Origin of the sequence: Photobacterium kishitanii (assembly GCF_003026355.1) — a bacterium.
Taxonomy (GTDB): Bacteria; Pseudomonadota; Gammaproteobacteria; order Enterobacterales; family Vibrionaceae; genus Photobacterium; species Photobacterium kishitanii.
On record NZ_PYON01000002.1, the window covers coordinates 403,700 to 461,370 of the forward strand.

Genomic DNA, 57,671 nt, shown 5'->3' on the forward strand with positions numbered 1-57,671 from the left:
GATGATTTGCCGCAAGTAGCGTTAGATATTTTGCATCAAATTCGTCAGTTTGGTAAAGCAGGTCTTGAGCTTAATAAAGTAAAAATTACGGGTGGTAAAAAGTGGTTACGACAATTAAGTCATCAGAAATATATTACCGCACTTGATGAAAATATCTATTTTGATATGGGGGTATATTTAGCGCTTGTTAAAGCCGTAATTGCTGATCATCAACCCCATGATCGTATTTCGATGACAGATATAAAAGATCGTACAGAACTAAGCCGTAAATATTCAATTCCTCTTGCCAATCGAATGGAAAAAGATGGTTGGGTTAAGCGTGATAATGATGAACGTATTATTTTAAAAGCATGGCAATAAATACGACGCAAGTGATGTTTGAGATTTATTGTTAAGCAATGATGCCCCTTACTTTAAGCAGTGATAAGTAAGGGGCATTTTTGTATATAACACCTGGTGATGTGATGAAAAAACGATTTTTGAAATATATGCTTCGACAGTTAATGTCGAAAGGTGTCGACATTGAGTGTCGATAGTAGAGGGTATGACACACGGAAGTCTGTATTTGTTATACAGGAAAGCATTTTTTAACCACTACATTTTATTAACTCATTGATATTAAAGGATCTATATAAATAATTCCTGTGTGGCATATTTCTTGCTTTAATAGGTTTTTTTGCGATTGACTAGGTAGACAATGAAAAGCTTTGTAATTGCAGATCCTGAGAAGTGTATTGGTTGTGGCACCTGCATGGCAGCATGTTCGACAGTACATAAACAACAAGGACTGCAAAGCCATCCCCGCCTGACCGTGGTTAAACTAGATGACGCTACCGCGCCTGTAATGTGTCGTCATTGTGAAGATGCACCTTGTGCCACTGTATGTCCAGTACAAGCGATCACTAAACAACAAGATCGTGTCATGCTTAATGAAACATTATGCGTAGGTTGTACTTTATGTGCTGTTGCTTGTCCTTTTGGTGCAATCGCTTTTGATGGTAGTCGACCTGTTGCGATGGCAAATAGTTATGATACCTATATCCCTTCAACCATTCGTTCAAGTAACCCTTCAACTTCAATTCCAAGCACATTTGGTCAAGATATTCTAGCTTGGGAACCTGGAGTAAAGAGCATTGCTGTTAAATGTGATTTGTGTGGTTTCCGTGAACAAGGACCAGCCTGTGCTGAAGTCTGTCCAACACAAGCGATCGTGATGATCGATGAAGCTAATATTGCTAAAGCGCGTGATATTAAACGTGAGTGTGCGGCAGATAGTTCAGCGTCAGCCAAAGGTGGAGCAGTAACACGATGAGCCCATTAGTTTTAGTTTGTTTTGCTGTAATCAGCTATGCCGTGGCTGCGATTTTATCGTACCAAGGACGTAAGCATGAACAAGAAAGTTTACGCCTTGCCGGTGTGATCAGTGCCTTTGGTGGCCTGTTTGGCATCATTGCAGGTATTAGCACTATAGTTACAGGTTACGATACTGCCGATGCGACAGCAGCAATGAGTCACTGGTTTACCATGGATATGTTATCAGCACTGATGGTGGTGGTTATTTCTGTGGTAACGATGGCAGCATCTGTTTATTCGATTAACTATCTTGAAGAATACTATGGCAAAGGTGGTTGGAAAGTTAATGTACTTTTCAATATTTTTGCAGCAGCGATGACAGCAATTGTGGTGTCAGCTAATGTAATGGTCTTTATTGTTTTTATGGAGATCATTTCACTGGCTTCGTGGCTGATAGTCATTAGTGATGGCAGTGCTAAAAGTAAAAAAGCAGGTTTGCAGTATTTTATTGCTGATCATGCTGCAAGCCTATTAGTTGTCGTCGCATTTATGATTGTTGCCTCTCATGCCGATAGCTATCAATTCAGTGCAATTATGCAAAACCCTGTTACTGGCGCGCTGGCATCGTTAGTGTTCCTACTGGCATTGGTTGGTTTCGGAATTAAAGCTGCGGGTATTGGCTTGCATGGTTGGTTACCGAAAGCGTATCCAATTGCGCCGTCATATTGCTCAACCTTAATTTCTTGCGTAATGGTTAAGATCGGCATCTACGGTATTTTGAAGTTTGCGATTTTATTCCTTGGCGCAACCCAATTATGGTGGGGTTTCCTTGTGTTAATCTTTGGTGCCGTATCTTCTGTTCTTGGCGTAATGTACGCACTAGCAGAACACGATATCAAACGTTTATTAGCGTACCACACCATTGAAAATATCGGCATCATCCTAATCGGTGTTGGCGTTAGTATGATTGGTATTGCATCTCATCATCCAGTCTTGGCACTGCTAGGTCTATTAGGTGGCTTATACCACTTATTAAATCACGCAGTATTCAAAGGCCTATTATGTTTAGGTTCTGGTTCAATCGTATTCCGCATGCATACTAAAGAAATGGATGACATGGGCGGCTTGGCAAAAACAATGCCTAAGACTGCTGCTGCGTTCTTAATTGGTACTTTAGCAATTTGTGCATTACCACCATTAAATGGTTTTGTTTCTGAGTGGTTTATTTACCAATCACTATTTAGCATGGGTAAAGTAGGCACAGTTGCGAACTTACTATTTGGTCCATTCGGGATGGTAATGCTGGCCTTTACTGGTGCATTAGCTTGTATGTGTTTTGTGAAAGTGTACGGTATTTGTTTTACTGGCGCGCCAAAAACAGAACGTGCTGCGAATACTCGCGAAGTGGGTCCTGCGATGATCACTGCGACGACATCACTGGCTGTATTGTGTGTTGTACTTGGTGTATGTGCTCCGTGGATTGCACCTTATTTCTCATCAATTGCATCTTCAATGTTGAACATGGCGCCAATAACGGTTGCACATGGTTTAACTGTTTACCCAGCCGTGGCTGATCAAGCAATTCTTTCTACCCCAGTGATTGCGATTGTACTAATGCTCTTAACCCTAGTGCCAGCAGCATTACTTTACGCATTCCGTCAACGTCGTCTTGCTCGCCGTCACCAAGGTGATCCTTGGGCATGTGGCTATCAATATGAACAAAAAATGACAGTTTCTGCTGCGAGTATTACTCGTCCGATGCGTCATATGTTTGGGTTTATTTATAACAATCGTCAAACGTCATTTACGGAGCGATTTGTACTGCCTTATTTAAGTAATGGTAGTGAAACACCAACATTAGATAGCCGTAAAGTATGTCGATTCTGCATTATTGCCGTGGTAGTTGTGTTGTTGTTTGTTCCTCTCATTTCAGGAGTTAGTCTCTAATGTCCCCACTTGAAATGCCAACAGCGGGTTGGATTGTATTAGCGATTGTCCAAGCCATATTAATGTTGATGTTAGCACCACTCGCTACCGGTTTCTCTCGCGTTATTCGTGCCAAAATCCATTCGCGCCAAGGGCCGGGTGTTTTGCAAGACTATCGTGATATTGCCAAATTATTACGTCGTCAATCTGTTGCTCCTGCTAATTCCGGCTTTATTTTTTGGATCATGCCATGGGTACTTGTGGTCACGATGCTATTAATTGGTATGGCATTACCGACCGTAACGCAAGTGTCACCGTTTCCAATTTCTGGTGACATTATTACTGACATTTACTTGTTAGCGATTTTCCGGTTCTTCTTCGCCCTATCAGGTATTGATTCAAACAGTATGTTTGCGGGTATGGGTAGTAGCCGTGAATTAACACTCGGTATTTTGGTTGAACCCATTTTAATCCTCTCAATTGTCGTGGTAGCACTGAGTGTAGGTACCACTGACTTAGGCTATATCAGCCATGCGTTAGCAAATAATGAGTGGCATCATCCATTGACGATTATTCTTGCGGGTGTTGTGTGTGCTTTCGCGCTATTTATCGAGATGGGCAAAGTACCGTTTGATAGCGCAGAAGCAGAACAAGAGCTTCAAGAGGGTCCTGCTACAGAATATTCAGGTTCTGCATTGGCAATGGTTAAATTAGGTTTAGGCCTAAAACAACTTGTAGTTGCACAGCTATTTCTTGCGATTTTCATTCCGTGGGGGAAAGCAAGCAGCTTGAGTTTCGGTGGCTTATTTTCAGCAACTCTTATTTTGTTGATTAAATTGTTTGTGGTGTTCTTGATTGCGGGTCTAGTTGAAAACACTATGGCGCGAGTGCGTTTTACTCAGGTTCATCGTGCGATTTTCCCTGCGTTTTTAGTGGCTGTATTGGCACTGATTTTTTTAATTTTTGGTTGGTAAGTAATAGATATGACAAACAATACATCTCAACAATTTCACTCGCAGCCACAAGCGGGTCGTATTGGTAAAAACTATGTCGATGGTGTGAATCATTTCTTTCCATCCGCGATTATTGATGAAGAATGGCAAACAGAAAACCAAGTTACTATCACCGTTAAAATGACCTCGTTGGTTGAGGTGATGAAATGGCTTTATTATGATCAAGGCGGCTGGTTAACAGTAACGTTTGGTAATGATGAGCGCAGCTTAAATGGTCACTTTGCGGTATATCACGCGCTTTCTATGGAAGGTGAAGTGAAAAGCTGGGTGACGGTTAAAGTTTTGGTCGATGCCAATAGCCAAGAATTTATTTCTATTACACCGACCATTCCAGCAGCAGTATGGGGCGAGCGTGAGATCCGTGATATGTACGGTTTGCGCCCTGTAGGTTTACCTGATGAGCGTCGTTTAGTGCTACCGGATGACTGGCCTGAGAATCTGCACCCATTACGTAAAGATGCGATGGATTACCGTCAGCGTCCACAACCTACTACAGAAACTGAAACTTATCAGTTTGATAACCAGTTAGGTGATGATAGCAACCGTATCGTACCTGTTGGTCCATTACATATTACTTCTGATGAACCGGGTCACTTCCGTTTGTTTGTTGATGGCGAAGACATTGTCGATGCCGATTACCGTATGTTCTATGTCCACCGCGGTATGGAAAAACTAGCTGAAACACGCATGGGTTACCATGAAGTCGCGCAGCTAACAGATCGTGTTTGTGGTATTTGTGGTTTTACTCACAGTGTCGGTTACAGCAACACCATTGAAAATGCGTTATCCGTTGATGTGCCATTCCGTGCCAAGATGATCCGTACGGTATTACTTGAAGTTGAACGTCTACATAGCCACTTATTAAACATCGGTTTATCAAGTCACTTTGTTGGTTTTGACTCTGGATTTATGCAGTTTTTCCGTGTTCGTGAAAAAACCATGGAACTCGCTGAATTGCTAACAGGCGCGCGTAAAACTTACGGTATGAATTTAATTGGTGGTGTACGTCGTGATTTCTTAAAGGATCAACGCGTTAAAGGCATCGCGATGGTTAAAGAAGTTCGTCAGAAGTTTTCTGAATTGGTTGATGTTTTACTTGCGACACCGAATATCGGTAGCCGTACTGAAGGCGTAGGTATTCTAACTAAGCAAATTGCACGCGATTACAGTCCAGTGGGGCCGCTAATTCGAGCAAGTGGCTTTAACCGTGATGTACGAACAGTTCATGGTCAATCATTAGAATCATACGGTAGCGTGCCAATTGATATTCAAGTTATGGAAAATGGTGACGTATTCTCACGAGTAATGGTACGTGTACGTGAAGTGTTTGAATCATTAAATGTGATTGAATACGGTCTTGATCATTTACCACCAGGTGCAATCTTAACGGAAGGTTTTGATTACAAACCTAACAAATTTGCGCTTGGCTTTACTGAAGCACCACGTGGTGAAAACGTACACTGGAGTATGACTGGCGATAACCAGAAATTGTTCCGCTGGCGTTGTCGTGCGGCGACATATGCTAACTGGCCAACACTACGTTACATGTTACGTGGTAACACTGTGGCTGATGCGCCGTTAATTATTGGTAGTTTAGATCCATGCTACTCATGTACTGACCGTGTAACGATTGTTGATACTAAAAAGCAGCGCAGTAAAACTGTTCCTTATAAAGCGATTGAGCAATACAGCATTGACCGCAAGAACTCGCCATTCAAGCTTTAGGAGGTCATGTGTTTAAGTTATTAAAAACAGTACTTAAAACAGGTAATGTCACCATTAAGTATCCTTTTGCTCCGATGGAAGTGAACGAGGATTTTCGTGGTAAGCCAGAATTAGATGCTGATCAGTGTTTATCTTGTGGTGCTTGTACCCGTGCTTGTCCTGCCAATGCCTTGATCATGGAAACCGATACCAAGGCGGGAACCCGTCGTTGGGAGCTTTCAACTGCGCGCTGTATTTTCTGTGGCCGTTGTGAAGAAGTGTGCCCAACTCATGCGATTAAACTGACTCAAAATTTTGAGTTAGCCGTAACGAATAAAGCTGATCTTTATGATGAAGCGGTCTTTAGCTTAGCAAACTGTCGTCAATGTGATCGTCCATTCGTTGCTCGCAAGCTACTTGAATATGTGATGGATACTTTAGCGCACAGTGGTGTAACCGGTGAGCAACTGCAAGAACGCCGTAAACAACTTGAAACTTGCCCTGAATGTCGCCGTAGCAACAATATGTTAGATAGCGAAAATGTCAGTCACCTACGTTACCTTGAGGAGCAAAAGTGAAAGGTATTAAACAATTAGTTGGCACAGCCCATACTCAAACTGTACCGGTTGAATTGCCACCGAATAGTCAAAAACTAAAAGATGCACTGATCAAAGAAATTCGTCGTTCAGCGTATGTATACCGTGTTGACTGCGGTGGTTGTAATGCGTGTGAGATTGAGATTTTTGCAGCGACTACGCCAATTTTTGATACTGAGCGTTTTGGTATCAAAATTGTTGCCTCACCGCGTCATGCAGATATTTTGCTTTATACCGGTTCGGTAACCCGTGCAATGCGTGCGCCAGCATTACGTGCTTATGAAGCTGCCCCTGATCCTAAAATTGTAATTTCATACGGTGCATGTGGTTGTGATGGTGGTATTTTCCACGATCTTTATTGTGTCTGGGGGGGGACTGATAAGATTGTACCTGTCGATGTGTATATTCCTGGTTGCCCTCCAACACCAGCGGCAACTATTTTTGGGTTTGCGGTTGCGTTGGGTTTACTTGATCAAAAACTGAAAGCGAAAGTACACCAACCGGAAGAACAAAAGGCGAGTTTAAAACACACCGAAATTCCATTGGATATTAAGGTGATGATTGAACGCCAAGCGCGTTTACTTGCTGGTTATGTACAGGGACAACGTATTGCTGATGATGTATTGACCGTGCTTGCAACCTGTAGCGCAGATAATGTAGATCAAAAAATCAGTGCGTATCTTGCGACCAAAAATGATCCACGTTTAACAGAAATTGTTAATATTTTACTGTCAAAAACCATGGCAGCATTAACGGGATCGGCAGCTTGCCCAAATGCGCAGCAAGAGCCAGCATCATGTGGGGGCTGTAACCATGAGTGATGTTTTAGCTGAATTAACACAATCTCGCCATTTTCAAGGCCGCGTTTACTTTTATAGTTTAGGGCGCAAGTTTGTAGATGAAAGCTATGATGTGCCAGAAGAAGCTAAACAGATCATGTACTACAGCTTAGCGATTGGTCATCACTTAGGGGTGGTTGATTGCCTTAAAGCAGTAATTGAATGTGAAGGGGATGAATACCTCACATGGATCAGTGGCCTGCCTGAAGATGGTGAAGCCTTTAATAAAATGAAAGGCTATTTTGTGTTTGGTGAAATCACTATTTATCCTGAGCATCTTAATATGCTGGCACTTGCTTTTGATCGGATTGATAGCACCACGCAAAATGCTCGCTCACAGCAATTAACCCGTGATTTTATTGCCGCCTTAGGGGATATTCACCGTGAACCGACGATGTATATGATGATTCGAGGAATACGCTAACCATGTTACAGGAAGTGAATTTGTCTACCGTTATGGGCGAAAGTGTCTCTAATGATGATGTTGATTTGTCTGTCAGCAATATCGTGCTTACTGTTGGTAATAGCATGATGGGTGATGATGGTGCCGGCCCATTATTAGCGAAAATGATCAAAGATAATCCAATTGCAGGCTGGAGTGTGCTTGAAGGCGGCTCGATGCCTGAAGATTGTTTGCACCTTATTCGTAAAGCTCAACCTCAGCGTGTGATTGTGGTCGATGCTGCAGATATCGGTGAACAAGCAGGAGAGGTAAGAATTATTGATCCAGAAACCATCGTTGATATGTATGTTGTTTCTACTCATAGTTTGCCATTAAATTTCTTAATTGATGATTTAAAAACCTTTGTCCCTGAGGTTATTTTTGTGGGTATTCAACCTGCGATTGTGGCATTTTCATTTCCGCTAACTGAGATGGTGCAAACGGCAGTTAAAACTATTTACCAGCGTTTGCCTGAATGGCAAGGGTCGGGTGGTTTTGAGCATTGCTAATACTTATTTGTCGATATTATTGCTATCGGGTGTCGAGGTGTGTCGATAGTCACTGACGATAAGTGTCGATATAATTGACGAAGTTGATGACTTTATCGACATTGATAGAAAAGGAAGTACAGCACTGCATGTACTTCCTTTTTTTTTCTTTTAATTTCATTTAGTTAAAAATAAATTAATGATTTTGTAATTTATGGCACAACTAATGCTTTATAGGTATAGCAGCATAAGACTATGTTGCGAGATATCGATATCAACAAGGTATAGACCATGAACCGGTTTGTTTTTGCAGATCCAAATCTGTGTATTGGGTGTCGAACCTGTGAAATTGCATGTGTCGTTTCTCATCAAGCAGATGGAAAACTAACGGGTGTTGCTCCAGCTGATTTTTCACCACGTTTAACCTTGGTGAAAAATGCGCATGTAACAACACCTGTAATGTGCCGTCAATGTGATGACGCACCATGTGCGCAGGTTTGTCCTAATAACGCTATCGTTTTAGAAGATGGCTATGTAAAAGTGATTCAGTCACGTTGTATCGGGTGTAAAACCTGTGTCATTGCTTGTCCCTACGGTGCAATGAATGTCGTGACTAAGATGGTTGAAGAATCAAAAGGTGCGTCGCTATTTAAGCGTATGGTGCCTAAGTCTCAAGCATTAAAATGTGACTTGTGTTCTCATCGTGAAGCAGGTCCTGCGTGTGTAGAAGTTTGTCCTACTAGCGCTATTCAGATTATTGAAGCTGAAACATTGATTGAAACAAACAAACAAAAACGTGAAGCAGCTGCGCTCAATGCTGCTGTAGCGATTGCTCGCTAGTGTTGAAAACTCTCGGTTTACAATACGCATTAATAACAATTACAGCCAAAAGGTTAGTATGAAAAAATCAATTGTTGTTTGTCCCTACTGCGGTACTGGGTGCAAACTAAAGTTGGTTGTCGAAAATAACAAAGTCGTGGCAGCAGAACCAGCAATGGGTCGCACCAATGAAGGCCAACTTTGTTTGAAAGGCTACTATGGTTGGGATTTTCTCAACGATACCAACTTATTAACACCACGCCTAAAGCAACCAATGATTCGCCGTACACGTGAATCAGCCTTAGAAGCCGTGTCTTGGGATGAAGCTATTCAATTTGCCGGCGATAAGCTAATGGCAATTAAAAAGCAATATGGTCCAGACGCGATAATGACAACAGGTTCAGCCCGCGGTCCGGGTAACGAAGCCAACTATGTGATGCAAAAACTCGCAAGGGCGGTGATCGGAACCAACAATGTTGACCACTGTGCTAGGGTGTGACACGCACCATCAGTCTCCGGTCTGGAGACAACAGTAGGTAATGGCGCAATGAGTAACGCTATTCCCGAAATTCAACTTACTAAATGCTTACTCATTTTCGGTTACAACGCGGCTGATTCTCATCCAGTTGTAGCAAGACATATTCTTAAAGCCCGTGCAAATGGCGCTAAGATTATTGTATGTGACCCACGTAAGATTGAATCTGCGCGTGTTGCTGATCAGTGGTTAGCGTTGAATAACGGCTCGAACATGGCACTCGTTAATGCGTTAGCGAATGTGATTATCGAAGAAAATTTATACGATAAGTCTTTCGTAGAAAATAATACTGAAGGTTTTGCAGAGTTCCGTGAAATTGTTTCACGCTATGCACCAGAAACAGTAGAAGAAGTAACCGGTCTTAAAGCAGCTGATATCCGTATGGCTGCACGTACTTATGCTGCAGCACCAGAAGCCATGATTTTATGGGGTATGGGTGTTACTCAGTACGGTCAAGCGGTTGATGTGGTTCGTGGTTTAGCTGGCCTTGCATTGCTAACCGGTAACTTTGGTCGTCCAGGTGTAGGTTGTGGTCCGGTTCGTGGTCAAAACAACGTTCAAGGTACCTGTGATATGGGTATGTTGCCGCACCAGTTCCCTGGTTATCAGGATGTAACGGTTGACGCAAACCGCGAAAAGTTTGAAAAAGCGTGGGGTGTTGAACTTTCAGGTAAGCCGGGTTACCGCTTAACTGAAGTTGGCCACAAAGCTGATGAGGGTATTTGTAAAGCGTTCTATATCTTCGGTGAAGATCCAGCACAAACTGAAGCTGATCTCGCTGCAATGCGTGCCACTATGCGCAAGATGGAATTGGTTATCGTACAAGATATCTTCATGACCCAAACCGCTGAATTTGCTGATGTGATTTTCCCTGCAACGAGTTGGGGCGAACATGAAGGTGTTTACAGTAGTGCGGACCGCGGTTTCCAACGCTTTTATAAAGCAGTGACTCCAACCGGTGATGTGAAGCCTGACTGGGAAATCTTTAGTTTGTTAGCAACGTACATGGGTTACCCGATGTCGTATAACAATACTCAAGAAATCTGGGATGAGTTACGCGAGTTATGCCCTCTTTATACGGGCGCTACTTACGAGAAAATGGCTGATCTAAAATCTGTGCAATGGCCTTGTCCGACTGAAGACCATCCTGGTACATCGTACCTATTTGAAGGTAATAAGTTTACAACACCTTCAGGTAAAGGGATGTTTATTGGTGCTGATTGGCGTCCGCCACTAGAGCAGCCTGATGCAGATTACCCGTTAGTGTTGTCAACGGTGCGCGAGGTAGGTCACTACTCTTGTCGTTCTATGACAGGTAACTGTTCTGCACTACAAACCTTGGCTGATGAACCAGGTTATGTGCAAATGTACCCAGATGATGCCAAAGCATTGGGGATCGATGATCAACAATTAGTTTGGGTATCTTCTCGTCGTGGTAAAGTTATCTCACGTGCTAACTATAATGATCGCGTTAACAAAGGTGTGGTTTACATGACATACCAGTGGTGGATTGGTGCATGTAACGAATTAACCATTGAACATGTTGATCCTATTTCAAGTACGCCTGAATTTAAATATTGTGCTGTTAAAGTAGAAAATATTGATGATCAGTCTTGGGCTGAAAATTATGTACAAACAGAGTACAGTAATTTGAAAGCACGCTTGAAGAACCATGTTGCTAATGCGTAATTATATTATTTAAATAAGACCTATTAAGGTTTGTATTTAATATATAGCTGCATAAATGAAAATAAGGTTTCCAAGATAAAATGTTGCTTATTTTTATCTTGGTGCCTTATGTTATTTATTATATAAATAACTATCTTAATTTATTTTTTAGCTCAAAAACTTGGTAATATTGTTACTTTTATTTTAGTGATGCTATTGTTAATAATTATTGATTGATATGGATCAATACTTAGTTATTAAAATACTTGAGAATTGTATAACAAATGCTTGAGTTATTATTCACGATTTTAGTCATATTATCAGCAAGAGTTAATGTCGTATGGAAAACTTTGAAAGCGATTTAATGATTTTTTCTAAGGCATTATTGTCTATCAATGATATATCGGGTGTAATAAATTTTCTAAATAATGAAAGTTTGTTATTTATCGATGCTGATCGTGTTAATATTATTTTAAAAGATGATATAAATGCTCAATCAATTCTATATTATCAAGATGCAGATAAAAACTTCCAACGCTATGATTATTCTGAAGATAATTTGAGTCTTCATCACGTAGTGTCGTGTGAATATAGTCATTATATTAATGGCGAAGAACTTTATCGAACATTTCCTCAATTATCTCTTCATCCGGCATACACTAATATTCAAACTTACTGTAAAATACCGCTGCTAATAGCGAATCAACAGTTGGGTGCGATTGAGTATATTAATCTTCGCTTACCAAGTTACGATGATGTAGAAAAACAATTTAAGTTGTTCAATAATATGGTTGCAGCAATGATCGAACATATTCTTGAGCATCAAATTGCCTCATCATTAACGCAACAATTAAGTAACGAACATAAAAACTACCAATTTTTAGTTGATATTACTAATGCTGTTATTAATCAGAGTTCAAAAAAAGAGCTAATTGGATCACTATTACACTTTTTATATCAACGTTTTGGGATGAATGAATTATCAATCATACAATCTCAAGATGGCCATTATAATCAATATTCTGGTGGTGATATTGAAGGTGAAATTGATTATCAATGTCATTTCTTTACCGATGACAGCATGATTAAAAATGCCGTTGAAAATAATAAAGCGGTTATTTTAACAGCGGCTGATATTTATAAATTAAGACGGGATGATAACAGTCCTTACTTTTCAGCATTGGCTAAAAGTGCCTGTGTTATGCCGATGATATTTCGTGGGGTAACTATTGGTTATATCTGCTATGTCAAAGCAGTAGAAACACAATTTGAGCCAAGTGAAATTGAATTATTTAAACAAATATCAGCACGTGTTGCATTAGCGATGCACAGTATCAAAGTACATCAATCAGCAACACCACACCGATCTCAAACTAAGTTTATCAGTGTTGAAGATAGCTATGATGAACATGCTATTTTCGATGACATTATTAGCCAAAGTGAAGTAATGAATAAAGTCCTAGAGCAAGTTGCATTAGTCGCAAGTTGTGATAGTACGGTATTGATTTTAGGTGAATCAGGTACGGGTAAAGAATTGATTGCACGTGCAATTCATAAAATGAGCCATCGCAGTAAAACTGAGATGGTAAAAATGAACTGTGCAGCAATACCTAGTGGTTTATTTGAAAGTGAATTATTTGGCCATGAACGTGGCGCATTTACTGGTGCGGTTACTCAACGTGTCGGTCGATTTGAACAAGCACATAAAGGCACTCTCTTTCTTGATGAAATTGGTGATATGCCGTTGGAATTACAACCTAAATTGTTACGTGCTTTGCAAGAAAATGAAATTGAGCGCGTAGGTAAAAATCAGCTAATCAGTGTTGATGTACGGATTGTGGTTGCTACCAATGTCAATTTATTGCAAATGGTACAGCAGAAACAATTTCGTAATGATTTGTATTACCGATTAAATGTATTTCCAATTGAAATTCCGCCGTTACGTGAACGAGCAGAAGATATTCCATTATTGGTTAAGCACTTTACGCGTGAATTAGCCAAGAAAATGGGAAAAACGATTACCTCTATTGCTGCGGAAGATATGGCAATTATGCAGCAATTTTCATGGCCAGGTAATGTACGTGAATTGCGTAATGTGATTGAACGTTCTGTCATTTTAACTCGCGGTCAGGTGCTAAATGTGCCAACCCAAGAGTTGGTGTCATTGCCACCAATATTAGCCAATACGCCAGCCGAGCAAGTTGAGCCTCAGGCGGTGCAATCAAGTAGCGTTAAGTCGGCACCGATTGTGATTGATCGACAGATGATCATAGATGCTTTAATAAGCTGTCATGGCGTTATTGCGGGGCCTAATGGTGTCGCCAATCAATTAGGACTAAAACGAACCACATTATTGTCTCGAATGCAAAAAATGGGTTTGAATAGCCAAGATTATCGCTAATTTAACTGAATGTTTAACCAACGCAGTGAATGTCGTAATAAATAAGTAAAGGAAAAAAATGTTGTCCACTTTAGAAGCGTTACCGGAATCGATATTTTGTAATGCAAGCGAGCGTTCTATTGTACGTTATCGCAAGGGCAAAAGTGATTGCTGTGAACTTGATTACATCATTGAAGAAACGCCGGTTGCGATTGCTTTTAATGGTGTTGCTTACACCGTAATGATGTGTACGCCAAATGACTTAGAACAGTTTGCGATTGGGTTTTCGTTATCGGAAGGGATCATCGATCACCATCGTGATATTCACGATATTGAAATGACGCCAACGTGTGATGGGATAAATATTGATGTCACGATAGCTAACCGTTGTGTTGCTCGTTTACAGCAAAAACGTCGTTCACTCGCAGGACTGACAGGTTGTGGTATCTGTGGTGAAGAAAAATTAGAAACGGTATGTCGAGCATTGGCGCCAGTACCTTCATCAGTGACGTTTGATCTAAGTTATCTTGATCCTGTATTGCAACAATTATTACGTAAACAGCAATTAAACCAGTTAACAGGATCTGCTCATGCGGCGATATACATTGATAATCAAGGTCAAGTTGCCGCAATTTTTGAAGATGTAGGTCGTCATATTGCATTAGATAAATTAGTGGGTTGTATTCATCAACGCCAGTTAAAAGGTGGCGCAGTATTAGTTACGAGTCGCGCTAGTTTTGAAATGGTTCAAAAAGCTGCAGCCGCTGGGGTTGAAGTGCTGCTTGCTATTTCATCAGCCACTAAAATGGCGGTTGATTTGGCTGAAAAACTTAATCTGACGTTATTAGGTCATTGTCGTAATGGTCGTGCAGATGCTTATGCGCATCCTGAACGCATTACAGGGATGATTTAATCACGCTTAGGTATTGAATTTAATATTAATAAGTAAGTCTCTCTTAATTACTTATTAGTAATAAATCACCCGTTAAGTCGGGTTTTCATTCTATTACACTAAGGATAAAAATAAATGAAATTTAAACATATTGTTGCCGGTGCGCTTACTCTTTTTTCACCTCTCGTTTTAGCACACCCAGGTCACATTGGTCCTCATACTTCTACTGGATTTATGACAGGTTTTGTACATCCATTTACTGGTCTTGATCACCTATCTGTAATGATCGGTGTTGGTCTATTGGCTGCCTTGATGGGCGGAAAAGCCGTATCACGCTTACCAATGGCATTTATTGGCATTATGGTTGTTGGCGGCGCCTTAGGTGTTGCTGGAATGGTACTGCCTGGCATTGAAATGGGTATTGCGTTATCAGTGATTGGTATGGGTGCAATGTTATTGGCTGGTGGTCGTATGTCTGAAAAATTGGCAACAGGTCTAGTTATGGCATTCGCCTTATTCCACGGTATGGCACATGGTATGGAAATGCCTCTTGACGCGCAAGCAATGGAATATTTTATCGGGTTTGTTCTAGCAACCGCAATCTTACACGTAGCAGGTATTGCTTTAGGTAAGTTAGTTATGACATCAGCAGTGAACCAACGTGTTATGCGTGTGGTTGGGATTGTTATGGCAGCCTTTGGTGGCATATTAATGCTGTCTTAATTTAGCTGGATAATTGCAGTGAACGACAACTTTGCACGACAATATATTCATATTACCGGCATTGTACAAGGGGTCGGTTTTCGCCCCTTTGTCTACCAACTAGCGCTGCAATATGCGTTAGTTGGCTGGGTAATTAATGATTCGGAAGGGGTGAAAATAGATGTTCAGGGTAATACTGATAACCTTGAGCAATTTATCATCGATCTTCAACAGCAAGCACCGCCTTTAAGCCGTATTGATCACATGACGGTCACAGTAGTATCGTTGTGGTTAGCTGCTGAAAAACCTGCTCTATTTACGATCGAGAAAAGTCAGCACTGTGATAGTACCACTGTATGTATTTCTCCCGATCAAGGGCTTTGTAATGCTTGTAAACAAGACATTGCCAATCCTACCTCGCGTTATTATCAATATCCTTTTACCAACTGTACCCATTGCGGTCCTCGTTATAGCATTACGCGTGCTTTGCCTTATGACAGAGCAACCACCAGTATGAACAGTTTCGCATTGTGTAGCGATTGCCAGCAAGCGTATCAGAATCCACTTGATCGTCGTTATCATGCTCAGCCAATAAGTTGTGCTATTTGTGGTCCGTGGACTCGGTTGATTGATTATAGTCATAATCATACATTTCTATCAGCGACGGTAAGTGATAAGACGGAGTTAACACAACAAGCGGCAATAATAGAATTAGCTAGACGTCTTCAAGCTGGCGCAGTGGTTGCTATTAAAGGGGTAGGCGGTTTTCATCTTGTTTGTGATGGCACTAACGCTAAAGCTGTCACACAATTACGGCATATTAAACATCGCCAACAAAAGCCATTAGCGGTGATGGTTGCTGATATTGAAACAGCGCAGCAATTAGTGATCGGTGAGTCGATTGAGTGGCAAGCTTTAGAGTCTCAAGCTCGACCGATTGTATTAATGCAGAAGTCACCCCCTGTGACAGAAAACCAGGTAAAGATTCCTCGTCTTGCAGTGAATGTTGCGCCAAATGTGCCTTATTTAGGAGTAATGCTGCCTTATACACCACTGCATTATTTATTGTTTACCGCATTAGCTGAAGTTAACGCAACCGCAGTGCTCGTTATGACCAGTGCTAACGTGTCGGGAATGCCGATAGCAACTGACGTTCAGCAAGTCGAACAGCAATTTTCAGGTTCGATTAATTGTGTGCTTGATCATAATCGTCCAATTGTTCATGCCTGTGATGACAGTGTCGTGCATTACGCTGGTGGTAAAATACGAACTTTACGTATGGCGCGTGGTTATGCACCTTATAGTCAATTTGGCTATCAAGCGAAAACGATCACTTTAGCATTAGGCGCGCAACAAAAATCAACGATAGCGTTAGCGTTACCTAAACAGTGGGTATTATCGCCTTATATTGGTGATCTTAATAACCTTGATACCGAACAACGTTATCAGCAAACAGTCGCTGATCTTCAAGCGCTATATCATGTTACAGCACCACAAATTGTCTGTGATAAACACGCTAATTACCATTCAACGGCCTTTGCAAAACAGCGGGTGATAGACTCTAAAAGGCCGTTAAATTTACTTCAAGTTCAGCATCATCATGCACATATCTTAGCTGTAATGGCGGAATTTAATCTTACTAAACCGGTACTTGGTTTTACCTTTGACGGCACAGGGTGGGGCGATGATGATACGGTGTGGGGCGGCGAGGTACTATTAGCATCCTGTGCTGATTATCAACGTATTGGTCATTTACGCCCTTTTCGCCTTATTGGGGGAGAACAAGCGATAAAAGAGCCTGCGCGGTTATTACTGGCAATGTTACTTGAGTGCTATGCGTTAGATGATATCAAAGCGATGCAGCTGAGTGCTTTTTCTGCTTGGAGTGAGGCACATTTTAATAACCTGTATCAGTTATGGCAAAGTGGCAGTCGTTCTCCGTATACATCCTCGATGGGACGGCTTATTGATGCTTGGGCTTGTTTATTAGGGCTGGTGGATAAGGTTAATTATGACGGTCAATGTGGGTTGTTATTAGAACAAGCCGCTGAACAGGATATCTATCATATCCCGTTATCGTTTCAGATGACTGCCGATGGGATTATTGATTGGCAGCCTCTGTTTGCACACGTATTGCCGCTTGTTGGTGAGATAAATGATGATAAACGTCAAACATGGATTAATAGTTTAGCTCACGGTGTTTTGATGGCAATTGCAAAAATGATTGTCACTATCGCTAAACAGCATCCTAATCATGCTGTTGTACTCGGTGGTGGTGTGTTTCAAAACCGCGTACTAGTCAATAAAATTTATCATCAATTTTCAGAATTGTCACAGTCACTTTATTGTGGTGAAAAATTGCCTTCAAACGATGGAGCTATTGCTGCTGGTCAGTTGTGGTATGCGCTGCACCACCATCATATCAATCCAACGATCAAATCTCAGGAACCGTAATAATGCATGAATTATCATTGAGTATAAATACGGTTGATACCGTGGTTGAACAAGCTAAAAAACAAGGCTTTAGTCGCGTGACAAGCGTGACATTAGCCATTGGTACACTGTCATGTATTGAACCTCAGGCATTGGCAACAGGGTTCGAATTTGCTAGCCGTGGCACCATTGCAGAAGATGCCCAACTGAAGATTGAATCTGTTGCGGCTCGTGTTTGGTGCTTAGACTGTCAGCAACATGTAGAAATTCCAGAGCGTGGTGTGAGTTGTCCACGTTGTCATGGTTATCAACTTAAAGTTGAAGCTGGAGACGAATTAATGATTAAACATATCGAGGTTGAATAATATGTGTAATGTATGCGGTTGCGGCGATAGCCGAATTGAAGGTCATTCTCATGGCCATCATGACCACGACCATGATGGCCACCATCATCATGAACATCCACACCAGCATAATGACCATCATCACCCTGCTGCAGAGAGGCCGCAATCGGTTGTGATCCATCATCATTATCACCACCAAGGTGATGTTCATCATCATGTTCATTATACTTTGCCAGCAGGCGCCTTGCCTCAGCAAGCAACGCATGGACATCATCATGAGCATGAAACCAATCATGCGCACGCACATTCACACGATCATGCTCACCATGGCGACAATCATCATGCGCAGCATCAACCAGAGCGTTTAGATACGGGTGATTTACATTATGGTAAAGGTGAGGCTGAAGTGCATGTTGCCGGTGTATCACAGCGCCAGTTATTAACATTAGAGATGGATATATTAGGTAACAATAACCATCTTGCAGCACATAATCGCGAGCACTTTATTGCAAATCGTCAGTTAGTGCTTAATTTAGTCTCAAGTCCTGGCTCGGGTAAAACAACCTTACTAACCGAAACGCTGATGAAATTAAAAGATCATTGTGCTTGCGCGGTGATCGAGGGTGATCAACAAACCAGTAATGACGCAGATCGTATTCGAGCAACAACGGTGCCTGCAATTCAAGTTAATACTGGTAAAGGTTGTCATCTTGACGCACAAATGATCCATGATGCTTATCATCAACTAGCGATTAATGAACCTGGATTTTTGTTTATTGAAAATGTGGGCAACTTAGTGTGTCCTGCTAGCTTTGATCTTGGTGAAGCTTCAAAAGTGGCAATTTTATCTGTGACTGAAGGTGAGGATAAACCGCTTAAGTACCCAAATATGTTTGCAGCGGCTGATCTAATGATCATTAATAAAGTTGATTTACTGCCTTATGTTGATGTTAATATAGAAGATTGCATCACTAATGCACGTAAAGTGAACCCTACAATCCAAGTGATTAAGCTGTCAGCTAAAACGGGTGAAGGCATGGATGCATGGATTAACTGGCTAAATGAAAATAGACAGCAACTGTAGTTAATTACTACATTTTGGTCGTTATTAATATGCCGTATATATTGTTTCTATATATACGGCATTTTTATTTTTTGTGTGTTAGCAATAATTATTGTTAATAAGTGATAGCATTCAAAAAATCGTTTAAATAGCAAAATTATTACTATCATTTTTTTTATTTATCTATAGAATCCCGCGCACATTAGCTAACAGAGCTTAAACGCGTACTTGCGTTATGTCTCTCATTAGCGACAATCTTGATGATAAACAACGTAAGTAGCCAATGAAAACACATACCTTTGTTGCAGCAGCCTTATTATTATCTGGCTGTGATGTCACCACTGAAACACGCCAACCACCAACAGCTAAAGATATTGAAATGTGCCAACAGCGTATTGCTGTTAAAACACATTATGCTGTTACTGCGATGTCAGATAATAGTTTGGATAATAAATCTAAAGATAACCGTGGTTGGGTATATGTTAATTATCAAAAAGATAATAACCGTGGTTATTTAAAGTTTCGATGTAATTCAACCTATGTTGAAGTCTGGGCGGCGGGTGCTGCGATGTGGACTGGCTTATAAGTCATTATTGAGATGCTCGTACTATGATTAGTGCGAGCATTTTTATTTGATTAACATTTTATTTAAATATGGGAGCTTGCAACTAGTGTAGGAAATAGATCTGTGTGTTTATAGTGGTAATGGATCATATATTCACCATTAGTTGAAATTTCTAAAAAATAGAGTAATTCATAGCAGTATTTTTTCTTAACAAAACATTCAATAGTTTTTAATGCTATTGCATTACTTAGTGTCATTGGAAGCGCACAATATGATGTGATAAATAAACGCGTATCATTTTCAATTTGAGCAACCACTTCAGTTATCTTTTTATTATTATCGACTAATTGTGGCATGCTGTTTTTTGTTAGTGGGTGCTTTATAACTCGCTGCATAATACGATAATGCTCATATTCAGCCCAACAGCATAATATATTGCCAAATAAGCTGATAGCTTGTTTTTCTATCTCAATGTAATACAGGTCAAGATTATCTAGAGCGACAATACCATTAATATTTTGTGCGTAATCGCTAGTAATACATTGGTATAGATTATCTGTTTGGTGTGGCATCAAGTAATTGATCGTCTCTATTCGAGCCGTAATTAATGTCGCAAAGAAATCAGCATCGCCATGTAAATGGATATGCTCATCAATAAATTTCAGAAAGTTTTGTTGTAATATCAATTGGTTATTTTTATATAAAGGGATAGCAGAGTTTTTTATTACATTAGTGTACATTTAATAACATGCTCAATAAAAAGGGACTAATGAATAGTAATTAATTCATTAATCAAATAATGCACTGGTGTGTATATACTGTGATTACCATCAAATAAAACTCTCAATTATCTTATTATTTGGGCAATTTGTTCCATTTTAGTATTTTTTGCTTATTTTCAATGTGTTAATGGTATTTGTTGCGTTTTTCTCGATTTGAGAATTAATTTTTATATAAAATATAGCTAGCCTATTTCGGCGATATATTGCTTCTTAACGAAAATTAAATCAAGTGTTCATGATGCTAGTCGCAAAAATAATGCAGTGTCAAATATAGTTTAAATTTTATTTGTGAACAGTACTTATTCGTTTTTATTTAAGATTCTCATTACTTAAATTGCCGTTATTATATTGCGAGTTTTTAAAGTAATGCCATAAGATTTAAGATTAGATTAAAACAATACCATAAAGGTATTGTTTATTTTATTGATGTTAAAGGAATAATATGAGTAATTTTTTTTGGCTTACTTGGGCTTGTGTCGCAATATTACCTGCCCATGTTAGTGCGTCTGAATGGAATTCTTCAGGGATTGATGGCCATTATGTTTTATCTTCATTGATTGATGAGCAACAGGATCAGAAAAAAGTATCTTTTTCGCTTTATAAGGCTAAATATAATAATAACGGTTTTGAACGATTTCTAAGTCAATGTAATAAGGATGGTTTTGATAAAACGGTATCAATGACTATTAATGGTCAAGAAGTGAAGATGGATAAGATTTGCCGTAGAACAGCCGACAGTAAAAATTACTGGGTGTATACGCCAACAACTCATCAGGGATTGGCTTTTTTAATTACACAATTTAAATACACTGAAATAGTTAAGATCCATAAGGTTTTTATCAATACCTATAATCAAAAAACAAATTTAAACTTTAGGGTTTCAGCCAAAGGCTTTACCCAGTCGTGGAAAAAGTCAAAAAGGGTGATTTAACGATATAGGTGCTACTTACTGAGTTGGTAAAAAAGCGATATCAATCGTTTGATATCGCTTTTTGCATTATTGAGTCAATGCTAGTTTTAAGTGTTCTAACGCTAGTTGTAATGTTTCTTGAGGGCAGCCTAAGTTTAGACGGATAAAACCACTACCATCTGATCCAAATGCAATTCCCATACTTGGTACAATGCCTGCGTTAATCAGTTTTTGTTCAAGTTCGTCATCACTTAAGTGTAACTTTCGACAGTCGACCCAAGCTAAATACCCAGCCTCTGGTGGCATGAATCGTAATAATGGTAGTTCAGTGTTAATAAACTTACTGAGTAAATTAATATTAGCTTGAAGATAAGATATTAAATCATCTAGCCATTGGGAGGATGTTGTATATGCAGCAGTAGCAGCACACATCGCTAAACTATTAAAGACATCCATACCATGTGCATCAAGACGACGGATAAAACGCTCACGTAATTCAGTATTGGGGATCATGATATTAGAGATCCGCAATGATGATAAGCCAAATGTTTTACTTGCTGCTGTAGCTACCATTGTATGCTGTAAAAGTGCTGGTGGTAGACTTAACAGCGAATGATAGGAGTGATTAGGCATTGCCAAGTCTCCCCATATTTCATCACTCAGTAGCCAAACATTATATTGTTGGCATAACGTAGCTAGTGCAATAATCTCGCTTGTTGTCCATGCTCGTCCAACAGGGTTGTGTGGGTTGCAAAAGATCATCACTTTCGCACCTTGCTGGAAACAGTGCTCAAGGTGAGTAAGATCCATGCAATAGTGACCATTGGTTTCAATTAATGGATTTTCAATAATGACACGATCATTTAACTCAGTGATTTTACGGAATGAACCGTAACCTGGTGTTTGAATAACAACGTTATCACCAATATTTGTTAGCATTTGAATAGCAACAGATAAGCCCGGTAAGACACCATGTACTGTTGTGATCCAGTCTTGATCTATGGTGAGTTGATGCCGACTCTGGTACCAATTAATGATGGCTTGGTAATAGTCATTATCACGCTCAGCGTAGCCGAAAATACCATGGTTAATACGTTGTTGCATGATATCAAGCACGGCTTCAGGTGCTTGGAAGTCATAATCAGAAACCCACATTGGTAACTTATTTGAACCATCAACCCCAAGCTTTTGTTGCATGAAATCCCATTTGAGTGAACCGGTATGACGTCGGTTAATAACGCGGTCAAAAGAGTTTGTCATGATTATCCCTTATTTGTTTCTGTATTTGTCGAAATAACTACATCGTTATTATTTACACTGGGTGTTAAAGGCGCTTTTGCAATACCAAAGCCTGTGAATCCATAGATGATGGCGAAAATAACACCGGTGTAGCATTGAACAGCCCATGGAAGGTAATCGAGAGTTGGAACATTGAGCGTATGTGCCATATAAATGCCAGCTGCAGTCCAGGGAACAAGTGGCTCGATGATAGTACCTGCATCTTCAAGGGTACGAGAAAGGTTCTTAGTATCTAGCCCCATTTTGCGGTATGCGTCTTGGAATAATTCACCAGGAATTAATAAGGCTAATTTACCGTCTGAAGTTGTACAGACGACAGTAATCGTTGCAATTACTGTTGATAGAATCAGTTGACCAGTGCTACGAATGAGATGTAAGAAACGGCCAAGTACAACATTAAGTGCACCCGTTAGGCTTAAAATACCAGCAAATGAGAATGCACAGAATACTAATAGAATAGTGCTCATCATCGAAAATAAACCGCCACGGTTAAGCAGTTTGGTGATATCAGGAATGATCGTGGTAAGTGACTGTCCATTGTCGCTAAACATTGTAATATTAAAGCCGTTAACAAAGGCATTGAATCCTTGTTGTAAGCTAAATCCTTGGAAAATCATCCCTAGCGCAAGTCCTAATGCTGAAGCTGCTAGCATTAGTGGTAATACTGGTTTTTTGCTAATAGCACCCCATAAAATCATCAGTGGGGGAATAATTAATATGATATTAAAGTGGTAGAGAGTATCGAGACCATTAATAATATCGACCACTTTCTGTGGTTCAGCGACCGTGGCAACATTGGTATTTTGGCCTGCGAAGTAGAATACAACTGCGGCAATGAAGAACCCAGGTAAGGTGGTATAAAGCATATGTTGAATATGTGCATATAAATTAGTACCAGCGACAATCGGAGCAAAATTAGTAGAATCTGATAATGGTGATAGCTTATCACCAAAATAAGCCCCAGATACTACTGCACCAGCTGCAGCTCCCATTGAGACATCTAACCCTGCTGCAACGCCCATTAAAGCGACACCGACAGTACCGGCAGATCCCCATGAAGTACCAGTACAGATAGAGACTAAGCTAGTAACAAAAAAAGCGGCAATAAGAATGTATTGGGGGCTAATAACTTTGAGGCCCCAATAGACCATATAAGGTATCGTGCCACTAATCATCCAACTTGCAATTAAGCCACCAACAGCGACTAAAATGAGAATCACCGGCATTGCTTTTGCTAATTTCTCAACAATAGCATCCATTATTTCATCCCAGCTATAACCCATTTTCATGGCGATAAAACCAGTAAATGTTGCTGATATGAGGAGTAAGGCTTCTATACGTAAGCCCATAATACCGTAACCCACAGCAAGTAAGATAAACATTACTGCAATAGGAGTTATGGCTAGTGCAAATGACGGTAGGGGTTTGTTGGTGGTCATTGTCTATCCTTATTATTTTTTATGTAGGGTGGAAACCAATGACATGATGGTAAGTGAGATAGATTTGCAAAAATGAGAACTATGTATTTATCTCATGTAAGCGCTTACATGAGATATGAAGTTCTGATCTCTATCACATTTTATTTGCTTTACATGCGTTTAAAGCGAGGACGAGTGGAGAGTCATCACTGACTGCCTTTCGACTAAAGTTGCGTAAAAACAATGATTTCTAGGTAGGATGTCAATTTTATTCTTAAGTTTTAGGGCGAGTTTTGCTGCAAAATTTGACATTTCATCAATGGGATTATGCATAGTGGTAAGGCGAGGGTATATATAACGAGCTAACAAGATATCATCAAACCCGATAATCGAAATATCTTTAGGGATTTGAATACCTTGCTCTTGTAGACTGGCCATTAATCCAGCAGCCATAACATCGTTAAAGGTTACAACCGCTGTTACTTCAGGACATTGGTTTAAAAGTGCTTTGCCTGCGAGTTCACCGCCTTCCTCACTAAAGTCCTGACTAATTATCCAAGTAGAGTTAATATCAAGGCCTGCATTTTTCATTGCATTACGATAGCCTTCTAATCGTTGGTTACGATCATCAAACGGTAGGTTACTGGTAATACATGCAATTTTTCGATGTCCATTCGCAATCAAGTAAGCAACTGAATCTGAAGATCCTTTACAGTTATCAATCCATACCGAACGGTTAGATATCTGAGCGATAGTGCGATTAAGTAGTACCATCGCTGGCAATTGAGCGCTATATCGAAGTAGGGTTGTATCATCAAGCATCTTTGCATGGACGACCATTGCTTCGCAGCCTTGGCTTATTAAAAAATCTAAACCTTCTTTTTCTCGTTGTGCGTTGTGGCCACCACTGACGACAACTAGCTGGCATCCTTGATGGCGAGCGACGGCTTCAACATGTTTAGCAATTAAGGCAAAAAAGGGATCGGCTAAATTTCCGGTTAGTAAACCTAAGGTATTATTTTTCTTACAAGCTAGTGCAGCGGCACGTGCATCTCGAAGATAATTTAACTGTTTAATTGCTTTCTCAACCCGTTCAATAGTCATTGGCTCAACATAAGCAGATCGATTTATCACACGTGAAACAGTCGCGGTTGAAACACCAGCGAGAATTGCGACATCTTTAATGGTTGTCATGAGTGTCAAGGTAGTTGCAAATAAAGTAGGAAGTGTAGCGTTATTTTTAAGAGGAATATGTGATGAAAATGCAAAAAAGAAAGATAAAGGATTGGAGCGGATAACGGGAATCGAACCCGTGTCATTAGCTTGGGAAGCTAAGGTAATACCATTATACGATATCCGCTTGATGAGATAACCATAAACATTTGAATGATATGGGTCAACATAATTATTTGTTAATACTACGATTAGTACATAAATATGAATAAATTGCGCTATTTTGAGTGGTTTTTGTTAGACATAATATCAATTTGTACATTGTATATTATTAATCAATGACATGCGTAATTACCATCTTGGTTATATAAATTTATTCAATTTTTATATATTTCATGGTGACTAGTTCAATTACCTTACAATTGTTAGCTGAATTTGTAACAAAGTGTGTATTTTAAACGGTATTTTATATTCATGATTTTGTAGATGATCTAGGATACATGCATATGAATGCCAGCATCTGCATGTGTAAATACGCATGCCGTAGTGTCATCTTACTTTTAATGCACCTGAAGTATTAATAATGAAGTTAAAAATAACCCCATCGAGTTTAGCGATAGTCATTGCCTTATTATTAACATTAGTGGCAATTGAATTGTTTTTTTTTAATGAAAAACAACAATTTGAACTACAAAGTAAGAAAAATAATTTAGCTTTAGAGCAATGTGTATCAAAGATTATAAATAATGAAATTAATAATATAGTAGTGAGTTTAAAAACGTTTAATTTATTGTTTAAATCATATGATTATAATCCATCAAAGTTTGAATCATTAGCAGAAAAATAATAGCAACAAATAAATCTATTTCAGAATTGCAATTTGCACCACAGGGGATTATTCAAATGACATATCCTCATTCAAAAACTAATTCTGCAATTGGACATGATTTAAATAGATTAAAGAAAAGGAAAAACGGTGTTTCTTTATCAATAAAAAATAAAAGTTTTACCTTTATTGGCCCAGTTAAATTGATTCAAAACAATCAGTTGGCTTTTATTTTAAGGTTGCCTATTTTTGATGAAAGTTTAGATTTTGTCGGTTTTATTATTGCTATCAGTGGTGTAGAAAATATTAGTAAAAAGTTACCGTTTAAGGATTATTTATATAAAGTTGATGGCTTTAATCCTGATGGTGATATGTTAACGATATTTGATAATCGTGTTGATAAATCTAGTGGTGTTGTAAATGTTTTTAATGTCGCAGTACCTAATGGACAATGGGTTTTCTCGATGAAAAAACCAACTTATAACGCTTATGAATATAATATTATTCGTGTTTTATTATATGTTATGGTTTTTGTTTGTTTATTTTATATTTATAAGCGGGAACGTGAGATAGCATTAAAAAATACATTAATTGTTGATGACAATAACATGTTAAGACAAGTCTCTTTCACTGATGAACTAACAAATATTCCTAATCGTCGATATATGAATGAGAAAATCAAACAAATATTTTCTACTCATATTACTTTAACGCACAGTATTGCTTTTCTTGATATTGATCACTTTAAAAGAGTTAATGATACTTATGGTCATGATGCTGGCGATAAAGTTTTAAAAGAATTTGCTGATATTTGTCTGAATAATGTGCGTTCGAGTGATGTCCTTGCACGTTGGGGCGGCGAAGAGTTTATTTTGTTTCTAGATAGAACGGGTAAAGATAACGCTGAAGAAGTTTGTGCACGTATTTTAAATACGGTTGAGCAGCATCAATTTTTATTTAAAGATCAAGTCATTCGTATTACTACCTCAATAGGATTAGCATCATTCTCACCACAAGATGATCAAATAGAAGTGGTACTTAAAGGTATTGATGAGGCACTTTATCGCTCTAAAGATAATGGAAGAAATCGTATTACCATAGTGTAACTATCTGATGTTATAAGTATTAACTACTGTTATGTAGTTAATACTTTCTATGGTTTATTACGTTTTCTATATGGAACGATGCATACAGACAGCACTGTCACCATAACTAGTTGGTGCTGATAAGCTGTTATCTATAATAAAGCCATACTTTTGCCAAAATTTGGCAGAATCTTGTACTGAAATTAACGATACCGATTGATAGTTCATGGTATTAAGTACGCTAAAAAGATGGTCTATCAATAACTTAGGAATCCCTTGTCCTTGCTCTGTCGGAATTATTGCTAAATCATGCAGATGTAGATGAATACTATCTATTACGGTACTTGTTTCATGTAATTTAGGCGTTGAGCCTTTATGGTAAGGATGGCTAATAAGGTAGCCTATGACATGTTGTTGATCATCGAGACAAACAAAACAGGTTTGTGGTGATGCTGCTATTTTACTTTTTAAAACGTCGATACTTTCTGGAAAATCATCACCATAAGCAGCGTGTTGGATGCGCTCAATTTGTTGCCAATGTGATGATGTTATGGGGCTTATTTTCATTTTATAACTCGTAGTAATGACCAGATTTACTTATACCTAGCACTCATAATTAATGCAACACGATCACTATGCTTACTGCAAAATCAATTGTAACCAAAGTTGTATTTGCTGGTATTGTTATGTTATAACATATCAATATTGTGGTGATAACTCTCATTATCGTCATTTTTTCTGTTGAATAATAAAAGAATATTGTGATGAACAGTCAGCAAAGTCCTCATTCTACGATCAATGAATGTAATGATATAACATACCAAAAGAAAGCTAAGTACCGCTATTCATTGTTACTAACTGGTGTCTTCCAGCGTAGTGCTGTTGGTTTGATTATGATTGCCCTCCTGTGGTGGGTATTAAGCGACTTAATTTAGGTTTTATTATGATCTCAGTAACGAACTTGACGGTTTATTACCGTAATAATATTGCACTTGATAATATCTCTTGCACTATTAAAGACGGCGATTTGGTCGCAATAGTTGGGCCTAATGGCGCCGGTAAATCGACATTGTTAAAAGTACTCATGAAGCAAATATCGCCGATGACAGGAAAAGTGTGTTTAGGGCAGTATTCAATGAAAAATATTGCCTACTTACCTCAAAGTACCCACATTGATCGTAATTTTCCGATTACAGTTGAAGAGTTTATTTCATCTGGTGCTTGGCGAAGAAGTTCATTTTGGCGGCGTTTTACGCAAGCTGAATACCAAAAAATTTCACAAGCTTTGGTGACTGTGCAGCTATCAGGCATGGAGAAACGTCAAATTAGTGAATTATCTGGTGGACAGTTTCAACGAATGCTCTTTGCGCGAATGCTTATTCAAGATGCTCAAATATTATTATTAGACGAGCCTTTTGCTGCTATTGATGCACAAACGACAGAAGATTTAATGGCTGTGATTAGAGATTGCCAGCAGCAAGGTAAAACAGTTGTTGCCGTAATGCATGATTTGTCGTTAGTCGCTCGTTATTTTCCAGAAGCAATCTTGGTTGCAACGGAATTGATCGCAAATGGCAATACTAAAACAGTACTTCAAAGTCACCATTTACAGCAGGCTGGATATCAGGCTTATTTAACCCCTTGTTTTGAGCAAATTAATGCCCTGTCGACACCCCAAAATGTTGCAATAAAACCGCAACAGGAGTGCCACCATGAGTGAAGCTATCCACTTTTTAATACAACCTTTTAGCGATTTTAATTTTATGCAGCGTGCCCTATGGGGATGCTTATTATTGAGTATTAGCGGCACACCAATCGGCGTCTTTTTAACTCTGCGGCGAATGAGTTTAACTGGGGATGCAATGTCACATGCCATTCTTCCAGGGGCGGCGATTGGTTTTTTGATTTCAGGAATATCTGTTACTGCCATGACGATTGGTGGAGTGATTGCTGGTTGTATTGTCGCTATTTTAGCTGGCGTTGCTGCTCGACACTCAAAAGCAGAAGAAGATGCAAGTATGGCAGCATTTTATTTATTGTCGTTGGCACTAGGCGTACTCATTATCTCTTCAAAAGGCAGCAATATGGATTTATTGCATGTCTTATTTGGTTCGACATTAGCACTTAATAATGCCGCCTTGATTTTGCTGACGTTAATTGCGTCGATAACAGTTATTACTTTAGCTGTGCTCTATCGTCCCTTAGTCATGGAATGTGTTGATCCTGCTTTTTTTAAGACGGTGAGTAAATTAAGTGGGGTTGCTCATTATGGTTTCTTGCTTTTACTGGTGCTTAATCTGGTCGCAGGTTTTCAGGCGCTCGGTACATTAATGGCCGTGGGATTAATGATTTTACCTGCAACCATTGCGCGCTTTTGGAGTGGACGATTAGGCGGCATGCTTATCATTGCTTTTATTGCCTCGATCAGTAGCTGTTATATCGGTTTAATTCTTTCATATTATTTAGGTTTTGCGACCAGCCCATCAATTGTATTGGTAATGGGAGGGTTGTATTTGTTGTCACTATTATTTGGTCGCCAAGGTGGCATTGTTTTTAAAAATTGGAGTAAAAATTAGGATGTCAACGAAGTATTTATGGGATAAAAAAAATATTGTTGCTGCTGTTGTATTAGGTTTAGGTATTAGTTCATCAGCGATGGCTGATACAAAAATTCCGGTGGTTGCGAGTTTCTCAATTTTAGGCGATTTAGTGTCTCAAGTTGGTGGTGAACATGTGACGGTAAAGGATTTAGTCGGCATTAATGGTGATGTTCATACTTATAGCCCTGCGCCAATGGATGCTGTGGCAGTGAAAGATGCCCGCTTAGTGGTAATTAATGGCCTGGGACTTGAAGGTTGGTTACCAAGATTAATGGAGTCAGCACATTTTAAAGGTGTAGAAGTTGTCGCTTCAAATGGGATTAATAAGCTAACGTTAGCGAAAGAACAATGTGATCACCATCATCATCCAGTAACGGAAGAAAAATGTGACTGCGATCACCATAATCATCATCACCATCATGGTGTGTATGATCCTCATGCATGGAATAGTGTGACTAACGTTAAGACATACGTTAAAAACATCGAGGCAGGTTTGGTGAAAGTAGATCCAGCTAACGCGAGTGATTATCAGCATAATGCACAAGTTTACCTACAAAAATTAGATAAACTTCAACTTGATATTCAGCAGCAGTTTGCCAATATACCAGCATCACAACGCGTTATTATTACTTCACACGATGCATTTCAGTATTTTTCACGTGATTATGATGTGACTTTTTTAGCACCGCAGGGAACGAGTACAGATGCTGAAGCAAGTGCTGCTGATGTAGCAAATATTATTAATCAAGTACGCGATGATCATGTGCGTGCTGTGTTTATTGAAAATATTACCGATAATCGTATGGTTGAACAGATTAGCCAGGAAACTGGAGCCAAGATTGGTGGAAAGTTATACTCAGATGCTCTGTCAGGTCCCAATGAACCTGCAAGCTCATATATTAAATTGATGGAACATAACACGGCAACTATTTCTAATGCATTAAAGTAATATTGAAACTATCGATAATAACCAAATTATTAAAAATAGATTAATTTAGTTTAATAGTGGCTAATAATCACCCATTTAGTCTTGGTGGGTGATTATATCATCTATTAAGTATAAGTGTTTTTTAATAATAAATGGTTTATCTATATTATATTTGATAGTTATTTATGGTTGTTTGCTTATTTTTGAAACTTGCGTAGTCGCTATTATAGTTGCGAGCATATTTTTAAGAATTTTGATTCCATTTTAAAGTATTAATCATTTTATAAAAGTTGTTAGAATGCGCGCCGACGATTAAGTTATATTATTTTTTGGATTAAAAATGGCTTCATTAGTAAGTTTTCTCTTATTACCGCATAAACAATTAAGGTATCGTTTAATTTTTGCACGATTTAAAATTAAAAGTACTGAAAGAACGATTCGTTATTGCGTGAGCCATGGACTAAATAACAATCTCCACTTTTTATTGCATCATTTAGATCGTTATTGCGCCGAATTTGAGGTGCTTTACGCGTTACTAATAAAAACTAAGTCATTATAAATCAATAAATAAAAACACCTTTTACTGGTTGATTACTAAATCTTTTGTTCGCTTGAGATCTCATGCGAAAAATCCAGTATCATACCAGCATGTTTATTTATAGTTACTAAGTATGAAAAATCCACAGGCCATTCCTTTAGTTGATGATGTTGATACATTAACTCGATTAAAAAAAGCATTTGTTGCGGGTATTTGGGCGACATTAGCCAGCATATCTATTGGTTTTTTGTTTAAAGTCTGGTTGGCACAGTGGGTTGCAAAAGATGATTTAGCCTTATTCAATAGTGTGATTGATATTGTGTCATTATCATTGATTTTAATGACAGGCTTCAGGTCTTCAATGGTTGTTACATACAGCCAGACCCATAATGATCATGACATTATAAATATATTTCGCTTTAGTTTAATTGTGATGGTGTTAATTACATGGGGATTAGTTTTACCTTATATAAAACACGAACTGCATATTAATGTTGGCTATTTTGAAATGGTCGGTGTTATTTTTGGTATGGGGCTAAAAATATACTTTACTAACTTAATTGCAATGTACCGTTTATATGAGGTTTCTAATAAAGTCACTTGGATTGAACCTACATCAAATGTCATCACATTTGTGTGTTGTTATTATATATTCCACTTTACGGCATTAGCTTCTCTTTTTTATAGTGTCATGGTCTCTTCCTTGATTGTTGCCCATTTCATGTATTGGAAGCGCAGAAAAGAAGTTGCTACGAAACCGTTCACAACTGTTCAGCTTGATCCTAATATGCGTAATTATGTGCGCAAAAGTTTCACTGCCTCTTTAGAAGCTGGGGCAAGCATTCTAATGATTTACGCTGCTGTATTGCTGACGATCACCCACTTTAGCTTAGATGAATTAGGTGATTTCCAAGTTGTAGTAAGACCAATATTTACCTACATGACAATGCTATTTGTGTTTCCTATCTATCGCTTTGTATTACCTGAATTGTCACAGAGTGTGCGTAAAGGAGAACATTTGCAAATACGTGCTATTCGTCGCTGGGTATATCGTTTAGCCATAATCGTGAGTGTGATCTTTTTCTTAGTCATGCTCATCGGGGGGAAAGACCTTATTGGTTTTATTTTCCCTGCGCAATATAAAGGCGCTGAAATTGTATTATTTCATTTCTCTATTTTCTTTATTTTTATGATGCTTAATGCCTATCAACTAGCCTATATAAAAGCTCATGGAAAATTTACCCTGAGTTTAATGATTCGGTTGAGTGGAATAGTAACACTGGTTGTTAGTTATTATTTGTTGGCATTATTTACCGCTAATGTGGTGGCGATTATTGTTGCGCTAGGCTTTGGTTATGTGATGATGTTTATTTTATCAACGATTGCTGAGCAGCAAATTTTACGTGAATATCGGCGCCAAGGTATCGCCGTTTGCTAAGTGTGACGCTTATAAATAAACCTAGTGTCATAATATAAAAAAAGGTTGAGTGTGCAGTTATTGCGACTCAACCTTTTTAGTTTAGAGGGCGGGTGGAAACAGACAATTGCTACAACACTGGCGACATACCATAGCTATGACCATTAAGTAGTAGTAAACCAAGTAAGACCAGTAATATTCCCCCGATCAGTTTTACAATAATACTGGTCATGGTGCGCTGACGTTGGTTAGTCGCTAAATAGCGACTGACAATCTTTTTACCTGATAAGGTTAGTAATGCTATACCTGAGGTCGTAAGTGCTGTGCCTACTGCCATCAAAATCGCACTAATAACGCCAAGCCAGTACAATCCAACCATATTAGCGAATAACAAGACTAAGATAGCGCCAGTGCAAGGGCGAATACCAATACTGAATACAATGACAATATATTCTTTCAAGCTGGTGGCATTATTGATTTCATCAGCGTTGGCGAAGTGTTTATGACCGCAACCACAGTCATTACCATGATCATGATGGTGTACTGTCTTTAATTGCCATGCTTGCTTTAAGCTACGGTAAATCACAATCACCCCAAGCAAAAGCATTGCCATAAAGCTATAGCTAATGAATTGATCGGCAGCATCGTTAACTTGGCGCATCGACGATTTAAAAAACACCAATAAAATACTAACTAAGGTGATGGCAACAATCGCTTGTACAAAAGCCGATACCACGGTCATTATCAGGCTGGCTTTTATCTTTGCAGGGTTAGTTGCAAGGTAAGTGGTAACAATCATCTTGCCATGGCCAGGGCCTAATGAGTGAAATATACCGTATAGAAAGCTCAATCCGGCCAATGAATAAGCTGCCGTTATATTTTGCTGGGCATCATAAAGTAAATCACTGAGCTGGCCATTAATATCGCGTTGCCATTTAATGCTGGTCATCAGCATAGCAGGCCATTGTTGCCATAAATAATAACCACTTAATATAAATATCAGCAGCACGATAATGCGTGTTAGCCATGAGATTGGTGCCGAGCTAACAGCTGTATGGTGGTGATGCTCACATGCTGCGCTATGATCATCATTCTTGCTCTCTGAGTGATGGTGGTGGCATGTATGGTGATGATGCTCGTGTTCATGCTCGTGGCAACAAGATGAGACGAGAGGGCTATTATCAGCCTCTGAGGTTGAGTGACAACCAGGTTTCATGTGGTAGATCCTAAATCAATGCTACTTAGTGGAAGGCGAGGCATTGTCGACGTTACAAAACAGTTGAACTGTCTGTGTAAAAACTTGGCCTAATTTATTATCAGGATCAGCATCCGCTGGAATCGACATTGCGTAAGTGACTTGTTCTGGTGTTGGATGTGGCTCTATGAGTTTAAAACTACATGTTTTGGCTAATTCAGGTGACAGTATGATGTCACTTTTGTTAGCCCATGACATATCAACATAATAACTTGGTTCAAAGATCAACAACTTCAACGAATCTTTGGTGACGGTTTTAGGTCTTGCTAAAGGTAGATCAAAAGTAAGCGTCGCTTTTGCACGTGGCTTGATTAACTCACCACCTGTAGGTATATGGTATTTAATTGGGGTTTCGTTATCATAAAAATAGGTAAAATAATGGGCGTTTTTCATGTTTTCCATGACGGATTGAGCAACATTTTTTAGCGTTTGTTGTTTGTGTGCTGCGGACATATCTTCGCCATCAAGCATATAAGCGGTGGTCATGGCATCAAATGTCCATACCATCTTAAACCCTGTAATTTGATTGTTATTACCTTCAATGTAGGTCTTCATATCAATCCATGAATGAGGGTGTGCTTGACTGGTTATTGGTGATAACGCAGCGATTGATAATATAAAACAGCAAAGGATATTCCTGCGCATGTAAAAAAGCTCCATATTCATCATTTGATGAGTAATAACGGTAGGGTTTAATGACCATATCTGTGTGATGTTATAACATAGAGTTATAGTGGGATCTAGATGAAGAGTATAGCGTTTATCTAGTTATAGGTAGGGGGGTTACATCATCAAATTGTTGTATTAGCGACAGTGCGGTATAAGGTCGATTGGGTTGCAAATGGTGCGATATTATCACTAAAAAAATAGCTTTAAGATAAAAACTCAAAAATCAGTTAGAATGTAATAAAGGGCGATGTATGTAAGTGAGTAAGAAATAAGGCAATAGTGTTTTATTTCCTCAGTATAATCGCGGCAAAATTAGCAGCAATTGATGAGAACAATTAATAATGAAAAAACAGTTATTTACTGCGTGTCTACTCTTACTTCTTAGTACCTCTGTCTTTGCTGCAACAGCAGAAACACAGTTACCGATTGAACTATCATCTGTGACGCAGGATGTTGATGTCGTCAATAATACCACCACATTAATCGGTAAAGTCGATATTGTGCAAGGTGGCGTTACTATTAAAGCAGATAAAGCGATTATTAAACTTTATGGTAAAACAAAAGAATTAAAAACCATTGAAGTGTATGGCAAACCAGCTTACTTCAAACGCGTAATGAAAGATGGCAAAGTTATCAATGGTGAATCTCGTTATGGTATTTATACGCCATCAGATAGCATGATGGTATTGAAACAAAACGTAAAAGTAACCCAAGATGGCAATACGATTCGTGCCAATGAGATCAGCTATAACCTTAAAGCGCAATTTATGAAGGCAACAGGCACGAAGTCTCAGCAAGTGAAAACCAAGCTATTACCAGAAACAAAGTAAAAGGAATGATTGTGGAATTAGTAACTGTTAATTCAAGTAACTTAGCGATTTATTTAAATTTAACCCAAGCTTATGAAGCAGAGTTTTCACCATTAACTAAAAAAACACCTGATGATGAGGGTAAGTTTGCGATAGATACGCCGATTGAAGGTAATGTTACTGGCTATTTATTGTATATCGATGGTAAGCCTGCTGGGTTGGCGGCAATTGCTAACGAGAGTGTTGATCATTACGAAGTGTGCGATTTTTACGTTGTACCTGTATTTCGTCAACATAAAGCCGGTCAACGTTTTGCACATGTCCTATTTGATATGATGCCGGGTTTATGGCAAAGCAAGCAAATTGCGGGTGCTGATAATGCGATTGCTTTTTGGCGACGCGCGATTGGTAGTTACACCAATGATGTCTTTGTTGAAGATATTTATCACGATGAATATTGGGGTGATGTAACCCGTCAATGTTTTAAAACCACTGCTTAGTTTGTGGTATGACACGGTCATAATTAAACCGATGTCCATTTAATCAAGCCCCTATTGCTTATTGCCGATATAAGTTATTTACTCAGTAAACAGTCGGGGCTTGATAAATATCGACGGTATCATATATTACAGCAATATTATCAGGTGCTGGCGCAATAGTTGCTCTAGTTTTTTGTTATTAAATAAGGACAAGCTTGCTCTTTCTTTTTAACCACGAGAGTAATTGCAGCGAGGTTATGGCTGTGTTCTCGAAAAACACTTTTCATTTTTAAAACCCTTTTTCTAATATCAGGCTTTAGAATTAAGTTTTTTATTATTTTTAAAAAACCATTCAAACCTTCATCTTGTAGTAGTCGAGATGGCTCGAGTAAATGCATCGGAGCCATTGCTTCGTATTCAATTTCAAACCCACATTCTTGAATAAGTAGCTTCCACTCGTTAAGTGTAAGTGGTTTGGCTGGATGTTGGATCGTTTCAGTTAATGCCTTTTGAATCTCACGTTGTTTATTACTATCAATATCATTGGGAGTAATGCACATTTCGTGGATACCAAAACGGCCATTAGTTTTTAATAGTCGATATGCTTCTTTGATGATTTGTTTTTTTCGCGCACTAGATTGCATTGTTAACATCGCTTCACAATACACAACGGAAGCTATTTCTGAGTCTAGTGCCGTATCTTGTGCACTATTAACATGACAGGTTTGATTATTGCCGTTGAGATAGGAACGAACAATCTTTGCTGCTTGCTCATTTTGCTCTACTGCTGTGTAAGTTTTAGGTCGTTTAGCCAGAGTAATTTGAGCAGTTAATCCAACGCCTGGAGCAAACTCAATAACATCATCACTAGTGTTAATACTAAGCTGAGTGAGCATTTTATTGGTGAGTTCTAATCCCCCAGGACGTAATACCGTTTTTCCAATTTGAGCAAGTAACCAATGACCTGGTCGTTTTTCTGTTTGATGTTTTTCTCCGGGCATCGCAAGTTTGTTCGACATATTTTTAGTATCCTATTGAAAGATAATTGGAACAAAAAATAGAAGTATTGATACCAAACTTACCCAGCGGAAAGTTACGCTAATCCCATCCATAAAAAGTTCCTCATTAAGGTTGAATCTAAAATGATAATCATTATCATATAATGATGTATTTGAAATATACCTTGATAATTATCAAGTAGAGGTGGGTAGGATGAGTTTTTCAATTATCTCTTTATTGAATAAGACGCAACTGGCGCGACTGGAATCTCATCAAGAAAAAATAACCTATCAGGCTGGCACGATACTTTTTAATCAAGGTAAAGAAGCCAATCACATGTACATTATCAAAAAAGGAAAAGTGACTCTTTATCGTCTTATGCCTAACGGTGAAGAGAAGGTGTTTAATGTTTTTCTTGCGGGTGATGTAATTGCTGAAATGGCAATGTTTATGTCACCTCGTCAATACCCAATGACAGCACGAATAGAACAAGAATCAGTTTTAGCTGTATATAAGCATACTGATATTAAACAGCTAGTTTCTCAAACACCAGAACTAGCGGTAAACGTTATGGCGTATATGACTAATAAAATTCATCGCTTAGTTAATGATGTTAATATTTTAACGCAGGTAAATGCTAATCAACGATTTGTAATGAAACTGGCTGAAATATACAAAAAGCAGAGCATTAAAGAAGAAAAGATCAATTTGTCTATAACGAAAAAATTATTAGCCACTCAATTAGGTATGACGCCTGAAACGTTATCAAGAACGATTAAACGTTTAAAAAATGAGGGGCACTTGATTGAAAATGGTAATATTTTGAAAATAAAAGATATTCCAACTCTTTGCCAGTCAGTAAATCTTGCTGCTGATATTTTTTATAGCTAAAGCGTGTTAGACCAATTACGTCTATAAATTTGAGCTGTTGGCAATAGGTCACCGAGTATCGTTCTGTTTTCTTGTCTGATGATGATAAAAAAGGGTTGCTCGGTGTTCGTTTATATTTATCAGATCCAGCGATTAAAGGTGTCTACTAGTACGTATAAGATGCATGTTGTTGAATAAGGTTTTTTTGGGTGTATGATTTGCAGATCAATAATTTTCTGTGAATAAATATGAACATAGTAATGCTAAGAACGTCCGTTTTAATAGCTCCTTTCCTCTTCATTTGTTCCCAGGCTAACGCTGGAACTGATGGTTTTGTATATGCTAAAAATTCGAATAAAACTATAGTTGTTCAATATACAGGTAAAGATAAGAATATCGTTATTCCTAACTCGGTGACGACGATAGAGGATTATGCGTTTGCAAATGATGGTTTAACAAGCGTAATTATTCCCAATTCAGTCACTTTTATCGGGGTTGAATCGTTTCAAAATAATGTCCTAACAAGTGTGATTATTCCTAATTCAGTGACTGAGGTCGGTATTGCGGCATTTAGACAAAATGCCTTAACGAGTGTGACTATCCCTAACTCGGTGACAGAGATCGAGGATTTGACGTTTACAGATAATAATTTAAAGAGTGTGACTCTTCCAGATTCAGTCACTGAGATCGATCCATGGGCATTTGCACATAATGACTTAACGAGTGTGATTATCCCTAAATCGGTGACGACTATCGGACAGGAAGCATTTAATGATAATAAAATAACCCAAGTTAATAACTTACCTTCTAGCGGTATTATTTACGCTCGGAATGATGATGGCACAGATAATATGGACAATATTATCTCGTATGGCGGCAAAGGAAAGGATGTCATTATCCCTAATTCTGTGACGACAATTGGGAAAGGGGCTTTTTCTGATAATGGCTTAACAAGCGTGACTATTCCTAAGTCGGTGACGAATATTGGGTGGTATGCCTTTAGTAATAATGAAATAACTGAAGTTAATCATTTAGCTTCTAACGGTATTATTTACGCTAGAAATGACAATGGTACTGATAATACCCAAGAGATTATCTCGTATGGTGGCAAAGAGAAGAATTTCATTATCCCAAGTTCGGTGACAACGATCGGGAATTATGCGTTTGCAAATGGTGCTTTAACTGGGGTGACTATTCCTAACTCGGTGACCACTATCGGGGATTGGGCATTTACAGAGAATGACTTAACGAGTGTAACTATTCCTGATTCGGTTATGGCTATTGGTGTTGGGGCGTTTCAAAATAATGCCTTAACGAGTGTTACTATTCCTCGTTCGATGACTGCTATTGGAGGATTGGCGTTTTCATATAACAACTTAACGAGCGCGACTATCCCTAATTCAATAATAGAACTTGGCGATGGAGTGTTTGCAAATAATCACTTAACAAGTATAACTATTCCTAATTCAGTGACGACAATTGGCGGAGAAGCGTTTTCAGATAATGCTTTAACGAGTGTGACTATCCCCGATTCGGTGACGACAATTGGCGAGGCGGTATTTTCAGATAATGCCTTAACGAGCGTGACTATCCCTTATTCGTTGACAGATATTCCGTGGTTAGCATTCTCTCAAAATAAATTAACAAACGTGACTATTCCTCATTCAGTGACGGCAATAGGCCAAGATGCGTTTTCAGATAATGCTTTAACAAGTGTAAATATCCCTAACTCAGTGACGTCTATCGGTATTAAAGCGTTTAAAAATAATTTATTAACGCATGTGACTATCCCTAAATCAGTAACTTCTATTGGCTATGAGGCGTTTTATGAAAATAAATTAACGCGCGTAACTCTCCCTAAGTCAGTGACGAAAATTGGAGATAGGGCGTTCGATAAAAATGTTAAGCTAAAGCAGCTTAACAGTTGAGTCTTTTGGCCTGCATCATTATTAACTAACCGCCTATCGAGGCGGTTTTTTGTGTTTTTATGTAACGGCTAGTTGTTGTTGATAGCCTTTAACTCCTGTAAAAAGTCCCTTTAATATAATAAGAGTACATGTTCATGAGCCTAGTTATGCGACAAGTAATCATTGATGATGCTGAAGGTATTACCAATGTGCTTAATCCAATTATTCTTGAAGGTTTATACACGGTATTAGATACAATCTTTACCGTTGAAGAAGAAAAAGAGTTTATCGCACAATTTCCAGAGCGAGGCGTGTTTACCGTTGCTGTGAGAGCAGAAGGCTCTAAAGTTATCGGTTTCCAAAATGTAGAACCATTTGCGTCATATACTAAAGTTTTTGACCATGTTGGCATTATTGGTACATTTGTTTGTAGTAGTTGCCGCGGCCAAGGTGTTTCTAAGCAGCTGTTTGAATCTACATTTGCAGTAGCGAAGTTGAAAGGTTACGAGAAGCTTTTTGCTTATGTTCGTAGTGATAATGATCGTGCTTTAGCCGCTTATATTAAGCAAGGTTTTGAAGTTGTCGGAATTGCGAAAAAGCATGCAAAAGTCGCTGGAAAATATATCGATGAAATTCTTATTGAAAAGTTTTTGTAAGAGTTGAGTCGTAAAAAAGAGTAGATCACGTCAGAGTGACTTCCTATCACTTGCTATTTTGACTTCAAGGCTAAGTTTCATTTGTAGGACACTATGGATAGGTTAAGCAGCGTCTTAATACAGTTCTATATGAACATAAAGTCATATCATCGCAAGGAAAATTATATGATAAGGTGCTAGCCGTACTTTTACTTATACCGATTTATATTCTTAGACCAAAATGCCTCGCACATTCATGAGTTAGTTCTAGCATTTTTTCTCCAAAATCACACTCGATAAAAAAGGCTAGATACTGTAGTACCTAGCCTTCAAAATTATGCAGTAGTAATTATGTTGCAGCTTACAATGCTGTCTCTAAAATCTTACGGCTATCAGCAATAGTGAGTTTTTCATGCTCGCCTAATGCCGTCATGCCATGTTTTTCAAGGCTGGCAATTAATACATCAATATCAGCGCGGCCTAACTCAACATCTGCTAGTGAGGTTGGTACATCCATCTCTTTAAAGAAGGCTATAGTGTGTGCGATTGCAGCATCAATACGTTCATCTGTTGTGCCTGTAGTAATACCAAATACGCGCTCTGCATATTGTAATAGTTTCGCTTGTTTCTCTTTACGACAAACCTGCATTACCGCTGGTAGTACAATACTTAAAGTACGCGCGTGATCGATACCGTAATTACCGGTTAGTTCATGGCCAATCATATGGGTTGTCCAGTCTTGTGGAACACCCATACCAATTAAGCCATTCAATGCTTGGGTTGCTGACCACATGATATTGGCACGTACTGCGATATCATCTGGCGTTGCAAGTGCTTTCGGACCTTCTTCAATAAGGGTGAGTAATAAACCTTCAGCGAAGCGATCTTGAACTTTAGCATTAACAGGGAAGGTGAGGTATTGCTCCATCGTATGCACAAAAGCATCCACAACACCATTAGACACTTGGCGTGGTGATAGGCTTAAAGTGGTTTGTGGATCTAAGATAGCAAATGTTGGTTTAACCAGTGGTGAGCCAAAGAATAATTTATCTTTACCACGAGAAACCACTGAACCACCGTTAGTTTCAGAACCTGTTGCAGGTAATGTTAGGACACAACCAATAGGTAGTGCTGCGATAACAGGAGCTTGATCGTGTAAGATTTCCCACGGATCAGCCCCTTCATAACAAGCAGCCGCTGCGATAAACTTCGTGCCATCAACCACAGAACCACCGCCAACAGCTAATAGAAAGTCAAAACCTTCAGCTTTTACTTTAGCAACGGCTTTCATTAAGGTGTCATATTGTGGGTTAGCTTCAACGCCAGCAAATTCGTCCCAATTAAAACCCATGAGTGCCGCTGTTACTTGCTCGTACACACCGTTTGTTTTAATCGAACCGCCACCGTAAACCACTAAGATTTTTTTATCTTTAGGAATATCATTGGTAATTTCAGCAATTTGACCTTCACCAAAATGAATTTTTGTAGGGCTTTGATAGGTAAATTTGTCCATTGTACTTTCCTCTAAACAGCAAGCTGACGCTGATTATTATAATGATTTTGTATTATCAGATACTGAGTACCTTAGATAGCAATAGTCTAGGTTATAATGACGATTCACTTAATACATAATCCTCTTTAATACTTGCCTATTTCTCTTTTATTCGCATTATTTGTGATTGATTTGTGATAGTGGTCTGCTAAGGTAAATTAAATCCGTTTATGGGTAGATAACCATGAAGATAGAGAACATTGAATATCCAACCATTAGTCAATCGGCAATGATACCGCCGGCATTAATTACTCTAGCGGCCTCATTGTGTGAGCATTATGGGTTAGCGCATCAATCCGGTCGTGTTGATACGTATTTGGCTGGAATACGGCTGTTCAGAATTGATGGTTATCGAAAATATAGCCCGCAAATGTATGAGCAAGGCATTGTTATTATTATTCAAGGTCGCAAAATTGGTCATTTAAATCAGTATCAATTTAACTATGATCCACAGCAGTGTTTGCTAGTGACTACGCCATATCCGATTGTCTGTGAAACCTTTGCCTCATTTGAGCAACCGTTAATGGGGATTAATATTGATTTTGATATCACAGTTATTAGTCAACTCGTTACAATGATTGAGTCACAGCAGCAACGGCGATTTAATTATGAGGGCAGTTGTGGGGTGGCAACAACTGGGATGACACAACATATGTACCGCAGTGTCGAACAGTTATTAGAAGTATTGCACGATCCTCTTGATGCACAAGTTATTGGGCCATCTTTAATTCGACAGTTGTTTTATTATTTATTGCAAAGTGAGCAGGGATATTTACTGGCTCAGTATTGTGAACAAGACAGTGTGTTAGCCAAGATTTCAGCGGTTATTGATTATGTACAGCAGCATTATGATACTAAATTACACGTACATGAATTAGCAGCAATGGCTGGAATGAGTGTTTCTGTATTTCATAAAGTATTTAAACAAGTGGTGACAGATCCACCGATGCAATATATAAAAAAAATACGTTTAAATAATGCTAAGACATTAATGTTACAACACGGAATGGCTGCTAATGTTGCTGCTGGGCAAGTAGGATATGAAAGTCCAACACAGTTTAGCCGCGAGTTTAAACGCTATTTTGGCTTACCACCGAGTAAAATTCATGAACATACAGGATTTATTCGGTAATATGTTCAAATAGAATGGATGATATGCAATTAAGGCGGTTTGATATGAAAATCGCCTTGGAGCGTATTGTTTCTAACAATAAGACTAAAATAATAAGGAAAATAATGTCTGAGCCCCATAAAAAAATTCTGATTCTATTTGCGCATCCATCGCAAAATCGCTCTGAAATCAATGTGCCACTCTTTAATGCATCAAAAGGTTTTGACCATGTCACAACTATCGATTTGTATGCTGAGTATCCTAGTTTCCGTATTGATATCGATAAAGAGCAGCAACGTTTACGTGATCATGATGTGATTGTATTTATGTTCCCGTTGTATTGGTATTCCACCCCGTCGTTATTAAAAGAATGGCAAGATCTAGTGTTGGAATATGGTTTTGCTTACGGTAGTGAGGGTACTGAGTTACAAGGAAAAAAATTCCTATGTGCGCTTACTGCTGGTGGCTCTGAATCGAGTTACCGTAAAGAAGGGTTTAACCATTTTACGATTCGACAATTATTACAGCCGTTAGAGCAAATGGCTGAATTAACGGGAATGGAATTTCTGGCTCCGTTCGCTTTATTTGGTGCCGGCACAGCAACAGAAGAGCAACGTGTTGTCAAACATATAGAAAATTGGCGTCGAGTGTTAGTCGCAATTGCTGATAATAAACTCAACTATGAGGTTGCGAGCAAATTATCAAAATTAAATCATAGTCTTGATAGTGTGATCACGGAGTAGCCATGACTGGAATATTTTTACAAGCATTTATCTATTTAGTGGCGGCAGTTATTGCTGTGCCGATTGCTAAACGGTTCGGATTAGGATCGGTATTAGGCTATTTAATTGCAGGTGTCGTTATTGGTCCTGTGATTGGTTTAGTTGGTAGTGAAACCACCACTATTCAGCACTTTGCTGAGTTTGGGGTGGTAATGATGCTATTTATTGTTGGTTTAGAACTTGAGCCGAAAATGTTGTGGGGCATGCGCCATCGATTACTTGGTTTAGGTGGCCTGCAAGTTGTGGTTACTACCGCTGTCGTGATGGGGATCGCGATTGCGCTAGGTGTCGGTTGGACATATGCTTTAGCTATTGGTCTTATTTTCTCCTTGTCATCAACGGCGATTGTACTGCAAACCTTTAATGAAAAAGGATTAAGCAAAACGGAAGGTGGTAAAAGTGCCTTTTCAGTGTTGCTGTTTCAAGATATTGCCGTTATTCCGATGCTGGCATTGATTCCTTTACTTGCCTTACCTGAATTGGTTGAAAAAGCCCAAGCAACAGTGTCTGCTGCTGCTGAGCATCATGAAGATCTTAGTTTAGTTGCAGGTTTACCCGGTTGGGGATATGCGATTGTAGTGATCCTTGCGATTGCTGGGGTTGTTGTGGGTGGGCATTATTTAAGCCGTCCACTGTTTCGGTTTGTTGCGGCATCAGGTTTACGTGAGATTTTTACTGCAACGGCGTTAATGCTAGTCATTGGTATTGCTGCGTTAATGAGTTTAATCGGTTTATCACCAGCTTTAGGAACTTTCCTTGCGGGTGTGGTACTGGCTAACAGTGAGTTCCGCCATGAGTTAGAATCAAATATTGAGCCCTTTAAAGGCTTATTACTCGGTTTATTCTTTATAACCGTCGGTGCTGGGATTAATTTCAGTATTTTATTTGATCAATTTGGCACCATTATTGGATTAACCCTTGGTGTTATGCTCATTAAAGCACTGGTATTGTTAATATTAGCGTTTATTTTTAAAGTTAAAGGCAGTGATCGGTGGTTGTTTGCACTTAGTTTGGCGCAAGCGGGTGAGTTTGGATTTGTATTATTGAACTACACCGTTCAAAACAATGTATTACCGTCTGAGTTAGGTCAAACATTATCGCTGGTGGTTGCATTGTCGATGTTCCTAACCCCTGGGTTATTTATTTTGTTTGATAAGGTTATTTTACCGCGATTTAGTGCTGCTAAAAATGAACGTGAAGCAGATGAAATAGATGAGCAAGGTAAAGTGATCATTGCGGGTATTGGACGTTTTGGTCAAATAGTGAATCGCTTATTAACCGCTAATGGCATGAAAACAGTGGTTCTCGATCACTCGGTGACTCAAATTGATAATATGCGTCAAATTGATATCAAAAGCTTTTTTGGCGATGCGACTCGACATGATCTCCTGCATACTGCTGGGATTGAAGATGCCAAAGTGTTTGTGGTTGCGATTGACGATCAAGAGCGTGCAACCGAGTTAGTGCATTATATTAAGCAAACCTATCCACATGTACGTGTTTTAGCGCGAGCTTATGATCGAGGCCATCACTATTCGTTGCGTTGCGCAGGTGCAGATTATGTGATCAGTGAAACTTACCGTTCGGCATTGGCTATGGGCGCACAAGCACTAAAAGAATTAGGCGTGCATCCTTTTAGAGCGGAACAACAAAAAGCGATGTTTGTTGAAACAGAAGCGAAAAGTAAAGATTTGCTGTATCAAACATGGCGTGATAGCACTGAAGAAGATCGTTTTAATAGCTCTTATGTTGAACTGTTTATGCAGTTAGAACAGACCTTAGGTGAAGCAATGAAGCAGGAACGCACGGATAAGCACACTAAATCGGAACGAGGTTGGACACCACCGCCTAAAAACTTTATTGAAGAAGCAGAGCAAATGAAGGTTGATAAGAATAATTAAGCGATTTTATTTCGTTATTCGACCGTCATAATTAGAGGCGCTAATGATTCAGTCATTAGCGCCTTTTGTTATTTAGAACTAACGAATTAATGGATACAATTTTTTGTAGCATTTGCATACAATTTCTAAATAACTGACTAAATTTATTTATGTTATTGTCAATAAGAGAAGCTTATTTCGAGCTTTATATGAATATTGGTAATAGGTGAAATGTTTAAAAAGAATCTACTTGCATCACTTCTACTTAGCTCTTTCGTTGCTCAACCAGCCCTCGCTGATACCACATTAAATATTTATAATTGGTCAGAATATCTTCCTGCAGAATTACTGACTCAATTTACTAAAGAAACTGATATCAAGGTTAACTATTCAACGTTTGAAAGTAATGAAACGATGTATACCAAGATCAAAATGATCGACGGTAAAGGGTATGATTTAGTATTCCCATCTACTTACTATGTTTCCAAAATGGCAGATGAAGGCTTATTAGCCAAACTTGACCATAGTAAAATTACAGCCTTTGCTCAGTTAGATACGACGATTTTAAATCAGCCGTTTGATCCGAATAATCAATATTCTATTCCGTATTTATGGGGTAGTACGGCGTTAGGCTACGACAGTGATGTGGTTGATGGTAAACAAATTACTCAGTGGAAAGATTTATGGAAGCCAGAGTTTAAAGGTAGTGTGTTATTAACCGATGATCCACGTGATGTGTTCGGTATGGCATTGATCATGAATGGACACAGTGTGAATAGCCGTGATGAAACCGAAATTAAACAGGCTTATGAAACCCTTAAAAGCTTAATGCCAAATGTGGCGCTGTTTAATTCAGATGCACCGCATATTCCGTATATAGCTGGTGAAGTTTCAGTCGGTATGCAATGGAATGGTACTGCTGTGCGTGCAGCAAATGAAAATCCAGCGCTCAAATTTGCTTACCCACAAGAAGGCACTATTTTCTGGATGGATAATATTGTGATTCCGGCAGCGAGTGAGCATAAAGATGCTGCTTATCAGTTCATTAATTTCTTATTGAAACCAGAAAATCAAGCTAAGATTGTTACCGAAATTGGTTATGCGACCCCTAATTTAGAATCATTAAATAATCTTCCTGACACTATTCGTAATAGTGATATTATTTTCCCAACCAAAGCCATTAAGCAAAAAGGTCAATTTTTGGCAGATGTTGGTGATGCGACGGCAATCTACCAGCGCTATTGGATGGAGCTGAAGAAATAATGAAAGTTATCTACACTGAAAAACAACGTTTACATCATGTACGTTTTGAATTTTTAAATGGTGAAGCCACCCCATGTTTTGAAAAACCAGAACGTGCAGACATGGTGCTTAATGCATTAAATAGTCATGGTGGTTTCACAATGGTTGAGCCTAATAGCTATGGTGATGCGCCTATGCGTTGGGTACACACGGATGATTACGTTGATTTTCTAGCAAGTTGTTGGGATCAGTGGGTTGAAGCATTTGGTGATGTGCATGATGCCTCACCATACTGTTTTGCACCTGCACGTCATTTACGTAACCGTATTCCTAAAGACATCGAAGGACGTTTAGGTTATTACAGTTTTGATATGACTGCGGCGATCACCGCCGGTTCTTGGAAAGCGATTGTTGCAGCGACTGAATGTGCGTTAACGGGGGTTGATTTAATTAAGCAAGGTGAACACGCCGCGTTTGCGTTATGTCGTCCACCTGGTCACCATGCTGCGCCTGATCTAATGGGCGGTTATTGTTATGCTAACAACGCAGCCATTGCAGCTGAAAGCTTTATTCGTCAAGGCGCGAAGCGCGTTGCAGTACTTGATATTGATTACCACCATGGCAACGGCACTCAAAGTATTTTCTATAATCGCAGTGATGTGTTATTTGCATCGATTCATGGCGATCCTGATTACGATTATCCTCATTACCTTGGCTTTGCCGATGAAGAAGGTGAGGGGGAGGGTCTAGGCTTTAATCTTAATTTACCGTTACCACTACATACAACAGATTGGTCTGTTTATGAACCAGTATTAGCGACGGCATTAGCGCGTATTGCTGAATATCAGCCTGATGCATTAGTGATTTCATTAGGAATGGATACTTTTGCAGATGATCCAATCAGCTATTTTAAATTAATGCGCACTGATTATCGAAATATTGGCTGGATGATTGGTTTATTAAATATTCCGACTTTATTTGTTTTTGAAGGCGGTTATGCGGTTGATGATTTAGGTCATAATACCGTTGCAGTACTTGATGGCTTTAATAAAGCACGAGTGTAGTTATCTATACTGCATAATTAAAAATACATGTGAAATTAAAAGCGATAGCCTGATGGTTATCGCTTTCTTGTTTAAAGCGTGATCCCCATATAAACACATAGTTCACGTTTAATACGAATAAATTCAGTCGTAGTGACTTTTTGTGCTTGGTAATCTTTACATTCCTCAACGTTGATATCATCAACTTCAACTTCTAAAAAAGGTAATTCAGAACTATTGGTAAGTAAATAAAGGGCGCGGTTACCGTCAATTTTATAATTTAAATCAAAAGCAACAATCGTCTCCATATTGATATAAATATTATTTATTTTTAGTGCTTTTTTCATTACAGACATCCTATGTAAAATAACGATGAAGTCACATATTATTCGTGGCTAAAAATAGAATATGCTGAGTTTTACATTTTGTATGTAAGAAGTTCTGCAATGAAAGATTGTATTATTCATTAACGGCAATCGCTTGAATTGAGTCTTTTTTATGCTGTTTCCTTTCAACTTTTGCTAACCATAATAGTGGTGCTATGATCATAACAGTGCCTATCAGGGTAGTTGTGTCAGGCACTTCGTTAAATAATAAATATCCGACAATGACTGCACCAATTAAACCACTGTATTCAGCACTGGCAATTTTATTACTTTCCACTGCACGGTAAGCAACTACGCAAGTTGCAGCATAGATCAAAATTAATGCGCTAGAGCCTGATGCAGTAATGAGCGGCGACCAATCCCATGGTTTATTCTCTAATAATGCTAATATTAGTGACGCAGGCATACCGATTAAGTTGGTCAATAATAATGTCTGGGCAACACTTTGTTGTGTTGGTAGTTTACGAATAAATAGGTTATTTATCGCAATGGTTAATGCGACTACTAATGCGCCAAAAGCTGCCCAACTAATGTCTGTTGGACGTACAATGACTAACACGCCAGCAAAGCCAATAATACCAGCAGCAATAGAATAACGGCTGAGTTTTTCACCATAAATAATCATTGCCAGCGGAAGCATGATCAAGGGGGCTGCATAGAAAATAGCGTTCGCAGTGGCTAGCGGCAGTGTGCTTAAAGAGATCACCATAAACACAGCACCTAATAACCACACATGCGCTCGCACAAAATGCCATTTTAAGCCGATTAAAAAACTTTGCTTAGTTGCCGTTAAACAAAAGGGCAGTAAGATAATGACTGCTGATAGTTGACGGAAAAACACGAACTGAAATATCGCTGCATCTTTACCCATAGTTTTAATTAAGGCGTCAGAAAGTACCGCTACTAAATTACCAATAATCAAAATGGTCATTGCAAAGCCAACAGAGCGTTTTTTCATTATACCTACCGAAATAAACAAGGTGAGATTGTGGTGCTAGTTGAGCTTGAATAGTGCAAACAATAGCATTGGTGAATTTGCATCTTATGATGAATTTAACGTTATGTATAATGACATAATGTTAACTGGTATAAGTATTTCTAAGAGTTACTAATACTTACCAAGCAATAATGTCGCCATTATAGCTTAGAAATTGTCCGCTGTTGTGTGGCGTTAATCTTGATAATAATTCCAATAAACATTGTGCGGTATATTTAGGCGTGAATAATTTGTGTGGGGATACATTGTGTTGAAAAGGCTCAGAAAGAGCACTTGCTGTTGTACCAGGATGAAAAGCGATAACACAACATCGAGGAAGTTTAGGTCGCCATTCAATACTAATGGTTTTAATTGCCATATTGAGGGCCGCTTTAGAGGTTCGGTAACTAATCCAACCACCTAATCTATTATCTTCAATACTGCCGACTTTGGCGGAGATTGTGACAAAATAACTGCGGCGCGAGGCTTTTAGCTGAACCATAAAATGCTTAGCCAGTAACAAGGTTGGTAAGGTGTTAGTTTTTATATTGGTATAGAAAAAATCAGCCTCGAAGTGTTGAATCGACTTTTCTGGTGAATGTGTAGCTGTGTGAAGTATACCCACTGCATTGATCACAAGATCAAGCTGGATGAATTGGGTAGCCAGCGTGGAAATCTCTGTTTCTATAGTTATATCAACGTGATGCCAATGTAGTTGTGGATGTTGATAACGTGGTTGGTGCCGAAAAAATGTTGCATGGATTTGTGCATTAGGTTTAAGAAGCAATAATTGTTTGATAATCGCAAGCCCAATGCCTCCAGTTCCACCAATAATTAATGCTTTCATTCGATCCTCCTTGAGATAGTTGCGCATGGTTATTTTAACCATGGCTGCTAAATTTCATTATAGCGAGATTATTTTAAGATTGGATGTATGATAAAATACACAATAATTATCTGTTTGGTTTAATAATTACGCAGTTAAATTCCTTTTAAGAATAAGTGCTTTACAGCCAATGCTGACCACTATAGTATACGCCGCATGGAGAGATGGCTGAGTGGTTGAAAGCACCGGTCTTGAAAACCGGCATACGTTTATAGCGTATCTAGGGTTCAAATCCCTATCTCTCCGCCAAATATAAAAAAGCCGCTATTTTTACAGCGGCTTTTTTACGTCTGAATAAAAGATACGTATTAATAGTGAATTTAAAGCAGGGTTCAAATCCATTTTCCTATCTCCTCTGATTATTCTGATTATTCTGATTTATATTGATGCTATGTAACTCATGATTCGTCATTATTTATGACTATTATTGCCGATGTTACGTTAGATCGTAACAATAAGCCTCTAGCATTAAAGAATGAGCTAAAGAGCGGTTTAATGAAGTCATAGGAGGGAGCGGCGATTGCCTCTTATCATATAATGGTTCTGAATCAACATTATTACGAGAAGTATATGATGTTCTTGATATGGTACAGCAGATGAGCGATTAAGGTTGTTAGATAAGCGTAGACAACATTTTAAAGAATTGAGCAAAATCTAATTAAAGATAAACCGAGTGTAGACTCGGTTTATCTCATTTTATTAATTTAATAAGCAATCATGTAATAACTAAGTTAGCTAAATAAAATAGCTGGCTTAGCTATATGATGAAAAATTAATATATATTATCGCTTATGATTGTGTTTATGCTTGTGGCAATGTTTACACCAGTGATCATGTTTATAATATCCATGGTGATGATCGGGTAAAAAAACACAACCTTGTAGTAATATTAATGCAGCTATAATCATAAAACCATGTTTGAATAATCTATTCATTGCCACACCTTTTTATTTTGTAGGTATGTTTGTGATTGCCGACAAAAACAATAATATGTTGATGGCGACGATAAGCTAAAAATGATTTCTTAAGCCAATGATCTTGGTTGCGTCTCTTTAATTTATATTTATCATTTTTTTTATACACGCACTCATATGTTTTTTTCTGTACTTTAAATATATAATGATGGTGTGATGTTCCTTTAAATGTCAGTTTATTTCTTGGTGTTTCGGTGTAAGCTGCGATAACTGCCCTACAATATTCTTTATTTGAGATTTGCTTTGCCGAAGCTGATAAAGGGGAGAGTAGACATACAAATGCTACAAAAAGTGTCATCATTTTATTCATAGTGATTCTCATTAAATAGTGTGTAGGATAGTTAAGTTAGTTGTTAAACCCATCACCATGATTAACAAAGACTTTTCTTCCGGAAATTTTTCCAATGTAGTGTTCTTTATTGCCATGTCTGTCTGAATGTCTTAATTGACCGCCTTTAAGAGATATAGGGCTACCATTGTTGGTAGTACCTGTACATATAACATAAGATTTATATTTTCCTTTCTTTTGAGATAAGAACTTGCACTCAGTATTATCCGTCAAGGTGTAGCCTTCCTGTTCAAAAAGGAAATTGGCTTTTTGAGTCATATAATCATCAGCCCATGTCATTGGATTACTGCAGCCAGTAATAAATGTAGGGATAGCCATAGATAATAAAAATAGGTGCTTTTTTATATTCATATGAGATTCTCTGTGTTTTATTGGTTTGAAATATGTTCATAGAGATAAATGAAAAGTAGTAATTATTTTTCTCATTTCAATGCTTTAATTAATATTTAAATAAATTTTTGTACGGGTGTTTATAATGGTATGAATGTTACGTTGAGATAAAGGAATAATCTTTATCAAAATGTAACCTTGAATTTTTATATATCAAGCATGATAAAAAACCAATTATATATGTTTAGTATTTTCATATGATTTATAGTTTGTTGTAATGTTTGGTATGAGGACATTATATAGGGTTTGTATAATAGTAATATGTCAATATAAAGACGAAAAATATCAACATAAGGACATTTTAGCTTATTTAATCTATTAATGAGTATTACGATAAGTGCCACTTGCATCGCCTTACTCGGGAAGTAAGGCGAATAATTAATTAGTGAATACTTTGTCGTGCTTCAATGCTGCCGTGCGTTTGAATGGTTGTACCTTGAGATCCTGCACAGCCTGTTACAACCATGCCTAATAAGATAAATGCGATAATGTTCTTCAATTGATAATCCTTTATTAGCATTTTGTTTATTCTATGAACAGTGTACCTGTAACCAGAAATAGCAACAAGGAGGCAGAAAAGTGCTAACTCAGTCAATAAAAAAGCCGCTGATTATAATCAGCGGCTGAGTGAGTTATATCGTGATGATAGTTACAGTTTCTTTGAGAAAACGCCGCACAAACCAATGATGATTAACCCAAGGATCATAATTTCCCCTTTATTACTGTCAAAGCCAGCTTTAACGCCAGAAATAGCAACAATTGCGATAGCTACTGGAATAATGTATTTAATCAATACATACCAGACATTAAACAGTGGAAATGAAACTTTACCATCGTTGGTGATTTCTTTTTTCAATTCACTGCGATCTAAACGCCAACCAGTAAAAAGGCAGACCAACATACCACCAATCGCTAAAAAGATTTTATCGGTTAATAAATCAAAAATATCAAAAGCGCCAGTAGCAAATAGTGTTGGACCAAAACCGCCAATGGATAATGAGGCTAAGATACATAGTAATGCCATTACTCCGCTAGCTATAAGTACTGCGGTAACACGGCTAAAGCCTTTTTCATCAATTAAGTAAGCAACGACGACTTCTAGTAATGATACTGAAGAGGTAAGTGCTGCAACACTTAAGCCGATAAAGAACAATATTGCGAGTATTAAACCAATACCGCCCATCTCAGCAAACAGTTGTGGCACAACCACGAATACTAAACCAGGGCCTGCTGATGGTTCCATTCCAAAAGCAAACATTGCAGGGAACATTGCAATACCAGCGAGTAATGCTACGCCGGTATCCATTGCTGTGACCATTGCTGTCGTTTGTACAAGGTTCTCTTTTTTTCGCAGGTAGCTACCGTAAGTTAGCATGCAGCCCATGCCTAAGCTTAATGAGAAGAATGCTTGTCCTAATGCAGCCAATACAACGGAACTATCAATTTTTGAAAAGTCGGGCTTAAACAAAAATTCTAATCCAGCCATGGCACCAGGTAGAGTCAAGCCTTTGATCGATACGATCATTAAAATGATAAACAATAGTGGCATTAAAATTTTACCGGCTTTCTCAATACCGCCAGAGACACCACGCATGACGACTAGAATATTAAAGAGTAGGTATAGTCCCATCCAAAATAGAGGTTGTAGTGGGTTAGCAATAAAGCCACTAAAACTGTCACCAATAGCATCGGGTTGGCTCAATAAACCAGTAGCGACTTTATAGATATAAGCAATAGCCCAGCCGCCAACAACCGGATAGAAGCCCATGATTAATAGGCCACTGAGTACGCCTAAGATGCCGACAAAAGTCCAGCGACGATCCGTGGTTTTAAAGGCTCCTACTGCAGATAGTCCTGTTTTACGTCCGACTGCAAATTCTGTCAGCATAACGCTAAAGCCAATCACGATAACAAATAGTAGATAAATAGAAACGAATGCACCGCCGCCATTTTCACCTGCGGTGTAAGGGAATTTCCAAATATTACCTAAACCTACAGCAGATCCTGCTGCTGCCATCACGAAGCCCAGTTTTGAACTCCATGTTCCTCTATTTGATGTTACTGATGATGTTGTATCCATACATGATCCTGTGACTATAATTAAAGCAATTGATTTTAAAGGATAATATATTTACTGAGCATATTTACTTAAGGGTGGTGAGATGAAATATAAAAGGTTTGTATTAGTAAAGATATGGATTTGTTAAATATATTGATTACTTTTTATCACGTATTTTATTGCTTTGAAATGAAAAACTGCAGCTAGGTAAGTAATAATAGTGAGCATTAATAATGGTTTTTTGATTAAAGTTGTTAATAAACAATACGTTGCTTTTGATTTTTGGTGGTAGCATAAAATGCTAAAGTGGTGTTTTAATCTAACTTAGATAAATATTTCACTCAGTAGCTATATAAGTAATATTGTTAAGTAGAATGATGGTTATATATAGGTGGTTATTCTGATACTAAGATATTTAAAAGCATATAAGCTAGGTAGGTGGCGGAAGTTATCGTGGTAATAACTTAGACTTGTGATGAAATTTCATCATTGATGTATTATTGATCTAGTTTTGATTGTTTTTAATCAGCATTGGCGGAGAAATCTACAGTTGATGTTTTTATTATTATTATTACTTTACAGTGACCGCGCTCGACTATATTATTCGCGGCATTGGAGAGATGGCTGAGTGGTTGAAAGCACCGGTCTTGAAAACCGGCATACGTTTATAGCGTATCTAGGGTTCAAATCCCTATCTCTCCGCCAAATTCTGAAGATTCGATTTATCGGGTTTCATAAAGAATTGGAGCGGTAGTTCAGTTGGTTAGAATACCGGCCTGTCACGCCGGGGGTCGCGGGTTCGAGTCCCGTCCGCTCCGCCAACATAAAGACATAGTGTTAATTAATTAACATGCTATGTAACGAAATTTTGTGCCGACTTAGCTCAGTAGGTAGAGCAACTGACTTGTAATCAGTAGGTCACCAGTTCGACTCCGGTAGTCGGCACCATTAAATTTCGGTGGGATTCCCGAGTGGCCAAAGGGAGCAGATTGTAAATCTGCCGGCACTGCCTTCGAAGGTTCGAATCCTTCTCCCACCACCATTACAATTCCCTCTTAGTTCAGTTGGTAGAACGCCGGACTGTTAATCCGTATGTCACTGGTTCAAGTCCAGTAGAGGGAGCCAAATAGAAAAGCCCGCAAGCAATTGCGGGCTTTTTTACATCTAAAATTTAGTGAAAGTAGAGTGTTAGTACTTAAGGTTCGATCATCCACCACCATACAATTCCCTGTTAGTTCAGTTGGTGCTTCTTTATTGGGAAGATTAGCGGCCTGTTAATTCACATGTCACTGGTTCAAGTCCAGTAGAGGGAGCCAAATAGAAAAGCCCGCAAGCAATTGCGGGCTTTTTTACGTTTTGAGTTTGGTGAAGCTAGGTTTCGAGCTTCGAGCTTCGAGCTTCGAGCTTCGAGTTTCGAGACTGCGAGAGTGTAGGGTGCTAGCTCCTAACACTATACAATTCCTTATTAGTTCAGTTGGTGCTTCTTTATTGGGAAGATTAGCGGCCTGTTAATTTACATGTCACTGGTTCAAGTCCAGTAGAGGGAGCTAAATAGAAAAGCCCGCGAGCAATTGCGGGCTTTTTTACATCTAAAATTTGGTAGTAGTAGGGTGTTTAGCGCTCGAATAGTGGTTCATCCATCGCTATATAATTCTCTCTTAGTCTGTCGGTTTGCTTTTTATACTTCAGGTTTTAGTTTTACAGATTTTGACATTAGTATTGAAATATCAGGTTTTTTTGCCACTAAATATACTGCACTTGCTGCTAAAACAAAGCCAACTATTCCTATCCAACTGAAAGATTCTCCAAATATTAACCAAGCTTGAATTGCAGTGATGGGGGGGACTAAATAAAACATTGAAGCGACACTTGATGATGCATTTTTGTTTACCATGTAAAGTAGTAATAGCAATGCAATACAAGATAGACAGATTACTAACCAAGCTAACGATAGAATAAATTCTGTCGTCCATAATACTTTCATCGTTTCAAATTTAAGTGCGATAGGTAGGAATAAAGTTAATGCGGCTAGGTATTGAATTGTCGCTCCGCCGATCATATCAATCTGCTGACAATACTTTTTTTGATATAGTGTGCCTAGAGTAATACCGAATAGTGCTGATAAGCAGAAACAGAATGCACTGGTTTTATGTAGTTCTGATTGCCACTCCATTTTTCCCATCAATACCATCGTGATACCGATAAATCCGAGTAATAAGCCTAGCCATTGAGATGGTTTAAATTGTTCTTGAGTCAACGATAAAAGAATAATCGCCGTCAAAATAGGTTGAATCCCCACTAATAGTGAACTTAGGCCTGCAGGCATGCCTAAACTAATCGCGAAGTAACTGCCTCCAAGATAAAAACCGTGGATTAATAATCCAGCAATACAGCTGTGCCAAAAGTCTTTTCCTGTTGGGATGCGTCGATGTAACAACCCTGCAATGATCAGAAAAAGTAATATGTTTAAAGCCATACGGATAGAAAGTAATGTCGCAGGTTCGGCGTATTGTAAGCCAAAGCGTGCCCCAACAAATCCAGAGGCCCAAAGGATAACAAATACAAAAGGAATAGCTTTGATTAGCATGATAGATCCTTGTTCTATATTGTTTGTTGTTTTTGAGTTCTGTTAATATACTCGGGTACAGTTTCTTCTTGAAGTTACAGATTTAGGTCTTTATATGGGCACAGATTTTGCGAGTATGTTGGATCATAATCATTATTTAGAGCAAGGTGATCGGCAGGAAAGTAATAAATATCTTGTTGTGGAAAATTATATTAAACAAGTCATTCAGAGCGGGATATATCAAAAGGATGACAAACTACCGTCTATTCGTTCATTAAGTATTGATCTGTGTGTGAGTAAAAATACTGTTATTCGAGCCTATCAAGAATTAGAAGCACAGGGGCATGTTTATTCTGTGCCAAGATCCGGTTATCGTGTCAAAATTAGAGCTGAATTTAACTCAACGTGGTTTGAACCAACTTGTGTTGATTTGATCTCTGTATGTAAAGAGATCCTCACTTATTCGAAGCATAAAGAGTTACTGTCTATAGGCTCTGCACATCCAAATATTGACGCGCCCGCGATAAAAAGTTTATATGCAGAAATTGGCCGTCATAGCCGTCAGCAAGCATATACTTCTAGCCATTATCAATTACCACCAGGTGATAAGTTACTGGTTAAACAATTGGCAAAAATCACTCAAGATTTAGGTATAGCAGCACGTGTAGATGATTTATTGGTTACCCATGGTGCCCAGCAAGCGATCAGTTTAGCGTTACGTGCTATTACTAATAGTGGTGATATCGTTGCGGTTGAATCACCTTGTTATTTTGGTAATTTATTATTATTGGAGTCATTAGGGTTAAAAGTAGTCGAAATTCCTAGCTGCCCTCGAGATGGTATAAATCCAGCAGCACTTGAGCAAGCGATGAAAGATTGGGATATTAAAGTCATTATAGTGACTCCAAATTTTACTAATCCAACAGGAGCAGTAATGCCGTTGGAACGGCGTAAATATTTTCTTTCTGTATCTGGTAATATTCCTATTATTGAAGATGATGTTTTTGGTGCATTGGCTTATAGCTATCTGTTACCCAGCTTATATACTTTAGATAGCCAAAAGCGTGTTATTTATGTTAATTCATTATCGAAAACACTTGATTCTCGACTTCGTATTGGTTGGATGTTAGCGGGTCGATATCGTGCACAGGTAGAGCAGTACCTATTGTGTGAC

The 57,671-nt window shown here is 38.6% G+C and carries 53 protein-coding genes and 7 tRNA genes (2 of these 60 running past the window's edge); 43 read left to right on the plus strand and 17 right to left on the minus strand.

Going from position 1 to position 57,671, the window contains the following annotated elements:
- The 18 genes from selB to C0W29_RS03710 all read left to right on the plus strand — a co-directional run.
- Positions 1-360 carry the 3' end of a selenocysteine-specific translation elongation factor gene (selB, locus tag C0W29_RS03625; RefSeq protein ID WP_045045466.1) on the plus strand. The gene continues 1,482 nt to the left of window position 1, outside the view, so the window shows 360 of its 1,842 coding nt (coding positions 1,483-1,842); the start codon falls outside the window, past its left edge; its stop codon occupies positions 358-360.
- A 337-nt stretch (positions 361-697) separates the two neighbouring features.
- Positions 698-1,312, plus strand: coding sequence for a 4Fe-4S dicluster domain-containing protein (locus C0W29_RS03630; protein ID WP_036792267.1), 615 nt, complete (start codon positions 698-700; stop codon positions 1,310-1,312).
- The gene (locus C0W29_RS03635; protein WP_045045465.1) at positions 1,309-3,240 is read left to right on the plus strand and encodes a proton-conducting transporter transmembrane domain-containing protein; all 1,932 of its coding nucleotides are present in this window, start codon (positions 1,309-1,311) and stop codon (positions 3,238-3,240) included. The genes C0W29_RS03630 and C0W29_RS03635 overlap by 4 nt, the downstream gene beginning before the upstream one ends.
- Positions 3,240-4,193: a respiratory chain complex I subunit 1 family protein gene (locus C0W29_RS03640; protein WP_036792273.1), complete on the plus strand. Its 954-nt coding sequence runs from the start codon at positions 3,240-3,242 to the stop codon at positions 4,191-4,193. The genes C0W29_RS03635 and C0W29_RS03640 overlap by 1 nt, the downstream gene beginning before the upstream one ends.
- A gap of 9 nt (positions 4,194-4,202) precedes the next feature.
- Positions 4,203-5,957: a hydrogenase large subunit gene (locus tag C0W29_RS03645; RefSeq protein WP_036792276.1), complete on the plus strand. Its 1,755-nt coding sequence runs from the start codon at positions 4,203-4,205 to the stop codon at positions 5,955-5,957.
- An 8-nt stretch (positions 5,958-5,965) separates the two neighbouring features.
- Positions 5,966-6,514, plus strand: a complete 549-nt coding sequence (locus C0W29_RS03650) for a formate hydrogenlyase complex iron-sulfur subunit (protein WP_036792278.1) — start codon at positions 5,966-5,968, stop codon at positions 6,512-6,514.
- On the plus strand, positions 6,511-7,353 hold the full coding sequence (locus C0W29_RS03655; protein ID WP_036792281.1) for an NADH-quinone oxidoreductase subunit B family protein: 843 nt from the start codon (positions 6,511-6,513) through the stop codon (positions 7,351-7,353). Before C0W29_RS03650 ends, C0W29_RS03655 begins: the two co-directional genes overlap by 4 nt.
- The gene (locus C0W29_RS03660) at positions 7,346-7,795 is read left to right on the plus strand and encodes a formate hydrogenlyase maturation HycH family protein (RefSeq protein ID WP_036792283.1); all 450 of its coding nucleotides are present in this window, start codon (positions 7,346-7,348) and stop codon (positions 7,793-7,795) included. Before C0W29_RS03655 ends, C0W29_RS03660 begins: the two co-directional genes overlap by 8 nt.
- A gap of 32 nt (positions 7,796-7,827) precedes the next feature.
- Positions 7,828-8,322 carry a hydrogenase maturation peptidase HycI gene (hycI, locus tag C0W29_RS03665; protein WP_045045476.1) on the plus strand — a complete coding sequence of 165 codons (495 nt, stop codon included), beginning with the start codon at positions 7,828-7,830 and terminating at the stop codon, positions 8,320-8,322.
- Positions 8,323-8,592: 270 nt separating this feature from the next.
- Positions 8,593-9,141 carry a 4Fe-4S dicluster domain-containing protein gene (locus C0W29_RS03670; RefSeq protein WP_036792286.1) on the plus strand — a complete coding sequence of 183 codons (549 nt, stop codon included), beginning with the start codon at positions 8,593-8,595 and terminating at the stop codon, positions 9,139-9,141.
- Between the two features lie 58 nt (positions 9,142-9,199).
- The gene (gene fdhF, locus C0W29_RS03675) at positions 9,200-11,344 is read left to right on the plus strand and encodes a formate dehydrogenase subunit alpha (protein WP_080888908.1); all 2,145 of its coding nucleotides are present in this window, start codon (positions 9,200-9,202) and stop codon (positions 11,342-11,344) included.
- Between the two features lie 319 nt (positions 11,345-11,663).
- On the plus strand, positions 11,664-13,724 hold the full coding sequence (locus C0W29_RS03680; protein ID WP_045045464.1) for a sigma 54-interacting transcriptional regulator: 2,061 nt from the start codon (positions 11,664-11,666) through the stop codon (positions 13,722-13,724).
- 58 nt (positions 13,725-13,782) lie between these two features.
- Complete coding sequence (gene fdhD / locus C0W29_RS03685) at positions 13,783-14,616, plus strand: formate dehydrogenase accessory sulfurtransferase FdhD (protein ID WP_045043363.1); 834 nt, start codon at positions 13,783-13,785, stop codon at positions 14,614-14,616.
- A gap of 114 nt (positions 14,617-14,730) precedes the next feature.
- On the plus strand, positions 14,731-15,318 hold the full coding sequence (locus tag C0W29_RS03690; RefSeq protein WP_045045463.1) for a HupE/UreJ family protein: 588 nt from the start codon (positions 14,731-14,733) through the stop codon (positions 15,316-15,318).
- An 18-nt stretch (positions 15,319-15,336) separates the two neighbouring features.
- The gene (hypF, locus tag C0W29_RS03695; RefSeq protein ID WP_045045462.1) at positions 15,337-17,751 is read left to right on the plus strand and encodes a carbamoyltransferase HypF; all 2,415 of its coding nucleotides are present in this window, start codon (positions 15,337-15,339) and stop codon (positions 17,749-17,751) included.
- Positions 17,752-17,753: 2 nt separating this feature from the next.
- A complete protein-coding gene (hypA, locus tag C0W29_RS03700) occupies positions 17,754-18,095 on the plus strand; it encodes a hydrogenase maturation nickel metallochaperone HypA (protein ID WP_036792304.1) in 342 nt (113 codons plus the stop codon).
- A 1-nt stretch (position 18,096) separates the two neighbouring features.
- The gene (hypB, locus tag C0W29_RS03705; protein WP_045045461.1) at positions 18,097-19,158 is read left to right on the plus strand and encodes a hydrogenase nickel incorporation protein HypB; all 1,062 of its coding nucleotides are present in this window, start codon (positions 18,097-18,099) and stop codon (positions 19,156-19,158) included.
- Positions 19,159-19,420: 262 nt separating this feature from the next.
- Positions 19,421-19,723, plus strand: a complete 303-nt coding sequence (locus C0W29_RS03710) for a hypothetical protein (RefSeq protein WP_045045460.1) — start codon at positions 19,421-19,423, stop codon at positions 19,721-19,723.
- A gap of 62 nt (positions 19,724-19,785) precedes the next feature.
- Here C0W29_RS03710 and C0W29_RS03715 read toward each other — a convergent pair whose 3' ends face one another.
- The gene (locus C0W29_RS03715) at positions 19,786-20,442 is read right to left on the minus strand and encodes an acyl-homoserine-lactone synthase (RefSeq protein WP_107174109.1); all 657 of its coding nucleotides are present in this window, start codon (positions 20,440-20,442) and stop codon (positions 19,786-19,788) included.
- A gap of 484 nt (positions 20,443-20,926) precedes the next feature.
- Between C0W29_RS03715 and C0W29_RS03720 the strand changes: the two genes are divergently transcribed.
- Positions 20,927-21,415: a hypothetical protein gene (locus C0W29_RS03720; protein ID WP_045045458.1), complete on the plus strand. Its 489-nt coding sequence runs from the start codon at positions 20,927-20,929 to the stop codon at positions 21,413-21,415.
- Positions 21,416-21,481: 66 nt separating this feature from the next.
- Here the strand turns inward: C0W29_RS03720 and C0W29_RS03725 are convergent, their stop codons facing one another.
- The 4 genes from C0W29_RS03725 to C0W29_RS03740 all read right to left on the minus strand — a co-directional run bounded on the left by C0W29_RS03725 (position 21,482) and on the right by C0W29_RS03740 (position 25,471).
- Entirely contained in the window at positions 21,482-22,654 is a 1,173-nt protein-coding gene (locus C0W29_RS03725; protein ID WP_045045457.1) for a MalY/PatB family protein, read from the minus strand.
- A 2-nt stretch (positions 22,655-22,656) separates the two neighbouring features.
- Positions 22,657-24,132, minus strand: coding sequence for a Na+/H+ antiporter NhaC (gene nhaC, locus C0W29_RS03730; RefSeq protein WP_045045456.1), 1,476 nt, complete (start codon positions 24,130-24,132; stop codon positions 22,657-22,659).
- Positions 24,133-24,291: 159 nt separating this feature from the next.
- Complete coding sequence (locus tag C0W29_RS03735; RefSeq protein ID WP_036792984.1) at positions 24,292-25,305, minus strand: LacI family DNA-binding transcriptional regulator; 1,014 nt, start codon at positions 25,303-25,305, stop codon at positions 24,292-24,294.
- Positions 25,306-25,397: 92 nt separating this feature from the next.
- Positions 25,398-25,471, minus strand: a tRNA-Gly gene (locus C0W29_RS03740).
- A gap of 396 nt (positions 25,472-25,867) precedes the next feature.
- Between C0W29_RS03740 and C0W29_RS03745 the strand changes: the two genes are divergently transcribed.
- Both C0W29_RS03745 and C0W29_RS03750 read left to right on the plus strand, forming a co-directional pair.
- Positions 25,868-26,131: a hypothetical protein gene (locus C0W29_RS03745; protein WP_045045455.1), complete on the plus strand. Its 264-nt coding sequence runs from the start codon at positions 25,868-25,870 to the stop codon at positions 26,129-26,131.
- A gap of 56 nt (positions 26,132-26,187) precedes the next feature.
- On the plus strand, positions 26,188-27,216 hold the full coding sequence (locus tag C0W29_RS03750) for a sensor domain-containing diguanylate cyclase (protein WP_052671694.1): 1,029 nt from the start codon (positions 26,188-26,190) through the stop codon (positions 27,214-27,216).
- 66 nt (positions 27,217-27,282) lie between these two features.
- On the opposite strand, the gene C0W29_RS03755 is transcribed toward C0W29_RS03750, so the two are convergent.
- Entirely contained in the window at positions 27,283-27,762 is a 480-nt protein-coding gene (locus C0W29_RS03755) for a GNAT family N-acetyltransferase (RefSeq protein WP_052671693.1), read from the minus strand.
- Between the two features lie 197 nt (positions 27,763-27,959).
- On the opposite strand from C0W29_RS03755, the gene C0W29_RS21625 reads away from it, so the two are divergent.
- The 5 genes from C0W29_RS21625 (at position 27,960) to C0W29_RS03775 (ending at position 32,699) form a co-directional block, all read left to right on the plus strand.
- Positions 27,960-28,130, plus strand: a complete 171-nt coding sequence (locus C0W29_RS21625) for a hypothetical protein (RefSeq protein ID WP_155395130.1) — start codon at positions 27,960-27,962, stop codon at positions 28,128-28,130.
- A gap of 8 nt (positions 28,131-28,138) precedes the next feature.
- Positions 28,139-28,915 (plus strand): metal ABC transporter ATP-binding protein, encoded by a 777-nt coding sequence (locus C0W29_RS03760; protein ID WP_045043351.1) that lies wholly within the window; start codon positions 28,139-28,141, stop codon positions 28,913-28,915.
- Positions 28,908-29,771, plus strand: coding sequence for a metal ABC transporter permease (locus C0W29_RS03765; protein ID WP_045043350.1), 864 nt, complete (start codon positions 28,908-28,910; stop codon positions 29,769-29,771). Before C0W29_RS03760 ends, C0W29_RS03765 begins: the two co-directional genes overlap by 8 nt.
- A 1-nt stretch (position 29,772) precedes the next feature.
- Positions 29,773-30,744, plus strand: a complete 972-nt coding sequence (locus tag C0W29_RS03770) for a metal ABC transporter substrate-binding protein (RefSeq protein ID WP_045045454.1) — start codon at positions 29,773-29,775, stop codon at positions 30,742-30,744.
- A 650-nt stretch (positions 30,745-31,394) separates the two neighbouring features.
- Positions 31,395-32,699, plus strand: a complete 1,305-nt coding sequence (locus C0W29_RS03775; RefSeq protein ID WP_045043349.1) for a lipopolysaccharide biosynthesis protein — start codon at positions 31,395-31,397, stop codon at positions 32,697-32,699.
- Between the two features lie 109 nt (positions 32,700-32,808).
- On the opposite strand, the gene C0W29_RS03780 is transcribed toward C0W29_RS03775, so the two are convergent.
- Both C0W29_RS03780 and C0W29_RS03785 read right to left on the minus strand, forming a co-directional pair.
- Positions 32,809-33,894, minus strand: coding sequence for a nickel/cobalt transporter (locus C0W29_RS03780; protein WP_080888907.1), 1,086 nt, complete (start codon positions 33,892-33,894; stop codon positions 32,809-32,811).
- A gap of 21 nt (positions 33,895-33,915) precedes the next feature.
- Positions 33,916-34,578: a DUF1007 family protein gene (locus tag C0W29_RS03785; protein WP_258179192.1), complete on the minus strand. Its 663-nt coding sequence runs from the start codon at positions 34,576-34,578 to the stop codon at positions 33,916-33,918.
- Between the two features lie 365 nt (positions 34,579-34,943).
- Here C0W29_RS03785 and lptA point away from each other — a divergent pair, with 365 nt between their 5' ends.
- Together lptA and C0W29_RS03795 are read left to right on the plus strand one after the other, a co-directional pair.
- Positions 34,944-35,432 (plus strand): lipopolysaccharide transport periplasmic protein LptA, encoded by a 489-nt coding sequence (gene lptA / locus C0W29_RS03790; RefSeq protein ID WP_045045453.1) that lies wholly within the window; start codon positions 34,944-34,946, stop codon positions 35,430-35,432.
- 11 nt (positions 35,433-35,443) lie between these two features.
- Complete coding sequence (locus C0W29_RS03795) at positions 35,444-35,911, plus strand: GNAT family N-acetyltransferase (protein ID WP_036792332.1); 468 nt, start codon at positions 35,444-35,446, stop codon at positions 35,909-35,911.
- 164 nt (positions 35,912-36,075) lie between these two features.
- Here C0W29_RS03795 and C0W29_RS03800 read toward each other — a convergent pair whose 3' ends face one another.
- Positions 36,076-36,909, minus strand: a complete 834-nt coding sequence (locus C0W29_RS03800) for a methyltransferase domain-containing protein (protein ID WP_045043346.1) — start codon at positions 36,907-36,909, stop codon at positions 36,076-36,078.
- A gap of 193 nt (positions 36,910-37,102) precedes the next feature.
- Here C0W29_RS03800 and C0W29_RS03805 point away from each other — a divergent pair, with 193 nt between their 5' ends.
- The 3 genes from C0W29_RS03805 (at position 37,103) to C0W29_RS03815 (ending at position 40,322) form a co-directional block, all read left to right on the plus strand.
- A complete protein-coding gene (locus C0W29_RS03805; RefSeq protein WP_045043345.1) occupies positions 37,103-37,780 on the plus strand; it encodes a Crp/Fnr family transcriptional regulator in 678 nt (225 codons plus the stop codon).
- Positions 37,781-38,019: 239 nt separating this feature from the next.
- The gene (locus C0W29_RS03810) at positions 38,020-39,687 is read left to right on the plus strand and encodes a leucine-rich repeat domain-containing protein (protein ID WP_052671691.1); all 1,668 of its coding nucleotides are present in this window, start codon (positions 38,020-38,022) and stop codon (positions 39,685-39,687) included.
- A 134-nt stretch (positions 39,688-39,821) separates the two neighbouring features.
- Positions 39,822-40,322 carry a GNAT family N-acetyltransferase gene (locus C0W29_RS03815; RefSeq protein WP_045045452.1) on the plus strand — a complete coding sequence of 167 codons (501 nt, stop codon included), beginning with the start codon at positions 39,822-39,824 and terminating at the stop codon, positions 40,320-40,322.
- Between the two features lie 340 nt (positions 40,323-40,662).
- Here C0W29_RS03815 and C0W29_RS03820 read toward each other — a convergent pair whose 3' ends face one another.
- Positions 40,663-41,814 (minus strand): iron-containing alcohol dehydrogenase, encoded by a 1,152-nt coding sequence (locus tag C0W29_RS03820; RefSeq protein WP_045045451.1) that lies wholly within the window; start codon positions 41,812-41,814, stop codon positions 40,663-40,665.
- A 223-nt stretch (positions 41,815-42,037) separates the two neighbouring features.
- Between C0W29_RS03820 and C0W29_RS03825 the strand changes: the two genes are divergently transcribed.
- The 5 genes from C0W29_RS03825 to C0W29_RS03845 all read left to right on the plus strand — a co-directional run bounded on the left by C0W29_RS03825 (position 42,038) and on the right by C0W29_RS03845 (position 47,932).
- Positions 42,038-42,985, plus strand: coding sequence for an AraC family transcriptional regulator (locus C0W29_RS03825; protein ID WP_235604244.1), 948 nt, complete (start codon positions 42,038-42,040; stop codon positions 42,983-42,985).
- A gap of 104 nt (positions 42,986-43,089) precedes the next feature.
- A complete protein-coding gene (locus tag C0W29_RS03830; protein ID WP_036792342.1) occupies positions 43,090-43,707 on the plus strand; it encodes an NAD(P)H-dependent oxidoreductase in 618 nt (205 codons plus the stop codon).
- A 2-nt stretch (positions 43,708-43,709) separates the two neighbouring features.
- Positions 43,710-45,647, plus strand: a complete 1,938-nt coding sequence (locus C0W29_RS03835; protein ID WP_036792345.1) for a monovalent cation:proton antiporter-2 (CPA2) family protein — start codon at positions 43,710-43,712, stop codon at positions 45,645-45,647.
- A 210-nt stretch (positions 45,648-45,857) separates the two neighbouring features.
- Positions 45,858-46,889 carry an extracellular solute-binding protein gene (locus tag C0W29_RS03840; protein WP_036792348.1) on the plus strand — a complete coding sequence of 344 codons (1,032 nt, stop codon included), beginning with the start codon at positions 45,858-45,860 and terminating at the stop codon, positions 46,887-46,889.
- Positions 46,889-47,932: a histone deacetylase family protein gene (locus C0W29_RS03845; protein ID WP_036792350.1), complete on the plus strand. Its 1,044-nt coding sequence runs from the start codon at positions 46,889-46,891 to the stop codon at positions 47,930-47,932. Before C0W29_RS03840 ends, C0W29_RS03845 begins: the two co-directional genes overlap by 1 nt.
- A 71-nt stretch (positions 47,933-48,003) precedes the next feature.
- Here the strand turns inward: C0W29_RS03845 and C0W29_RS03850 are convergent, their stop codons facing one another.
- The 3 genes from C0W29_RS03850 to C0W29_RS03860 form a co-directional block, all read right to left on the minus strand.
- A complete protein-coding gene (locus tag C0W29_RS03850) occupies positions 48,004-48,258 on the minus strand; it encodes a hypothetical protein (RefSeq protein WP_045045450.1) in 255 nt (84 codons plus the stop codon).
- Between the two features lie 112 nt (positions 48,259-48,370).
- Positions 48,371-49,255, minus strand: coding sequence for a DMT family transporter (locus tag C0W29_RS03855; RefSeq protein ID WP_045043339.1), 885 nt, complete (start codon positions 49,253-49,255; stop codon positions 48,371-48,373).
- A gap of 157 nt (positions 49,256-49,412) precedes the next feature.
- Positions 49,413-50,120, minus strand: a complete 708-nt coding sequence (locus C0W29_RS03860; RefSeq protein WP_045043338.1) for an SDR family oxidoreductase — start codon at positions 50,118-50,120, stop codon at positions 49,413-49,415.
- 197 nt (positions 50,121-50,317) lie between these two features.
- Here C0W29_RS03860 and C0W29_RS03865 point away from each other — a divergent pair.
- Positions 50,318-50,408, plus strand: a tRNA-Ser gene (locus tag C0W29_RS03865).
- A gap of 678 nt (positions 50,409-51,086) precedes the next feature.
- On the opposite strand, the gene C0W29_RS03870 is transcribed toward C0W29_RS03865, so the two are convergent.
- The 3 genes from C0W29_RS03870 to C0W29_RS03880 all read right to left on the minus strand — a co-directional run bounded on the left by C0W29_RS03870 (position 51,087) and on the right by C0W29_RS03880 (position 53,952).
- Entirely contained in the window at positions 51,087-51,443 is a 357-nt protein-coding gene (locus tag C0W29_RS03870) for a hypothetical protein (protein WP_045045449.1), read from the minus strand.
- Between the two features lie 36 nt (positions 51,444-51,479).
- Complete coding sequence (locus C0W29_RS03875; protein WP_045043336.1) at positions 51,480-51,833, minus strand: hypothetical protein; 354 nt, start codon at positions 51,831-51,833, stop codon at positions 51,480-51,482.
- A 688-nt stretch (positions 51,834-52,521) separates the two neighbouring features.
- Positions 52,522-53,952, minus strand: a complete 1,431-nt coding sequence (locus C0W29_RS03880; RefSeq protein ID WP_045045448.1) for a sodium-dependent transporter — start codon at positions 53,950-53,952, stop codon at positions 52,522-52,524.
- A 593-nt stretch (positions 53,953-54,545) separates the two neighbouring features.
- Between C0W29_RS03880 and C0W29_RS03885 the strand changes: the two genes are divergently transcribed.
- The 5 genes from C0W29_RS03885 to C0W29_RS03905 all read left to right on the plus strand — a co-directional run bounded on the left by C0W29_RS03885 (position 54,546) and on the right by C0W29_RS03905 (position 55,056).
- Positions 54,546-54,636, plus strand: a tRNA-Ser gene (locus C0W29_RS03885).
- A 39-nt stretch (positions 54,637-54,675) separates the two neighbouring features.
- Positions 54,676-54,752, plus strand: a tRNA-Asp gene (locus tag C0W29_RS03890).
- 51 nt (positions 54,753-54,803) lie between these two features.
- Positions 54,804-54,879, plus strand: a tRNA-Thr gene (locus C0W29_RS03895).
- Positions 54,880-54,888: 9 nt separating this feature from the next.
- A tRNA-Tyr gene (locus C0W29_RS03900) sits at positions 54,889-54,973 on the plus strand.
- A gap of 7 nt (positions 54,974-54,980) precedes the next feature.
- Positions 54,981-55,056: transfer RNA gene (locus C0W29_RS03905), tRNA-Asn, on the plus strand.
- Positions 55,057-55,609: 553 nt separating this feature from the next.
- Here C0W29_RS03905 and C0W29_RS03915 read toward each other — a convergent pair.
- The gene (locus C0W29_RS03915; protein ID WP_045045883.1) at positions 55,610-56,518 is read right to left on the minus strand and encodes a DMT family transporter; all 909 of its coding nucleotides are present in this window, start codon (positions 56,516-56,518) and stop codon (positions 55,610-55,612) included.
- Between the two features lie 94 nt (positions 56,519-56,612).
- Between C0W29_RS03915 and C0W29_RS03920 the strand changes: the two genes are divergently transcribed.
- Positions 56,613-57,671: the 5' portion of an aminotransferase-like domain-containing protein gene (locus C0W29_RS03920; protein ID WP_045045884.1), read on the plus strand. The gene runs 414 nt beyond the window's last position; 1,059 of the gene's 1,473 nt are visible here — the first part of the coding sequence; the start codon lies at positions 56,613-56,615; the stop codon falls past the right edge of the window.

Excerpts from the sequence above, each read along its gene's own strand:
- C0W29_RS03630 (WP_036792267.1), top strand. The coding sequence starts at position 698 with ATGAAAAGCTTTGTAATTGCAGATCCTGAGAAGTGTATTGGTTGTGGC.
- C0W29_RS03635 (WP_045045465.1), top strand. The coding sequence starts at position 1,309 with ATGAGCCCATTAGTTTTAGTTTGTTTTGCTGTAATCAGCTATGCCGTG.
- C0W29_RS03640 (WP_036792273.1), top strand. The coding sequence starts at position 3,240 with ATGTCCCCACTTGAAATGCCAACAGCGGGTTGGATTGTATTAGCGATT.
- C0W29_RS03645 (WP_036792276.1), top strand. The coding sequence starts at position 4,203 with ATGACAAACAATACATCTCAACAATTTCACTCGCAGCCACAAGCGGGT.
- C0W29_RS03660 (WP_036792283.1), top strand. The coding sequence starts at position 7,346 with ATGAGTGATGTTTTAGCTGAATTAACACAATCTCGCCATTTTCAAGGC.
- hycI (WP_045045476.1), top strand. The coding sequence starts at position 7,828 with ATGGGCGAAAGTGTCTCTAATGATGATGTTGATTTGTCTGTCAGCAAT.
- C0W29_RS03670 (WP_036792286.1), top strand. The coding sequence starts at position 8,593 with ATGAACCGGTTTGTTTTTGCAGATCCAAATCTGTGTATTGGGTGTCGA.
- C0W29_RS03680 (WP_045045464.1), top strand. The coding sequence starts at position 11,664 with ATGGAAAACTTTGAAAGCGATTTAATGATTTTTTCTAAGGCATTATTG.
- fdhD (WP_045043363.1), top strand. The coding sequence starts at position 13,783 with ATGTTGTCCACTTTAGAAGCGTTACCGGAATCGATATTTTGTAATGCA.
- C0W29_RS03690 (WP_045045463.1), top strand. The coding sequence starts at position 14,731 with ATGAAATTTAAACATATTGTTGCCGGTGCGCTTACTCTTTTTTCACCT.
- hypA (WP_036792304.1), top strand. The coding sequence starts at position 17,754 with ATGCATGAATTATCATTGAGTATAAATACGGTTGATACCGTGGTTGAA.
- hypB (WP_045045461.1), top strand. The coding sequence starts at position 18,097 with ATGTGTAATGTATGCGGTTGCGGCGATAGCCGAATTGAAGGTCATTCT.
- C0W29_RS03710 (WP_045045460.1), top strand. The coding sequence starts at position 19,421 with ATGAAAACACATACCTTTGTTGCAGCAGCCTTATTATTATCTGGCTGT.
- C0W29_RS03715 (WP_107174109.1), bottom strand. The coding sequence starts at position 20,442 with ATGTACACTAATGTAATAAAAAACTCTGCTATCCCTTTATATAAAAAT.
- C0W29_RS03720 (WP_045045458.1), top strand. The coding sequence starts at position 20,927 with ATGAGTAATTTTTTTTGGCTTACTTGGGCTTGTGTCGCAATATTACCT.
- C0W29_RS03725 (WP_045045457.1), bottom strand. The coding sequence starts at position 22,654 with ATGACAAACTCTTTTGACCGCGTTATTAACCGACGTCATACCGGTTCA.
- nhaC (WP_045045456.1), bottom strand. The coding sequence starts at position 24,132 with ATGACCACCAACAAACCCCTACCGTCATTTGCACTAGCCATAACTCCT.
- C0W29_RS03735 (WP_036792984.1), bottom strand. The coding sequence starts at position 25,305 with ATGACAACCATTAAAGATGTCGCAATTCTCGCTGGTGTTTCAACCGCG.
- C0W29_RS03745 (WP_045045455.1), top strand. The coding sequence starts at position 25,868 with ATGAAGTTAAAAATAACCCCATCGAGTTTAGCGATAGTCATTGCCTTA.
- C0W29_RS03750 (WP_052671694.1), top strand. The coding sequence starts at position 26,188 with ATGACATATCCTCATTCAAAAACTAATTCTGCAATTGGACATGATTTA.
- C0W29_RS03755 (WP_052671693.1), bottom strand. The coding sequence starts at position 27,762 with ATGAAAATAAGCCCCATAACATCATCACATTGGCAACAAATTGAGCGC.
- C0W29_RS21625 (WP_155395130.1), top strand. The coding sequence starts at position 27,960 with ATGAACAGTCAGCAAAGTCCTCATTCTACGATCAATGAATGTAATGAT.
- C0W29_RS03760 (WP_045043351.1), top strand. The coding sequence starts at position 28,139 with ATGATCTCAGTAACGAACTTGACGGTTTATTACCGTAATAATATTGCA.
- C0W29_RS03765 (WP_045043350.1), top strand. The coding sequence starts at position 28,908 with ATGAGTGAAGCTATCCACTTTTTAATACAACCTTTTAGCGATTTTAAT.
- C0W29_RS03770 (WP_045045454.1), top strand. The coding sequence starts at position 29,773 with ATGTCAACGAAGTATTTATGGGATAAAAAAAATATTGTTGCTGCTGTT.
- C0W29_RS03775 (WP_045043349.1), top strand. The coding sequence starts at position 31,395 with ATGAAAAATCCACAGGCCATTCCTTTAGTTGATGATGTTGATACATTA.
- C0W29_RS03780 (WP_080888907.1), bottom strand. The coding sequence starts at position 33,894 with ATGAAACCTGGTTGTCACTCAACCTCAGAGGCTGATAATAGCCCTCTC.
- C0W29_RS03785 (WP_258179192.1), bottom strand. The coding sequence starts at position 34,578 with ATGCGCAGGAATATCCTTTGCTGTTTTATATTATCAATCGCTGCGTTA.
- lptA (WP_045045453.1), top strand. The coding sequence starts at position 34,944 with ATGAAAAAACAGTTATTTACTGCGTGTCTACTCTTACTTCTTAGTACC.
- C0W29_RS03800 (WP_045043346.1), bottom strand. The coding sequence starts at position 36,909 with ATGTCGAACAAACTTGCGATGCCCGGAGAAAAACATCAAACAGAAAAA.
- C0W29_RS03805 (WP_045043345.1), top strand. The coding sequence starts at position 37,103 with ATGAGTTTTTCAATTATCTCTTTATTGAATAAGACGCAACTGGCGCGA.
- C0W29_RS03810 (WP_052671691.1), top strand. The coding sequence starts at position 38,020 with ATGCTAAGAACGTCCGTTTTAATAGCTCCTTTCCTCTTCATTTGTTCC.
- C0W29_RS03815 (WP_045045452.1), top strand. The coding sequence starts at position 39,822 with ATGAGCCTAGTTATGCGACAAGTAATCATTGATGATGCTGAAGGTATT.
- C0W29_RS03820 (WP_045045451.1), bottom strand. The coding sequence starts at position 41,814 with ATGGACAAATTTACCTATCAAAGCCCTACAAAAATTCATTTTGGTGAA.
- C0W29_RS03825 (WP_235604244.1), top strand. The coding sequence starts at position 42,038 with ATGAAGATAGAGAACATTGAATATCCAACCATTAGTCAATCGGCAATG.
- C0W29_RS03830 (WP_036792342.1), top strand. The coding sequence starts at position 43,090 with ATGTCTGAGCCCCATAAAAAAATTCTGATTCTATTTGCGCATCCATCG.
- C0W29_RS03835 (WP_036792345.1), top strand. The coding sequence starts at position 43,710 with ATGACTGGAATATTTTTACAAGCATTTATCTATTTAGTGGCGGCAGTT.
- C0W29_RS03840 (WP_036792348.1), top strand. The coding sequence starts at position 45,858 with ATGTTTAAAAAGAATCTACTTGCATCACTTCTACTTAGCTCTTTCGTT.
- C0W29_RS03845 (WP_036792350.1), top strand. The coding sequence starts at position 46,889 with ATGAAAGTTATCTACACTGAAAAACAACGTTTACATCATGTACGTTTT.
- C0W29_RS03850 (WP_045045450.1), bottom strand. The coding sequence starts at position 48,258 with ATGAAAAAAGCACTAAAAATAAATAATATTTATATCAATATGGAGACG.
- C0W29_RS03855 (WP_045043339.1), bottom strand. The coding sequence starts at position 49,255 with ATGAAAAAACGCTCTGTTGGCTTTGCAATGACCATTTTGATTATTGGT.
- C0W29_RS03860 (WP_045043338.1), bottom strand. The coding sequence starts at position 50,120 with ATGAAAGCATTAATTATTGGTGGAACTGGAGGCATTGGGCTTGCGATT.
- C0W29_RS03870 (WP_045045449.1), bottom strand. The coding sequence starts at position 51,443 with ATGAATAAAATGATGACACTTTTTGTAGCATTTGTATGTCTACTCTCC.
- C0W29_RS03875 (WP_045043336.1), bottom strand. The coding sequence starts at position 51,833 with ATGAATATAAAAAAGCACCTATTTTTATTATCTATGGCTATCCCTACA.
- C0W29_RS03880 (WP_045045448.1), bottom strand. The coding sequence starts at position 53,952 with ATGGATACAACATCATCAGTAACATCAAATAGAGGAACATGGAGTTCA.
- C0W29_RS03915 (WP_045045883.1), bottom strand. The coding sequence starts at position 56,518 with ATGCTAATCAAAGCTATTCCTTTTGTATTTGTTATCCTTTGGGCCTCT.